Origin of the sequence: Synechococcus sp. WH 7805, from assembly GCF_000153285.1 — a bacterium.
Classification (GTDB): domain Bacteria; phylum Cyanobacteriota; class Cyanobacteriia; order PCC-6307; family Cyanobiaceae; genus Synechococcus_C.
Genome location: NZ_CH724168.1, coordinates 1,083,008 through 1,138,208, shown reverse-complemented (window position 1 = coordinate 1,138,208; position 55,201 = coordinate 1,083,008). Strand labels below are relative to the sequence as shown.

56 protein-coding genes, 4 tRNA genes and 3 rRNA genes (1 of these 63 only partly in view) are annotated in these 55,201 nt (G+C 57.3%); 22 read left to right on the top strand and 41 right to left on the bottom strand.

Annotated features, from left to right (window positions below):
- Together cpeA and WH7805_RS06145 are read left to right on the top strand one after the other, a co-directional pair.
- Window positions 1-204, top strand: partial view of a class 1 C-phycoerythrin subunit alpha gene (cpeA, locus tag WH7805_RS06150; protein ID WP_006042151.1) — the final stretch only. The gene continues 291 nt to the left of window position 1, outside the view; the window shows 204 of its 495 coding nt (coding positions 292-495); its start codon lies beyond the left edge, outside the window; it ends in the stop codon at window positions 202-204.
- A 136-nt stretch (window positions 205-340) separates the two neighbouring features.
- Window positions 341-970, top strand: coding sequence for a HEAT repeat domain-containing protein (locus WH7805_RS06145; RefSeq protein ID WP_006042150.1), 630 nt, complete (start codon window positions 341-343; stop codon window positions 968-970).
- On the opposite strand, the gene WH7805_RS06140 is transcribed toward WH7805_RS06145, so the two are convergent.
- Complete coding sequence (locus WH7805_RS06140; protein WP_006042149.1) at window positions 958-1,854, bottom strand: HEAT repeat domain-containing protein; 897 nt, start codon at window positions 1,852-1,854, stop codon at window positions 958-960. The two genes, WH7805_RS06145 and WH7805_RS06140, sit on opposite strands and share 13 nt — an antisense overlap.
- A gap of 77 nt (window positions 1,855-1,931) precedes the next feature.
- Between WH7805_RS06140 and WH7805_RS06135 the strand changes: the two genes are divergently transcribed.
- Entirely contained in the window at window positions 1,932-2,357 is a 426-nt protein-coding gene (locus WH7805_RS06135) for a DUF2656 family protein (protein ID WP_006042148.1), read from the top strand.
- 3 nt (window positions 2,358-2,360) lie between these two features.
- Here WH7805_RS06135 and WH7805_RS06130 read toward each other — a convergent pair whose 3' ends face one another.
- The gene (locus WH7805_RS06130) at window positions 2,361-2,624 is read right to left on the bottom strand and encodes a hypothetical protein (protein WP_006042147.1); all 264 of its coding nucleotides are present in this window, start codon (window positions 2,622-2,624) and stop codon (window positions 2,361-2,363) included.
- A gap of 41 nt (window positions 2,625-2,665) precedes the next feature.
- Between WH7805_RS06130 and WH7805_RS06125 the strand changes: the two genes are divergently transcribed.
- Window positions 2,666-4,063, top strand: coding sequence for a HEAT repeat domain-containing protein (locus WH7805_RS06125; protein WP_006042146.1), 1,398 nt, complete (start codon window positions 2,666-2,668; stop codon window positions 4,061-4,063).
- On the opposite strand, the gene WH7805_RS06120 is transcribed toward WH7805_RS06125, so the two are convergent.
- From WH7805_RS06120 to WH7805_RS06075, 10 genes are all read right to left on the bottom strand, one after another.
- Entirely contained in the window at window positions 4,053-4,364 is a 312-nt protein-coding gene (locus tag WH7805_RS06120; RefSeq protein ID WP_006042145.1) for a hypothetical protein, read from the bottom strand. The genes WH7805_RS06125 and WH7805_RS06120 overlap by 11 nt on opposite strands.
- Window positions 4,365-4,385: 21 nt before the next feature.
- Entirely contained in the window at window positions 4,386-4,997 is a 612-nt protein-coding gene (locus WH7805_RS06115; protein WP_006042144.1) for a chromophore lyase CpcT/CpeT, read from the bottom strand.
- A gap of 15 nt (window positions 4,998-5,012) precedes the next feature.
- Window positions 5,013-5,549 (bottom strand): phycobiliprotein lyase, encoded by a 537-nt coding sequence (locus WH7805_RS06110; protein WP_006042143.1) that lies wholly within the window; start codon window positions 5,547-5,549, stop codon window positions 5,013-5,015.
- Window positions 5,550-5,841: 292 nt separating this feature from the next.
- On the bottom strand, window positions 5,842-6,582 hold the full coding sequence (locus WH7805_RS06105; protein ID WP_006042141.1) for a phycobilisome rod-core linker polypeptide: 741 nt from the start codon (window positions 6,580-6,582) through the stop codon (window positions 5,842-5,844).
- 46 nt (window positions 6,583-6,628) lie between these two features.
- Window positions 6,629-8,248, bottom strand: coding sequence for a phycobilisome rod-core linker polypeptide (locus WH7805_RS06100; protein ID WP_006042140.1), 1,620 nt, complete (start codon window positions 8,246-8,248; stop codon window positions 6,629-6,631).
- Between the two features lie 115 nt (window positions 8,249-8,363).
- The gene (locus tag WH7805_RS06095; protein WP_006042138.1) at window positions 8,364-9,248 is read right to left on the bottom strand and encodes a phycobilisome linker polypeptide; all 885 of its coding nucleotides are present in this window, start codon (window positions 9,246-9,248) and stop codon (window positions 8,364-8,366) included.
- Window positions 9,249-9,396: 148 nt separating this feature from the next.
- Complete coding sequence (locus tag WH7805_RS06090) at window positions 9,397-10,104, bottom strand: pentapeptide repeat-containing protein (protein WP_006042137.1); 708 nt, start codon at window positions 10,102-10,104, stop codon at window positions 9,397-9,399.
- Window positions 10,101-10,823: a phycobilisome rod-core linker polypeptide gene (locus WH7805_RS06085; RefSeq protein ID WP_006042136.1), complete on the bottom strand. Its 723-nt coding sequence runs from the start codon at window positions 10,821-10,823 to the stop codon at window positions 10,101-10,103. Before WH7805_RS06085 ends, WH7805_RS06090 begins: the two co-directional genes overlap by 4 nt.
- A 407-nt stretch (window positions 10,824-11,230) precedes the next feature.
- Window positions 11,231-11,674 carry a hypothetical protein gene (locus WH7805_RS06080; RefSeq protein ID WP_006042134.1) on the bottom strand — a complete coding sequence of 148 codons (444 nt, stop codon included), beginning with the start codon at window positions 11,672-11,674 and terminating at the stop codon, window positions 11,231-11,233.
- The gene (locus WH7805_RS06075) at window positions 11,671-12,342 is read right to left on the bottom strand and encodes a chromophore lyase CpcT/CpeT (protein ID WP_369775999.1); all 672 of its coding nucleotides are present in this window, start codon (window positions 12,340-12,342) and stop codon (window positions 11,671-11,673) included. The genes WH7805_RS06080 and WH7805_RS06075 overlap by 4 nt, the downstream gene beginning before the upstream one ends.
- Window positions 12,343-12,407: 65 nt before the next feature.
- Between WH7805_RS06075 and WH7805_RS06070 the strand changes: the two genes are divergently transcribed.
- A complete protein-coding gene (locus WH7805_RS06070; RefSeq protein WP_232198969.1) occupies window positions 12,408-12,806 on the top strand; it encodes a hypothetical protein in 399 nt (132 codons plus the stop codon).
- 274 nt (window positions 12,807-13,080) lie between these two features.
- Here WH7805_RS06070 and WH7805_RS06060 read toward each other — a convergent pair.
- From WH7805_RS06060 to psbB, 10 genes are all read right to left on the bottom strand, one after another.
- A tRNA-Phe gene (locus WH7805_RS06060) sits at window positions 13,081-13,153 on the bottom strand.
- A 30-nt stretch (window positions 13,154-13,183) separates the two neighbouring features.
- Complete coding sequence (locus WH7805_RS06055) at window positions 13,184-13,846, bottom strand: ComF family protein (protein ID WP_006042130.1); 663 nt, start codon at window positions 13,844-13,846, stop codon at window positions 13,184-13,186.
- Between the two features lie 21 nt (window positions 13,847-13,867).
- Complete coding sequence (locus WH7805_RS06050) at window positions 13,868-14,155, bottom strand: DUF2470 domain-containing protein (protein ID WP_006042129.1); 288 nt, start codon at window positions 14,153-14,155, stop codon at window positions 13,868-13,870.
- A gap of 164 nt (window positions 14,156-14,319) precedes the next feature.
- A complete protein-coding gene (locus tag WH7805_RS06045; RefSeq protein WP_006042127.1) occupies window positions 14,320-15,588 on the bottom strand; it encodes an FGGY-family carbohydrate kinase in 1,269 nt (422 codons plus the stop codon).
- A gap of 17 nt (window positions 15,589-15,605) precedes the next feature.
- Entirely contained in the window at window positions 15,606-16,865 is a 1,260-nt protein-coding gene (gene metK / locus WH7805_RS06040) for a methionine adenosyltransferase (protein WP_006042126.1), read from the bottom strand.
- Window positions 16,866-16,911: 46 nt separating this feature from the next.
- On the bottom strand, window positions 16,912-17,706 hold the full coding sequence (locus WH7805_RS06035) for an HAD family hydrolase (RefSeq protein ID WP_006042125.1): 795 nt from the start codon (window positions 17,704-17,706) through the stop codon (window positions 16,912-16,914).
- Between the two features lie 14 nt (window positions 17,707-17,720).
- Window positions 17,721-18,827 (bottom strand): 30S ribosomal protein S1, encoded by a 1,107-nt coding sequence (locus tag WH7805_RS06030; RefSeq protein ID WP_006042124.1) that lies wholly within the window; start codon window positions 18,825-18,827, stop codon window positions 17,721-17,723.
- 104 nt (window positions 18,828-18,931) lie between these two features.
- Window positions 18,932-19,408, bottom strand: a complete 477-nt coding sequence (gene nrdR, locus WH7805_RS06025; protein ID WP_006042123.1) for a transcriptional regulator NrdR — start codon at window positions 19,406-19,408, stop codon at window positions 18,932-18,934.
- A gap of 117 nt (window positions 19,409-19,525) precedes the next feature.
- On the bottom strand, window positions 19,526-19,621 hold the full coding sequence (locus WH7805_RS06020) for a photosystem II reaction center protein T (protein ID WP_006042122.1): 96 nt from the start codon (window positions 19,619-19,621) through the stop codon (window positions 19,526-19,528).
- 21 nt (window positions 19,622-19,642) lie between these two features.
- Window positions 19,643-21,202, bottom strand: coding sequence for a photosystem II chlorophyll-binding protein CP47 (gene psbB / locus WH7805_RS06015; RefSeq protein WP_006042121.1), 1,560 nt, complete (start codon window positions 21,200-21,202; stop codon window positions 19,643-19,645).
- Window positions 21,203-21,462: 260 nt separating this feature from the next.
- Here psbB and WH7805_RS06010 point away from each other — a divergent pair, with 260 nt between their 5' ends.
- Together WH7805_RS06010 and psbM are read left to right on the top strand one after the other, a co-directional pair.
- Complete coding sequence (locus WH7805_RS06010; protein ID WP_006042120.1) at window positions 21,463-21,951, top strand: 2Fe-2S iron-sulfur cluster-binding protein; 489 nt, start codon at window positions 21,463-21,465, stop codon at window positions 21,949-21,951.
- A gap of 58 nt (window positions 21,952-22,009) precedes the next feature.
- Entirely contained in the window at window positions 22,010-22,114 is a 105-nt protein-coding gene (gene psbM / locus WH7805_RS06005; protein ID WP_006042119.1) for a photosystem II reaction center protein PsbM, read from the top strand.
- Window positions 22,115-22,138: 24 nt separating this feature from the next.
- Here the strand turns inward: psbM and WH7805_RS06000 are convergent, their stop codons facing one another.
- Window positions 22,139-22,987: a universal stress protein gene (locus WH7805_RS06000; protein WP_006042118.1), complete on the bottom strand. Its 849-nt coding sequence runs from the start codon at window positions 22,985-22,987 to the stop codon at window positions 22,139-22,141.
- 52 nt (window positions 22,988-23,039) lie between these two features.
- Between WH7805_RS06000 and WH7805_RS05995 the strand changes: the two genes are divergently transcribed.
- From WH7805_RS05995 to WH7805_RS14705, 5 genes are all read left to right on the top strand, one after another.
- Entirely contained in the window at window positions 23,040-23,492 is a 453-nt protein-coding gene (locus WH7805_RS05995; RefSeq protein ID WP_006042117.1) for a thioesterase family protein, read from the top strand.
- Between the two features lie 267 nt (window positions 23,493-23,759).
- A complete protein-coding gene (locus WH7805_RS05990) occupies window positions 23,760-24,605 on the top strand; it encodes a DNA-processing protein DprA (RefSeq protein WP_232198968.1) in 846 nt (281 codons plus the stop codon).
- Window positions 24,606-24,614: 9 nt separating this feature from the next.
- Window positions 24,615-25,514, top strand: a complete 900-nt coding sequence (gene prmC, locus WH7805_RS05985) for a peptide chain release factor N(5)-glutamine methyltransferase (RefSeq protein ID WP_006042115.1) — start codon at window positions 24,615-24,617, stop codon at window positions 25,512-25,514.
- 20 nt (window positions 25,515-25,534) lie between these two features.
- The gene (locus tag WH7805_RS05980; RefSeq protein ID WP_156783630.1) at window positions 25,535-26,134 is read left to right on the top strand and encodes an L-threonylcarbamoyladenylate synthase; all 600 of its coding nucleotides are present in this window, start codon (window positions 25,535-25,537) and stop codon (window positions 26,132-26,134) included.
- Between the two features lie 4 nt (window positions 26,135-26,138).
- Window positions 26,139-26,309, top strand: coding sequence for a hypothetical protein (locus tag WH7805_RS14705; protein WP_006042113.1), 171 nt, complete (start codon window positions 26,139-26,141; stop codon window positions 26,307-26,309).
- A 20-nt stretch (window positions 26,310-26,329) separates the two neighbouring features.
- On the opposite strand, the gene WH7805_RS05975 is transcribed toward WH7805_RS14705, so the two are convergent.
- The 7 genes from WH7805_RS05975 to ctpZ form a co-directional block, all read right to left on the bottom strand.
- Window positions 26,330-26,401: transfer RNA gene (locus WH7805_RS05975), tRNA-Thr, on the bottom strand.
- Window positions 26,392-26,637, bottom strand: a complete 246-nt coding sequence (locus WH7805_RS13840) for a response regulator transcription factor (RefSeq protein ID WP_006042112.1) — start codon at window positions 26,635-26,637, stop codon at window positions 26,392-26,394. Before WH7805_RS13840 ends, WH7805_RS05975 begins: the two co-directional genes overlap by 10 nt.
- 35 nt (window positions 26,638-26,672) lie before the next feature.
- Window positions 26,673-26,954, bottom strand: coding sequence for a cell division topological specificity factor MinE (gene minE, locus WH7805_RS05970; protein ID WP_006042111.1), 282 nt, complete (start codon window positions 26,952-26,954; stop codon window positions 26,673-26,675).
- A gap of 5 nt (window positions 26,955-26,959) precedes the next feature.
- Window positions 26,960-27,775 carry a septum site-determining protein MinD gene (gene minD, locus WH7805_RS05965; protein ID WP_006042110.1) on the bottom strand — a complete coding sequence of 272 codons (816 nt, stop codon included), beginning with the start codon at window positions 27,773-27,775 and terminating at the stop codon, window positions 26,960-26,962.
- Window positions 27,776-27,845: 70 nt separating this feature from the next.
- Window positions 27,846-28,511 (bottom strand): septum site-determining protein MinC, encoded by a 666-nt coding sequence (minC, locus tag WH7805_RS05960; protein WP_006042109.1) that lies wholly within the window; start codon window positions 28,509-28,511, stop codon window positions 27,846-27,848.
- Entirely contained in the window at window positions 28,508-29,785 is a 1,278-nt protein-coding gene (locus WH7805_RS05955) for an HD domain-containing protein (RefSeq protein ID WP_006042108.1), read from the bottom strand. Before WH7805_RS05955 ends, minC begins: the two co-directional genes overlap by 4 nt.
- Window positions 29,786-31,081 (bottom strand): carboxyl-terminal processing protease CtpZ, encoded by a 1,296-nt coding sequence (gene ctpZ / locus WH7805_RS05950; protein WP_006042107.1) that lies wholly within the window; start codon window positions 31,079-31,081, stop codon window positions 29,786-29,788.
- 67 nt (window positions 31,082-31,148) lie between these two features.
- Between ctpZ and petB the strand changes: the two genes are divergently transcribed.
- Together petB and petD are read left to right on the top strand one after the other, a co-directional pair.
- Window positions 31,149-31,805: a cytochrome b6 gene (gene petB / locus WH7805_RS05945; RefSeq protein WP_006042106.1), complete on the top strand. Its 657-nt coding sequence runs from the start codon at window positions 31,149-31,151 to the stop codon at window positions 31,803-31,805.
- Between the two features lie 74 nt (window positions 31,806-31,879).
- Complete coding sequence (petD, locus tag WH7805_RS05940; RefSeq protein WP_006042105.1) at window positions 31,880-32,362, top strand: cytochrome b6-f complex subunit IV; 483 nt, start codon at window positions 31,880-31,882, stop codon at window positions 32,360-32,362.
- Between the two features lie 84 nt (window positions 32,363-32,446).
- On the opposite strand, the gene WH7805_RS05935 is transcribed toward petD, so the two are convergent.
- Window positions 32,447-33,943, bottom strand: coding sequence for a glycoside hydrolase 100 family protein (locus tag WH7805_RS05935; protein WP_006042104.1), 1,497 nt, complete (start codon window positions 33,941-33,943; stop codon window positions 32,447-32,449).
- Window positions 33,944-34,621: 678 nt separating this feature from the next.
- On the opposite strand from WH7805_RS05935, the gene WH7805_RS05925 reads away from it, so the two are divergent.
- The 5 genes from WH7805_RS05925 (at window position 34,622) to rrf (ending at window position 39,962) form a co-directional block, all read left to right on the top strand.
- A 16S ribosomal RNA gene (locus WH7805_RS05925) occupies window positions 34,622-36,105 on the top strand.
- A gap of 184 nt (window positions 36,106-36,289) precedes the next feature.
- Window positions 36,290-36,363, top strand: a tRNA-Ile gene (locus WH7805_RS05920).
- A gap of 9 nt (window positions 36,364-36,372) precedes the next feature.
- Window positions 36,373-36,445: transfer RNA gene (locus tag WH7805_RS05915), tRNA-Ala, on the top strand.
- Window positions 36,446-36,863: 418 nt separating this feature from the next.
- Window positions 36,864-39,729, top strand: a 23S ribosomal RNA gene (locus WH7805_RS05910).
- Between the two features lie 116 nt (window positions 39,730-39,845).
- Window positions 39,846-39,962 (top strand): 5S ribosomal RNA (gene rrf / locus WH7805_RS05905).
- Together the 16S, 23S and 5S rRNA genes with 2 tRNA genes alongside form the textbook arrangement of a ribosomal RNA operon.
- A gap of 54 nt (window positions 39,963-40,016) precedes the next feature.
- On the opposite strand, the gene WH7805_RS05900 is transcribed toward rrf, so the two are convergent.
- From WH7805_RS05900 to WH7805_RS05875, 6 genes are all read right to left on the bottom strand, one after another.
- A complete protein-coding gene (locus WH7805_RS05900; RefSeq protein ID WP_006042101.1) occupies window positions 40,017-41,345 on the bottom strand; it encodes a hypothetical protein in 1,329 nt (442 codons plus the stop codon).
- A 128-nt stretch (window positions 41,346-41,473) separates the two neighbouring features.
- Window positions 41,474-42,766: a SulP family inorganic anion transporter gene (locus tag WH7805_RS05895; RefSeq protein WP_006042100.1), complete on the bottom strand. Its 1,293-nt coding sequence runs from the start codon at window positions 42,764-42,766 to the stop codon at window positions 41,474-41,476.
- Window positions 42,767-43,078: 312 nt separating this feature from the next.
- The gene (mtnC, locus tag WH7805_RS05890) at window positions 43,079-43,831 is read right to left on the bottom strand and encodes an acireductone synthase (RefSeq protein WP_232198967.1); all 753 of its coding nucleotides are present in this window, start codon (window positions 43,829-43,831) and stop codon (window positions 43,079-43,081) included.
- Window positions 43,798-44,415, bottom strand: coding sequence for a methylthioribulose 1-phosphate dehydratase (gene mtnB / locus WH7805_RS05885; RefSeq protein ID WP_006042098.1), 618 nt, complete (start codon window positions 44,413-44,415; stop codon window positions 43,798-43,800). The genes mtnC and mtnB overlap by 34 nt, the downstream gene beginning before the upstream one ends.
- A gap of 3 nt (window positions 44,416-44,418) precedes the next feature.
- The gene (locus WH7805_RS05880) at window positions 44,419-45,270 is read right to left on the bottom strand and encodes a DNA-formamidopyrimidine glycosylase (RefSeq protein WP_038004484.1); all 852 of its coding nucleotides are present in this window, start codon (window positions 45,268-45,270) and stop codon (window positions 44,419-44,421) included.
- A gap of 5 nt (window positions 45,271-45,275) precedes the next feature.
- On the bottom strand, window positions 45,276-45,485 hold the full coding sequence (locus WH7805_RS05875; RefSeq protein WP_006042096.1) for a photosystem I reaction center subunit IV: 210 nt from the start codon (window positions 45,483-45,485) through the stop codon (window positions 45,276-45,278).
- A 145-nt stretch (window positions 45,486-45,630) separates the two neighbouring features.
- Between WH7805_RS05875 and WH7805_RS05870 the strand changes: the two genes are divergently transcribed.
- Window positions 45,631-46,662, top strand: a complete 1,032-nt coding sequence (locus WH7805_RS05870) for a hypothetical protein (protein ID WP_156783629.1) — start codon at window positions 45,631-45,633, stop codon at window positions 46,660-46,662.
- Window positions 46,663-46,704: 42 nt separating this feature from the next.
- Entirely contained in the window at window positions 46,705-48,192 is a 1,488-nt protein-coding gene (locus tag WH7805_RS05865; protein ID WP_006042094.1) for an ATP-dependent DNA helicase RecQ, read from the top strand.
- Between the two features lie 8 nt (window positions 48,193-48,200).
- Here the strand turns inward: WH7805_RS05865 and WH7805_RS05860 are convergent, their stop codons facing one another.
- On the bottom strand, window positions 48,201-49,295 hold the full coding sequence (locus tag WH7805_RS05860; protein WP_006042093.1) for a LysM peptidoglycan-binding domain-containing protein: 1,095 nt from the start codon (window positions 49,293-49,295) through the stop codon (window positions 48,201-48,203).
- Window positions 49,296-49,373: 78 nt separating this feature from the next.
- Window positions 49,374-50,798: an aldehyde dehydrogenase family protein gene (locus WH7805_RS05855; RefSeq protein WP_006042092.1), complete on the bottom strand. Its 1,425-nt coding sequence runs from the start codon at window positions 50,796-50,798 to the stop codon at window positions 49,374-49,376.
- A gap of 87 nt (window positions 50,799-50,885) precedes the next feature.
- Between WH7805_RS05855 and WH7805_RS05850 the strand changes: the two genes are divergently transcribed.
- Entirely contained in the window at window positions 50,886-52,556 is a 1,671-nt protein-coding gene (locus WH7805_RS05850; protein ID WP_006042091.1) for an alpha-amylase family protein, read from the top strand.
- 20 nt (window positions 52,557-52,576) lie between these two features.
- Here WH7805_RS05850 and WH7805_RS05845 read toward each other — a convergent pair whose 3' ends face one another.
- Together WH7805_RS05845 and WH7805_RS05840 are read right to left on the bottom strand one after the other, a co-directional pair.
- Window positions 52,577-54,151 (bottom strand): glycerol-3-phosphate dehydrogenase/oxidase, encoded by a 1,575-nt coding sequence (locus tag WH7805_RS05845; RefSeq protein ID WP_038005124.1) that lies wholly within the window; start codon window positions 54,149-54,151, stop codon window positions 52,577-52,579.
- Window positions 54,144-55,201 (bottom strand): FGGY-family carbohydrate kinase (locus WH7805_RS05840; protein ID WP_006042089.1); only part of this gene is annotated, 1,058 nt, incomplete at its 5' end. The genes WH7805_RS05840 and WH7805_RS05845, both read right to left, overlap by 8 nt.

The following is a 55,201-nucleotide window of genomic DNA, read 5'->3' as shown; positions in this document are numbered from 1 at the left end:
GTGGTTGGCGGCACCGGCCCTCTGGACGAGTGGGGCATCGCCGGCGCTCGTGAGGTGTACCGCACCCTGCGTCTGCCCACCGCTCCCTACGTGGAAGCTCTGACCTACACCCGCGACCGCGCTTGCGCTCCTCGCGACATGAGCCCCCAGGCTCTGAACGAGTTCAAGGCTTACCTCGACTACGCCATCAACGCTCTGTCCTGATCAGGTTCTGATTCAGTCGAACGTTGAAAGGGGCCTTCGGGCCTCCTTTTTTTTGTCTTGTTGAGATCATGGGTTTGGGAAGTCCGAGCCCTGATCTGCGTTTTAGGGTCGCGTCTTCATCGCTTGAATCGCGGACATGGGTGCTGAACACGACGCCGTGCCCGACCTCGATCGGTTGTTCGCCGATCTGGCTCACCCCAATCCCTACATCCAGACCGAGGCCTTCACGGCGATGGCGGAGCATTGGCAAGCCGAAGCCATGCCGCGTTTGATTGCTCTGTTGGACCAGCCCGATGTGTCGCTGCGGCGGGCTTCCGTACGGGGGCTGGGTGCATTCGGGGAACGTGCCATGCAACCCATCGCCGATTGCTTTCGCTCCAGTGCTGATGGCACCGTGCGGGCCAGTTGTGTGAAGGCCTATGCCCAGTTGGCCTCCAACTACCCCGGGCTTCCCTTCAGCGAGGAGGCGATGCAGGTGCTTCGCGATGGCCTTCAGGACAGCTCACCGGTGGTTGCTGTTGCCTCCGTGATGGCTCTCGGTCAGGTGGGGCAGCAGGCTGTTTCGTTGCTGCTGGAGATCAGTCGCGGTGACAATCCGGCCCAGGGTGTTGCTGCGGTGAATGCCTTGGCTGAGATCAACGACCCTGCTGTGGAGCAAGGGTTTGAAGAGCTGCTCGCCGACCCAAGCATCGATGGCTATGTGCGTGAAACACTTACTTCAGCTTTGCTGCGTGTGCGCGATCTCAAGGCGCGTCAGCCGTCCTGATCCAGCTGGTTGATGGCGAGTTGAAGCACCGCTTTGACGTCGGCTTGTTGTTCCCGTTCCAGTTGCTGGGACAGGCTTGCAATGCTGCCCGCTGCTTGCAATTTCATCAGGGAGAGGGCCGCATTTTTGCGGACCTGCCCTTGTGGATCGCTGAGTAGGGGTTCCAGTCGGGGGACGGCCCAATCGGGGCTGTGCAATTTGCCCAGCAGGGTTGCTGCTTCCGCGCGAACGTCGGTTTCGGCATCGGTGAGCGCATTTTCCACCAGCTCTCGGGCGGCATCGTCCCCCAGGGCTTGGATCTGATCGCCGAGGGCTGCAATTGCTGCACAACGAATTTCCGCATGCTCCGATGTGGCGGCCTTGCGCAGCGCCTCCGGTGCACGGGCCCCCACGAAAGCCAGGCCCCAACTGGCCAGTCCCAGCTGCATGGCGGTGCTGCTGGGATTGATCAGAATCTCGAGCATTCCATCAATGGCTTCTTCTCCCACGGCGGCCATGGCACCCACGGCGGACCCCTGCACCACCGGATCCGGATCCTGTAGCAGGGCCTTCTGCAGCACGGGGAGTGCCCGGGGGTCTTCGATCAAGGTGAGCGTTTTGGCTGCTGCGCGCCGCACCGTGACGCTTTCATGCTCAGCCAGGGCGCGACACAACGACGGCACGGCAGCCTTGCCAACCACGCCAAGGCTCTCGGCAAAGGTGAGACGCATCAGGCCGCGGGGATCACCCAGACCGGCCACCATCCGCTCGATGCTTTCACCGTCGGCAGCAGGCACCTCGCCATTGCGCAACTGCTGCTTCAGTTCTTTCGCCAGTTCACTGGCTTCGTCTTCGTTCAGCTGTTGGCTTTGCCCGTTAACGGACAGAGACGGAAGGTCACTCATGACCGTTGCGCACCGGAGGCTATGAATTATCGAACTTCGTCCTCTCGCTCTAGGCTCTTCGTCACAGAGCTAGAGCCATGACCTGCTTCGTCCTTTCTCACAACTTGCAGGTGCAGTCTGAGGATTTACCGGCCTTGTCTGCTGCTGAATTGGCTGCCGGTTTGCAGGCCCATGGCGACTGGATCAGCACCGTTGAACCGCTGGCTCACCCCCATTGGTTGGTGAAGCTGGAGGCAGAGGGCAGTACCGATGATCTGGCCGATGCCCTGGTTCGCACTTGGCGGTCCTTCCGCAAGGCATGCGGACACTCAGAGGATCACAACCTGCTGGCCCTTGGGGGCCGGAAGGACACTGCTGGCGCCCCTGGTTCACCGCTTCAAGAGGGCAGTTGGGGCGTGGATGTGGTGGAAACCATTGATGGCTCTGCTTTCCTGAAGGCCATCAACTGGGAGGGTTTGAAACAGGGACGCCCAGCTGATGGCGTGTTTGAACGCAGCGCCTAGGCGTCACTTTTTGGTGCGGCGTCTCCGCTTGGACGTTTCTTTGACCGGGCTTGCGGCCTTTGCCGAAGGGGTTGGCTGCACCTCTGCCGTTGCCGTGTCTGCACCCAGTGCCCGCACCGACAAAATCTGAACGCCGCGACGATGCATCAGCTGAAGGTTGCGGCTGAGCAGGTTGAAGGGCACACGTTGGTGCCGCGCGCTGCGCAGGGGCATATCAACGCCGATGCCCGTGGCCACGTGCAAGGAGTTCGCCAAGGAAGGCCCCATTCGTGTGCTCGAAATGACTTGTGTCAGGTTGCCCTGACTTAGTGATTGTTTCCAGCGCATGGACACTTCTTAATGCAAGCGCCACTGCGGCCATCGGCGCTGCAGAGTCGTGGTCTGTTTCTGCTTGGGCGGGCGCTGCCGCCGGGATTGTTTTCGTGAGCCGCTTCGACAACATCCATCAGGGCTTGTCCCACGAGGAAGCTCTGCGCATTCTCACGTTGCCGTTGGACCAATTGGATTCCGCCAGTGACTACTACATGGCGGTGTCGCACCTGATCAACTTCCCGGGTGAGCCCACCCAACGCGCCCTGATTGAGCTGCTGAACGACTCGGATGAGCAGCAAGCCAAAAAGCTGGCGCGCCGCAAAGCCGTTGAAGTGTTGGGCCGGCTGAAGGTGGACGAGGCAGCTCCTGCCATTGGCAGCTGCTTGGACAGTGATGACCCCTACCTGGTGGAGAACAGCGCCTGGGCGTTGGAACAGCTCGGGAGTGCATCAACAGCCCTGCATCAACGCATGACTGCTTTGCTGCAGGACCCTGCACAGAACAGGCGTGTGCTGATTCAGAGCTTGGCCGGGTTGAAGGTCACGGCGGCGTTGCCCGCGATTGAAGCGCTGATCGATGACGACGTTCCTGGGGTGCGCGGTGCCGCACGCTCGGCGTTGGCGCGGTTGACGGGGCGGGTGGATCAGGTGGCAGCCCTGGAAGACCACCTCACGCTGCCCAACCAAATGGACCGGCATTCCGCCATTCAGGATCTGATCGATTGTCAGGCCGTTCAGTGGCTGCCCAGCATCCTCCAGGCCCCGGTTTCGCCGGTGTTTCGCATGCGCGCGCTTACCGCGCTCTGGCCCGAGGGGGCCCTCACCTGCGAGGGGCTCGACCTCGTCGAAGCTGTTGATCGCCTGTTGCTGGATCGTCCGGATGATCTGGTGTTGGTGCATCGCTACGACGCCACGCCGGCCGACGATTTCCTGATTCAGGAATTTTTCGGCACGGATTTCAGCCGCGCTTATCTCGGGCTGACGACAGTTCGTTCCCGGCCAGCGCTGTTGCTCTGGCCGTTGCTGAAGCAGCGCTGGATCGACGAGGCTCACAATGATTACGGGGCCCACTATTTCTTCATCCGCTTGTTCACCGCCGTGCGCGACTGGCCGGACGATGCCCTGGAGACCATCACAACGTGGTTGCTGGAGGCGGTGGACACACGCCGGCCCCAGTTCATGAAGTCCAAGCCCGCGGCACTGCTCGGCTTGGCAGCCCTGGCTCCAGATGTGTGCCGACAGCACCTCAGCCGCTGGCTCGATCCGCAAGCCACCTCCTTCTGGGAGTGCCGCTATGCCGCCGTGATGGCCATGGATCAGCTGGGCGTTGCGCCTGAGTCGGATGCCGATCCGCATCCGTATGTGTCGGCCCGCTTGGCCCGTGTCAAGAACTGATCTCTGAATAGCGGGTTTTGTTGGCCCCGCGGCTTGCCCAGTACTGAACAAGTTGTTCCCCGCCGGGGCGGGGAACACTGGCGATGGCGCGCAGAATCTTGAAGGAACGGTTCGGACCCATGGGCCAGTTGCCCACAGCCTTCACTTCACGAACACGGCCTCCCATCGATCCAAGGCAGCTCTCGAAGCGTTCGAGTTGGGCCTGATCAACAGTTTCGAAGATGAAGTCGGTGCCCTGACAGATCAGATGCTGGGATCGGATCCAGGTTCTCAGCTGTTTTTCGGCAGGGCTTGCAGGCATGGTTTTAAAAAGTTGCCTGGCTCAGTCGTTGAGCCCCTTGAGCCAATCTTCATTCAGATCGTCGGCCAAGGACGCGACCCGTTGAAACTGCAGCATGCCGTGTTCTGACCCCCAGACCAGGTCATCGCTGTCTGGATCGAAGCCTCGGTCACGGCTGCTCCAGGAGTGCGCATCCACTTGCACTTCACTCACCAGATAGGTCAGCCGTCCATCCCGAGGAACCAGGCATCCTTTGCCGGGCTCAACGCGGCCTTCATAAGCATTGGCGCCACAACTTTGGAAGTGCATTGCGCAGCCGCAGCGCGCTTGAAGCGTGTCGGGTTGGATGGCCGCCAGCAGGGCGGGGTGCTGGGGCGCACCGGCGACCCGTTCCGGTTGGGCCATGCCGAAGTTCTCCACCACGTGAACGCCGTTGTCGCCTTCGCGCAGCCGGTGCACGCCCTGGCGGTAGGGACGCCAGGGATCGTGGTCATAACTTTGCTCTGAATAGAAGCCAGGCCCCTTCAGCACATCCCAGGGCAGCGGCATGAAGAAGATGTTGATGTGCGCGAATTTGCTCGGGTCGTTCTGGGCTTGTTCCCGGTTGCTGTAGTGGCCGCAGAGCGTGCGGGCGAAGAGCAGGGAAGGATGCATCGGTACCAGGCAGGCTCAGACAGACAACCGCCTCACCTCGGAGGCGAAGGAGGTTTGCAGCACCCCGGATCCTTCGGAGGTGCGCAGCACGGAGGAGCGGCAGCGCACGTGTTCGGAGACAAACCAGATCCGCTCTTCAGCGATCGACTGCCCGTAGCGGGTGTTGAGCACGAAGGTGCCATCCGAGAGGAAGCGATAGCGGGAGATCGCCTGTTCTGCTTCGGCGTAGCCCACACTGCGAAGCAGTTGCCCTTCCGTGTCGTTGTCAGGCACCGGAACGAGGATGCAGGACCCCGCCGAGACCTCGGACGGATCATCGGGCTCCCAGTCGCTTTCGGCATTCCACTCCATCAGGAACGGCGCTTCGGGTTCTCCTGAAAGGGCAGCCGTCTGCTCTTGAATCAACTCCTGAACGCGTTCGTCGTCGAGCTTGAGCCGCTGGATGCTGATCTGGCTCAGCACCTCTTCAAATTGCTGAAAAGCGAGGGAATGGCCGCTTCGCATGGAGCGCCATTGACCCTCGCTGCGTTCGACGAACGTCGCAAGATTCATTGAGGAAATCAGCCCTTGATTTCCGTGTTCGCACTGGAATCGGTGCGCGCTGTTTGCACCATGTGCACCATGGATTCCACCATCATCGCCATCGCCATCGGCACGCTGGCGGTGGATGGCCCGTTGGTCTGGCCCGGCCGTTCGTTGGGGTTGCTTTGACGAAGTAGGGGCATAGGACCAATCGAGGGTGGGTCGTCGTGACCCGGACAGAACTAAAAAAGCCCGGAAGCTTGGCTTCCGGGCTTGATCATGCAATGAATTGCGGGCCTGTTGGGGCTGAAGGCCTCAAGGATTAAGTGTTCGCAATAGAAAGAATGCGACCACCACGCTTCTGAATGGCCTGGATGCTCGTGGTGAGGGAGCTGTAGGGAGCCGAGGTGCGTTGCACCGAGCGGCGACGCACACCCACAGGGGATGCCGTGGTCCAGGTGATGGTGTAACGCTTGCTGTCCCGGTTGCCGGGGCCGGGGGTCTTGGGACCGGCAGCAGGGGCTGAATTGGTGCCGATGCTCGAGAGCAGGATGGAGGAATTACTGCCGTCAAAGCCTGCGAAGCCGGAGTCCATTGCCACGGAGCGGGTGTAGCTCACATTGCTCTGACCCAATTGGCTGCTGTTGCCGCGCATCGCCGGAACATCGTCGACACCGAAGGCGTTGAGGTATTCGTCGCTGTAGGTGTAGCTGTTGATTTCAGCTTCATAACCCTCGTTGGCGAGGCGCTGAACGTGCTCACTGAGCTCGGCTTGGTTGTGGGGGGCACGACCAAGCAGATGCTTGAAGTTGAGCTCAACGAAGCGGTAGGGACCGTTCTTGTCCAGGAACAGACGGCGGTAGGTGTCCGACTGGGCAAAGGCGGTCACTAGGCCCTGAACGTTGAGGTCGCCATTCATGTAGAGGCTTTCGGCTGAGCTGCAGCGCTCTTCATCCATCAGGTGGGCGTTGCCGAACACCTGGCGGTAGGCCGCACGGATTACGGCCTGCGCATCAGCCTGGCGCAGGTCGGAATTCGCGGTGTTCACGGTGGCTTCAGTCATCAATCGAAGGGGGGTACGGGGGCAGGAAAGGGTTGATGAACAGTGATCAGATCACTTCGGTGATCGATACGATCCGGCCACCGCGGCGGTGGATGTAGCCCAGCTGGGAGGTCATGTCTTTGCCCGAAACGAGATAGCTGGCATTTGGCGTGCGCTGACGACCACCAGCCGGCTGCGCTTGAACCACGATCCGGTAGCGCTTGCCGGTGGGCTCGGTTGTGCCAGAAGCAGCGCCGATGCGGTTGATCCGCTGGGTGGTGCTGTTCCAGTTGTTGGGTGAGCTGTTCGTTGCAACCGAGGTCACAAGGGTTGAGCTCGTTTGAACGGTGTCGCTCGAGGCGTACCCCTGGGACAGGGCGAGGTTGCGGTTGAAGGCCACCTGGGAGCGACCGTTCTCGGTGCTCACACGCTGGAAGGGAATGGTGTACTCCCCAAAGGCTTCCTGATACTCGCTGCCGTCGAGGTAGCTGTTGATCTCAGCTTCGTAGCCTTCGTTGGCCAGGCGCTGAATGTGCTCGCTCACCTCAGCTTGAGACACAGGTGCGCGTCCGAGCAGGTGCTTGAAGTTGAGCTCAACGAAGCGGTAGGGCGCGTTGGTCTCGAAGAAGCGACGGCTGTATTCCGCAGAGAGGGCGATGGCGCGGACAAATTCGCGGGTGCTGAGGGTGCCCTCGGCGAATTTGCTTTCAGCGGTGAGGCTGCGCTCGCTTTCCATCAGATGAGGGTTGCCCATCACCTGGCGGTAGGTGGAGCGGATCAGAGCGTTGATTTGATCGGCGGAGTCGCCCTCGCAACGTTCGAAGGTCTCTTGGACCCGTTGACCAAGGCCAAAACCGACGTAGAGGTCTCCACGCATGGGAGCGCTGTCCCCTCCATCAGCGGTGCTGCGCTTCACCGGTGCAAAGACACTGCGAGCGCTGCCGCTGCCGGTGAAACCACCAGCAACGAATGAATCGCTGCGATACACCTGAGCGGGCGGATTGATGCGAATGGTGTAGCCCTGGGCCAGGTTGCCCAGCAGCTGACTGCGGCTGCCGATGGCCGTATCGCTGCCGGCAAAATTCCGCTCGAGTGCGGCAATGCGGTTGAAGCTGGCCTGGGGCTGACCGGCCTGGCTGGTGAAGCTGCTCGAGTAGGGGACGGTGTCTTCCCCGAAGGCTTGGATGTACTCGTCGGAATCCAGGATTCCGTCGATGGCGGCGTCGAAACCACCGTCGGCCATCAGCGTTACCTGGGCGGTGATTTCCGCTTCGTTGACGGGGCCGCGGCCCAGCAGGTGCTTGAAGCTCAGTTCAACAGCACGGTGGGGGCCAACCGCCTCGAAGTAGCGGGACCGGTAAAACTCTGATTTGGCGATGGTGCGGATGAACTCGCGCACACTGATGTCGCCGTTGCGGAGCATGGATTCGGCGCTGGTGGCACGCTCGCTCTCCATGGGTTGCACGTTGCCAAACACTTGGCGGTAAGCAGCCCGCACGGTGGCGGCAAAGGCGGTTTCGTCGTCTGCGGCAAAGAAATCGACGGAAGCCTTGGTGCCCTGATTGCGGAAGTCGCCGTTGCGCACAGCTGCACTGCCGGAGGGGGTGCGGGTGCGGGAGTACGAGACGGGGCCGGGGATCAGTTGGGTGGCGCCGAAGCCAAGGGCGTTAGAGCTGTTGGAAGACATGGGAGAATTGGTGTTGGAGGGCCTTGTTTGGGAAAGCAGGCGTTACTCCCGGAACCTTCTGGCTGGTCTCACCATCCAGAAGGTTCTGCTATGGGAGCAGGACTGAGGGTGTACCTCAGTTCGCGGGGGTGATGCTGGCGATCGTGCCGCCTTCGGCATGGATGCGCTTGAACTGCTCGGAGAGCTTGTCGAAGGGCACGTAGTACACCCGGTTGGAGCGGGTGTAGCGGGAGATGCGCCGCACGTTGTTGGCGCTGTACCCGGTGACTTCCACCCGGTAGGTCTTGCCCTGATCGGTGGCGCCGCTGCCCAGGCGGGTGGCGGCGTCCTGCAGGTTCTTGGAGGGACGGAAGCTCCAGCCCTGGGTTTCGCTGGAGGAGGGGGGAACCACCGCCATGGGGCGGTTCTGGTAAGCGTTGCCGCCAAGCTTGCTGGTGATGCCGGAAAGGTCGCCTTTCAGGCTGCTGCTGCTGTTGCCCCGCAGCAGCTGGAAGCTCCAGGTGAACTCCTGCATGGTGGTGCAGCTTTCGGTCTTCCAGCCGCGCTGGTAAGGCACCGTCCACTCACCAAAGGTGTTTTGGTAGTCGTCGGAATCGAGGAAGCTGTCGATGTCGGCGTCGTAGCCCTTGCTGTCCAGGCGCTCGGCATGGGCACGCATCTCATCGAAGTCCACGGGTGCGCGTCCCAGCAGGTGGCGGAAGGCCAGTTCGATGTAGCGGTAGCGGGCGCAGGTGTCGAAGAAACGGCCGCGGTACAGCTCGCTCTTGGCAACCATGCGCACGAACTCGCGCACGCTGATTTCACCGAGCTTGAACTGGGATTCAGCCACGAGCTGACGCTCGCTCTCCATCACATAGGCGTTGCCAAGCACCTGCTTGTACACCGCATTGATGATCTGTTCTTTCTTGGCGTCGTCATCCCCAGGGATCAGCTCGAGCGGAGCTTCGCTTTCCTGAGAGAAACGCTCAACCCCGAGGAGTGAGGCGGGACCGAAGGGCATAAACAGCGGATGACAACTCGCTGCCATGCTCAGATGTGATCAGGGATGCGGGCGTGTTTCGCAATAAAGCTCAATCAATTGTGTTTGAGTGTTGCGTGACACTGCATTTTTTTGACAGCGGCTTGCTTTTTAGGTAGCGGCTTGGCTGTTATTTCGGGTTCGCGGCTGCTGCGTCGAGCGACGCCCTTGTGCTTTGCCGTGTCAACGGGTTCCAGCAGTCAAGCTCCTGAATGGGCCTGCTGAGCAGATGGTTTCTCAGGGGGTCTAGGCCTGTCGTTAAGGAAAAATCGGCGCCTCGGATGGACTCCACCCCTTCAAGTCCCGCGTCCGTGAGGTCGGCTCCGCGGAAGTCGGCAAAGTCAAGCTGACAGCCTCCGAATCGGGTGCCACGGCATCGGGCTCCTCGAAGTACGGCATGGCGCAGATCCGCTCCCACCAGTCGAACCTGGTCCAGCAGGCATCCGCTGAGGTCGGCTCCACTGAGATAGCTGCCCATCAGATTGGTGCCTCTGAGGTCCATGTCTCTGAGGTTGGCTCCATTCAGGAAGGCACCGTTGAGGCGAGCGCCAGGTCCCACTGCGCCGCTGCTCCGGATCTCAAACCCCTCGGGGAACACGGTCTTGCTGTCGTAGCGCGCCAAGCGCAGATCGGCTCCCTCCAACGAGCAGGAGCTCAGATCACTGCCCCTGAGATCGACGCGACACAGCAGCGCGCCACTCAGATCGATGGAGCCGAGGACGAGGCCCCGCCAATCTGCCCCCCGGGCATCTTTCAAAGGGCCCGAGAGGGTTTCAGGTCGTGTTTGTTCAGGCGGAAGCCAGTGGGCCAGCTGCAGCTTGGAATCCAAGAAGGTCAACGAGTGCTGAGCATCGAGCCTGCCACGATGACGAGGATTCGCAGGATTTCCACACTGCCGACCAAGGCCAAGCCCAACCAGAATTTCTTCGCCCATGCCGGTGGCTTCTGCATCCAGGTGGGAAGCTGGTTGAGCTCATCTTTTGTCAGCAGCTTCTGCTCCCACAGCATGTCCCTGTGGTCGCGGCCATAGCGAGGGAAGCGCTGGTAGATCGGCATCTCTCCTGTAGGAGCGCCAGGAATCACCCTTGATCGATGGGCTGGTACGTCGTCATATCCAAAGGCATCGAGATATTCAGTGCTGTCCAAGACAGCATCCACAAAACCGCTGAAGCCTTTTTGGGCGATCACGATTGACCAACTGATCCGCTCGCTCTGGCCGTGAACCGGACGCCCTAGCACGCGTCCTATCACCTGATCGACTAGGCGGTAATTGGTGTTGCAGGAGACATAGCCTTCCTGGAACCTCCTCGAGAGCAGCAGGCCGCGGATGAAGTCACGGGTGGTGATGCTGCCATCACGGAACTGTGACTCCAGGTTGACGTCCCGGTCGCACTTCATCGCATGGAAGAAGATTTGCCGGTAGGCCTTTTCAATCTGAGCGTTGCGATCGTCGCGGCTCGGAAAGGTTGCCCGATTGAGTTCGGACGTCAGGCCACCCAAATCCCCGACGCGCTGGTTTTGGCTTGTCAACGGGTACTCCAGGAGCTGAAGTGCCATCAGTAGAAATGCTCAGTTGATAGGTAATGATTGTCGGGCTTTTGGGTCGGTTCTGTGGCGGAGCCTTCGCGTCTCTTCATCACATTGAGAATCGTGTGGCTGGTGTGCTCAGGAGTTGCCCCTAATGCTTCTACTTGGCTGCTTGAGCTGAAGCCTTTGCATCACTCGGTCAAGGCAATCAGGTTTCACTAGGTCTGGTTTGTCATTCAGCAACGCGGCCCGTGCGGTGGGTCCTACTCCTGACCAACGGCAACACTTTTAAATCTCATCGGTAGTGAGCAGGCGTTTTTGCTCATCAGCCTCTGCAATGACCTGGCGAAGAGCATCGGGGATGGGAGGGTCCTGATCGAGCCCGCACGCCTTGGCTCGTTGCACTCAATCTTTGATTCCGTCTGCGTTTGTGGCTGTCATGGCTCTGACTGTCCAGAGGCCATTGATGGCAACACGGGGCATGCCGTCAGCCAGCCATGGCGTTCGAGATAGAACGCCCAGGTCATCTCCTCAGCAAGGCCTGGGCAGTGCTCCGGTACCGCTTCAGCCAGGTTCGATGCCACCCCGAGGGACTGCAGCAGGTTCACGATCGCTTCGGCTTGGTCGATTGAGGTGTCACGAATTGCAGCTCCAACGACCCAGGTCAGCCTCGTGGCCTCTAATGCGCAGGAGCTGCTTTCACATGCCAGGAGAACGTTGCCGGGCTCAGTGATGGTTAGGAGTGTGTCTTGCCAGAGCGTGCGATCGTCCGGTTTCACATTGATGCGCAGAACGCCGTCGCCGATGGACAGGCGAAGCTCCATGTCTGGAGCCAGCTTCGACGTGAGCGAACGGATGATGGCTTCAGACGATTGCGTCACCTGTCCTCCCCATTGCCCAACACAGTACCGCCGGTGTTCTTGAGATCAGTGACCCAGTGATGAGGGATCTCAGCGCTGTGATCGTCCGTGCGTTTGAACTGGAACGGACCTGCGATCGATCCCCATAGATGCTCGTGTGTCGCCGGGTCGTATCCCCTGTCGATGGTGCTCATCCCGTCATCCGTGAGCTCAAAGCTGCTCACGAGATACGAGGTTTTCCCCCGCCGGGTTACCAGGCATCGGCATCCAGGTTCAACCTCGCCACGGAACCCCTCATCCGTTTCGCGCACTTGGTATGAGCACCCTTCCAGCAAGGTGAGATCGGCTGCCGTGAGCTGGCTGCGTCGCTGTGGGTCTTCGACACTGCCCCAGAAGCGCTGATCGTCGCGGATCGCGTAGTTCAGGATCAACAGGCCACGCGTCGGGCAGACGGTCGGCTGCAGCACCCGAACTCGGTAGGGCTCGTTTGAGGCGATGGCGTAGGCCTGCTCGAGCAAGAGAGATCCCGGATCCAGCTGGGGCAGAGGGCGTAGCCGGACCAAAATGTTGCCGTAAAGAGGCGGGTTTTCAAACGCTTGTTCTTGGTTGCTGAAGCTGGCGCTGAGGCTTCGGATCAACCGGATAAGGGCCTCATTCATCGTGGTCTCGATCACAGCTTCTTTCCCCATCCTGCTGGTTGAGATCTCCTTGCTGGACAACATCTTCACGATCGATACGATCCACGAAGATTGCATTGTCCTTACTCCTTATGACCTCTGGTGATGGTTTCTTGGCCACAGTGCATCAGCTCAGCCAACAGCTCCATACCGTGAGTGAGATTGCGGAGTCACTCACACTTCGGTTGCTGTCACTAGAACAGCGAATCCAGCAGCTCGAGGCTCAAGTCGACCAGCCGTCTGTCAATGACGAGGAGAGTCAACATCTCCTTACTGAAAGCAGCGACCGGTTGCGTCACCTGCATGGTTTGTTGTCAGAAGAGCATCCCGAGCCTGAACTTCGTCTTGTTGAGGCATCCGAAGAGCAGGTCGACGAAACCGTGTATGTGGATGATCCCCAGATGGATCATGGAGACGAACAGATCGTTGACGATTCAGATCTTGATCAGGAACAGATTAATCTGCTCAGCGCCTGATGAAATCAAGCTCTTGATTTAGGCCTCAAGATCAAGCAACCTCACGCGAAATCTGGCGACCTGCCGTGCTTGTTGGGGGCTGGACTGGATGAATGGATGATCATCGAAGGTTTTGATCACCGTTTCAATTTGCTCATCAAGATTGAGCCCTGAGAGCAATCCTTTGACATGGCATTCTTTCCAAGCCGGGTCAAATGCCATTGCAAAGCCGTCGGCATTGTTGAACTGACGATCGTCATTGACAGGAAAACGTATCAACGAACGAGTGGCGAAATGCCAGGACCCAGATTTGAACTGGGGACACGGCGATTTTCAGTCGCCTGCTCTACCAACTGAGCTATCCCGGCGCGTTGTCTGCGCGACATGGAGATCTTAAATCACCGTGTGCGTCCGAGGGGCGTTCTGCCCAGGCAGATCACTCCACTGACCGTCATTCTCCGGACGTTCAGGGCATCCATGGCAGCAAGGGCCGTGGCTCCACTGGTGAGGATGTCATCCACAAGCCAAAGGTCCGGCGCTCTCTCTTCGGTGCTAAGAACTGCTCGAGAGATCGCTACCCCTGGGTCTACAACAAAGCTTCCCCGTTGATTCGTCATCCTCTGCTGCCGGTTGAGATGGTGCTGACCGACGGTTGGACGTGAACGCTTCAGCAGCGATCGGGTGGTCCGCTGCAGGGATCGACAGATCATCAAGGGCAGTGGGTTGCTTCTGGACTCGGCTTTCCAGCCGGGGATGGGAACCAGAACGGCATCGTTTGGCAGGGCTGCACCGAGGCCCTCGGTGAGTGCATGAAGAAGACGGCGATCCGGATGGCACCGCAGCTGCAGGATCAGATTGCGCAGCTCTCCCTCGTACCATCCCGCCGCCATCCAGCGGTAGGGACGAATTCCATGCAATCCTCGAGCAGGAAGGGCAAAGCGTTGCCAGCAGGCCAGACAGAACGGTCCTTGTCGAGGACAACGTTCAATCTCCCTTTTGCAGCGCGGGCAACAGAGCGTGGTGAGCAGATCCTTCAGGCAGTCCTTGAGGGGAGTCAGCAATGCATGCTCTTCAGCGCTATCTCAGGATTCCCCTCCAGTCACAGGCGCTGGCATGGCCCGGAGCATGGCCACCAGGGTTCTGTGCGCATCTTCGCTGTCAGTCAGTACATGATCGAAGGGGATTCGCACGGCCTGGTCATCCACGTCCAAGGTCATCGCGTTAGCTGTGACCTCTTTCATTGTTGCCGCTGTTGCGGATGGAACCCCGCCGTAATGGTGGGCGTAGCGCAGCACGGCATCGCTGTGGTCGTCATTCATATGACGGCAGATGCGGTCGCTGACTTCAGGAGTGAGAGGGTCGGCAGCCATGGGAATCGATAGCGGTCAGAGTGATTCAGCCGAAGCGCTGCCAGAGCAGCAGCGCCAGGCGGAAGCCGCTGAACCCCACATAGCCCGCGAGAACCAGGAACAGACCCACAGCCAGGACGTCACGCAGTCGGTTGGGCAAGGGTTCAGAGAAGCTCAACCAATTCTCACTCGGAATGGCTCGCCGCAGCGGCCTTTTGTTGCAGAGCGGTGAGCGCCAGACGGGCCACTCCTGCAGCCGGGGGGGTGGTGCAGCTGCGGATCGGCAGTCCCAGCATTCGTTCGCGAAGGCGACGCCATTGCGGATTTCTGGCACCCCCTCCCAGCGTCACGAGCCTTTTGGGGGCTGGAGCCCCGAGTTGCTGCAAGCGCTGCCAACCATCTCGTTCAATTCTGCTGAGACCTTCGAGCAGTCCATGGAGATAGAGCGCATCACTCACGGGGCGAGGCGTGAGCACGGGCTCCTGGGCTGGATCATCCACCGGGAAGCGTTCTCCTTTGCAAGCCAGCGGTCGTAGATCAAGCCCGCTGGATGCTTCGGGATCGATCTGACGGCTCAGCTCTGTTAGGTCGATGCCTGGAAACACCTGAAGGAGCACGGCGCCTCCACTGTTCGACGCTCCACCTCCAAGCCAGCGGCCACCCACTCGGTGCGTGGAGGTGCCGGCCCCAGGCCTGAGTGGCTCATCCATGAATCGCTTGATCACCAAGGTGCTTCCCAGCACGGTGATGCCTTCATCGTCTGCTGCATCTGCCGTCAGCACCGCGGCGTTGGCATCCGTGGTGCCCGCGACCACGAGCAGGTCATCGGGTAAGTCGAGGTCTTTGGAGCGCTCTTTTGAAATCGTTCCCAGAGGCGATCCGCTGGGACGGATGTCGGGCAACGACGCCATCCACGGTTCTGCGTGAAAGCTTTCCGGCCAGCACTGGCGTTGCAAAAGCCAGCCCAGCCTGATGTTGTTGCCTTCTTCTCCCCAGCGCCAATCCTGGAGAAGCCACCCATGCACCCAATCAGCCTGGTGTCTCAGCAAGACCGGTTGCCGATGGTGTTGCAGCAACCTCAGGGCACGGGCCAGGCTGCTACTTGCGCTGCAGGCAGGACCGTCCTCGGCGATCAGATCACGCACTTTCTCGATCTGTTCTGGACAGGCCTGGTGGTACGGCAGTGCGTCGCCAAGGGGGTCCCCCTGATGGGTGCAGGCGAGCAGCGTGCCGGAGGTTCCATCCACGGCGACAGCCCCCAGTTGCCTGCGGAGCGGCGTGGGGATGGATGGAATGAGCTCTGTCACAGCCTGAATCCAGTCAGACGGTGCCTGCAGACCCTGGCGGTAGAGGGTGGCGGCGCTGAACAGCAGCGACCGGCTGGAATCGATCACGGCGATCCTCACGCCACTTGTTCCCAGGTCGATGCCGAGGGCAAGCGGCGTGTTCGCCATGGTGTTAGTGCCTGTGATCAGAGGGTGTTGCCCTGTTGAAGACGGCTGGCTTCAGCCTGAAGCAGGGTTGATGCTTTGTCTTCGACGTCTTCCCAGGGCAGCTTCAGGTCGGGACGGCCGAAGTGGCCATAGGCAGCGGTATCGCGGTAGAAGCGTCCTCCACTCAACGAGGGCATCTCACGCAATTTGAATTGCTGGATGATGGCTCCCGGACGCAGGTCAAAGTGCTGTTGCACCAATTCGGTGAGTTCCGCATTCGAAACCTTGCCGGTTCCAAAGGATTCCACCAGGATCGAGACCGGCTTGGCCACCCCGATGGCATAGCTGAGCTGCACTTCAGCGCGTTGTGCAAGTCCTGCAGACACAAGGCATTTGGCCACGTACCGAGCTGCATAAGCTGCTGAACGGTCCACTTTTGTGGGGTCTTTCCCGGAGAAGGCTCCACCGCCATGACGGGCATATCCTCCGTAGGTGTCCACGATGATCTTTCGGCCTGTGAGCCCAGCGTCACCCTGTGGCCCACCCACCACGAATTTTCCTGTGGGATTTACCAGATAGCGCGTGGAGTCTTTGGAAGGCTTCAGCGGAAGGTCGGCCGTTGCAGGCTCCACCACGTGGGTCCAAAGGTCGTCGCTGATGCGTTCGCGAACCTGCTGTTCGTCGTTCATTCCAGCAACCTCAGCGGTGTGCTGCGTTGAGATCAGGATCGTGTCAATGGCAACAGGCTTGTCGTTCTCATAGACCACGCTCACCTGAGTCTTGCCATCTGGAAGCAGGTAATCCAGGGTGCCGTTGTGACGCACTTCGGCCAACCGACGTGACAACCGGTGCGCCAGGCTGATCGGCAACGGCATCAGCTCCGGGGTCTCGTTGCAGGCGTATCCGAACATGATGCCCTGATCGCCGGCGCCGACTTTGTCGAGAGGATCTCCCTCGTGGTCGTCTGCTTCATCGACACCTTGGGCGATGTCGGGCGACTGTTGATCGAGCGCGACGAGAACGGCACAGCTGTTGGCATCGAATCCGCCGGCCCTGGCACCGCTGTAACCGATCTCTCGAATGACATCGCGCACCAGATGGATGAAATCGACCTGTGCTTTGGAGGTCACTTCACCCGTGATCATGCAAAGCCCGGTATTGACCACCGTTTCACAGGCCACTCGGCTGCTGCTGTCTTGGGCCAGCAGGGCGTCGAGAACGGCATCACTCACCTGATCACAGATTTTATCGGGATGTCCTTCTGTGACCGATTCTGAGGTGAAGACGTAGCGACTCATACCGGGCTGTCGAATTCGTCGGACTGTAAAGCGTGGAGTTCCGGCGTCATGGTTGTCCTGATGGCTTCTCCAAGGTGAGGTCTTGCCAGTGATGAATCAGATGGTCATGAGCCGTGAGATCAGGGGAGCGATGCCAACCTGCCACGTAGCCAATAGCGGCTCCGATGCCTGCACGTTTGGCCATCAACAGATCGGTGTCGGCATCGCCAATCAGAGCGCAGCGATCGACCGATAGATTCAGTTGTGCACACAGTGCGTGGACTGCAGCTGGATCTGGCTTGCACGGCCAGCACTCAGCACTCCATACCGCCGCAAACATGTCGGTGAGATTGTGATGCCGCAGAAATGCTTGGATGCCATCGGTGGTGTCATTGCTGATCACCGCGCAGATCACACCGGCCTCCCTCAGCGATCGAAGCATGGTGAAGGCTGCCGGCAGCATGGAAACGGGATGTCCATTGGGATGCTTTGCCTGCCACTGGACATCAACACAATTAAAAACGTCTTCCGCCATCAGCAAAGCCTTAGGCCAACCCAGGCCCATTTGTGCGAACACCGTGGCTGTGCTCAGGATGTTGTGCTGTCTTGAGGCCACAGCCAAGGTTCCGTCTGGCAGAACCCCCTCTCGGTTACGTCCGTAGGTGCGAACCAGCAACTCTTCAAGTTCGCCGATGTCCGCGCTCGACGCTCCCTGAGCCGAGAACTGACGCTTGGCTTCTTCGATCCGAGCATCGGCCAGGCTCTTGAGCTGAGGCTCGCTGTGAGAAAGGGTGCCGTCCTTGTCGAACAGCACCCCGTCGATGGGACCAATGCTTTGGCCCCGGAGGTTGAAATGAGCCAAGGGGGCTCAGCAACTCAGACCATCATCGAGCCCAGGGGTTCTTCGCCTTCTTCGGCTTGTTCAAGCAACATCTGCTTGTAACGGGCGGCCATCTCTTCGGCCTTCTCGAACACTTTCTGAGGATCGGTGAGCATGTCGCCGGGCTCTGGCTCGAGGGCTTTGGTCGACAGCGAGATGCGTCCACGCTCGGCATCGAGATCGATAATCATCACCTTCATCTGATCGTTCACATTGAGAACCGAGTGGGGAGTCTCGATGTGTTCGTGGCTGATTTCAGAGATGTGAAGCAGGCCACTGACACCGCCGATGTCGATGAAAGCGCCGTAGGGCTTGATGCCACGAACGGTACCCACCACAACTTCGCCCACTTCCAGGCGATTCATCTTCCGTTCCACCAGCGCGCGGCGGTGACTGAGCACGAGGCGATTGCGCTCTTCGTCGACTTCGAGGAATTTCAGTGGAAGGAAATCGGCGACCAGCTCTTCCTTGGGCTTTCTGGTGCTGATGTGAGACCCAGGGATGAATCCACGGAGACCTTCAACACGCACCAAGGCACCACCGCGGTTTGTGGCAAACACCTCGGAATAGATCGTGGCATCTTCCTTCTGGAGTTGGCGAACCCGTTCCCAGGCGCGCTGATATTCAATTCTGCGGATGGAGAGTGAGAGCTGACCATCTTCGTTCTCCTCACTCATGATGAAGAACTCGCGGATCTCGCCCGGCTGAAGTACGTCGCTCAACCCTTCCACCCGGTTGATCGAGACTTCTTGAAGAGGCATGAAAGCCGCAGTTTTCGCGCCGATGTCGATCATGGCGCCCTTCGATTCCAGGGCAAACACCGTGCCGTTCACGATGTCGCCCGGCTTGAAGTTGTAGTCGTACTTGCTGAGAAGGGCTGCAAACTCATCCAGCGTGAAGCCGGCGTTGTCCATGTCCCGATTCGCTGCACGACTGCTGGGGTCGTCGGCGGTGGGGATGTCTTCGGGGATGCTGAGATCTTCATCCGTGCCGAAATCTGCCTGGTCGGCTGCCATCTCGGCTGCTGCTTCGGGCACGTTGGTGAGGGTTTCAGCCGTTTCCACAGCAGGATCCTGAACGGGATCAGTGGAGGTGACAGTCATGGAGGGGTGGCGGTCTGCCCGTTGAGCAGAGCGAAGGAAACTGGAGCAGGCCCGCCGACCTGGTCCAGGCAATCCCTCACTTTACAGAGTGGAGAGTCTGTCTCTTAAACCAGAGCTTCTATGCGGGTCTTGGAAGCGTTGATGCCTTCGAGCGTGGCGACGAAATCACTGACACCACTGAATTGTCTATACACCGATGCGAAGCGGATATAAGCGACTTCGCTCAATCCCTTGAGCTGCTCGAGCACCAGTTCTCCGATGTCATGGCTGGAGACTTCACGACCATTGCGTTGCTGCAAGATCAATTCCAGATCATCCACGATCGTTTCGAGCCGTTCAGGAGCCAGTCCTGTTTTTTCGCACGCACGACTAAGTCCGTGAAGAAGCTTGCTGCGACTGAATGCTTCCCGGTTTCCATTCCGTTTGATCACAGTGATTGGAACGGTTTCTACTCGTTCGTAGGTCGTGAAGCGGAATTCACAGTTCAAGCATTCCCTGCGTCGACGCACACTGCGACCGCCATCAGCTGCTCGTGACTCGAGCACCCGGCTATCTGTGTTTTGACAGGAAGGGCATTGCATGCCCGCGCACTCGAATGTGCACTAATCATACGGTTTGCGTCCACAGGTGAACAGAGCAGCAGTGATTTTCAGCGCAAGACATAAAAAAAACCCCGCCGAATGGCGGGGTTTTGAGGACTACTTGCCGATCTTCGGTGGATCGCGGAAGGCGATAGCAAAGAAGAGAGTGGCAATCGCAAGGGTGAGGATGAGGATGTAAGCAAAGCTTTCCATCGGGTAACTCCTAAAGGGCGATTAGCTGAGAGGGGTTCCGGCCGGTGGCACAAAACCATCGGGCAGACGACGGGTGGAACGGTCTCCCAATTTTTGGAAGAGGCCGAATTCCACCTGTTCACCGAGGTCTGGATCGATACCGGCAAACACATCGCGGTACAGAGTACGAGCACCGTGCCAGATATGCCCGAAGAAGAACAGCAGTGCAAAGGTGGCGTGTCCGAAGGTGAACCAGCCACGCGGTGAACTGCGGAACGTTCCGTCGGAGTTGTAGGTCTCCCGATCAAACTCGAACGCTTCACCAAGTTGAGCCTTGCGAGCAAGACGCTTCACTTCAGCAGGGTCCGTGAAGGTTTGTCCATCGAGGGCACCACCAAACACTGTTGCGGTGATTCCTTGCTGTTCGAACGAGTATTTCGCTTCCGCACGGCGGAAGGGAATGTCTCCACGAACGATTCCATCGCTGTCTTCAAGAATGACGGGGAAGTTCTCGAAGAAGTTGGGAAGGCGTCTGACCTGGAGATCCCTTCCCTCTTTGTCTGTGAAGGAGATGTGGCCGAGCCATCCAGTGGGAAGACCGTCACCGTTCACCATCGGGCCGACGCGGAACAGACCGCCCTTGGCAGGACTGTTGCCGACGTAGTCGTAGAAAGCAAGCTTCTCTGGAATCGAAGCGTACGCTTCGGCTGCAGTGGCGCCTTGGTCCATCGCCGTTTGAACGCGACGGTTGATTTCTGTTTTGAAATAGCTCTGGTCCCACTGGTAACGGGTGGGGCCGAATAGCTCGATCGGGGTGGCAGCTGCTCCGTACCACATGGTGCCGGCAACGATGAAGGCAGCGAAGAACACCGCTGCAATCGCACTAGCAAGCACCGTTTCGATGTTGCCCATCCGCAGCGCTTTGTAGAGGCGCTCAGAGGGACGCGTCGTGATGTGGAAAATTCCAGCAATGATGCCAACGATTCCGGCGGCAATGTGGTGAGCGACGATGCCCCCAGGGTTGAAGGGGTTAAATCCTTCAGGACCCCATGAAGGTTGCACCGGTTCGAGGTGACCTGTGATGCCGTATGGGTCTGAGATCCACATGCCAGGACCGAACACACCGGTGAGGTGGAACGCTCCGAAACCGAAGCAACCAAGACCAGCGAGGAGGAGGTGAATACCGAAAATCTTGGGAAGGTCGAGAGCAGGCTCCCCGGTGCGGGGGTCTTGCCAGATCTCGAGGTCCCAGTAGGTCCAGTGCCAGATGGCAGCAAGCATCAGCAGTCCGCTGAACACGATGTGAGCGGCGGCAACACCTTCGAAACTCCAGAAACCTGGATCAACACCGGTGGCACCGGTGATGCTCCAACCACCCCAGCTGTCGGTCACGCCAAGGCGTGCCATGAAGGGCATCACGAACATGCCCTGACGCCACATTGGGTTCAGAACAGGGTCGGACGGATCGAAGATGGCAAGTTCATAAAGGGCCATCGAGCCGGCCCAGCCGGCAACGAGGGCAGTGTGCATGAGGTGCACGGCCAAGAGACGGCCGGGGTCGTTGATGACGACGGTGTGCACCCGATACCAGGGCAATCCCATGGGTCAGGTTCGGGGGAACGGAGCTGTATAGACAGCCAGACCAAGCGATCGTAAGGCGTCCATCTCAGTGTGCGCGTGCCGTTGTCGTGAGCTGCAACGTCTGGAATCAGCATGGAGTGATTGCCGCTGGTCCGTTGGTCCCGTCTTCCCTGCGGTTCCAATGGCTTGCATGAGTCGAGGCGGGGGGTTACAAAACGCAACTTCAGGGCCCAAAGTGATGGAGTTTTGGCGCTGTGCTTGCGCCTCCTCCAGGAGTTTCCATGCCTGTGATCCGGTTTGTACGTGAAGGTCGCGACGTGGAGTGCTATCCGGGAGAGAACCTCCGCGACGTGGCTCTTAGGGAGGGAATACAGCTGTATGGCCTGAAAGGCCAGCTGGGGAACTGTGGTGGATGTGGGCAGTGCATTACCTGTTTTGTTGAGGTCAAAGGGGATCAGGCGGCCGCCAACTCCCTCTCTGGCCGAACAGCTGTAGAGGATTCCAAGCTCCGCCGCCGGCCTGGTAGTTGGAGACTCGCCTGCCAGGCTCTCGTTGAACGTTCCGTTGTCATCCTCACAAGGCCGCAGGTGTCGATGGGTGATCAGCGCCGACGCATTGAGGCGGCTCTCAGTGCACCTCTACCGCCAGGGCCCACGGCATGGCCTGTGGTGGAAAGCAGTGAGGATGACGATGAAGGGGCTGGCGATGATGAGGATCTTCAAAAGCAGTCATCCACAGACGCTCCTGCTACACCCGGTGACGAGCCGTGATGGGTTCGTGTCGAAGCCTTCCTAGCGGTGATACGTTCCATCAGGTTCTCGATCGTTCATGGAAACCAACGACCTCGGTTTCGTGGCCAGCCTGCTGTTTGTGCTTGTGCCGACCGTTTTCTTGATCATTCTGTTTATCCAAACCAACAGCAGGGAGGGTTGAGTCCCTCCTTGCTGACTGAAAGGGTTAGCTCCTCTCTGGTTCGCGTACGAGCAACACTGGCGCAGGGGCATGCACTCTGATGTAGTCACTGACGGATCCACCCAGAAGCTTGTCGAGATCAACCAAACCCCTTGCTACGAGCGGGCGTCGATCTTGAGAGGCGAGCACAACTAGATCGGCTTGGATTGTTTCTGCGGCTCGGCAAACCCCTTTGCCCACATCCGCATCCGTGACATGCAGAGGGTTAAGTGTTACTCCGAGCATGCGTGCCCTCTGGACGGCTTGGTCGAGCAGTGTGTCACTGGACCCTGAGGCCCCTCGCGATGGGGTCGGTTCAGTCCGTGAAACGTGAACGCCTGTGAGTTGTCCCCCGGGGATATCCCTCACCATTTCGCAGGCCAGCCGAAGGGCGTCGTCCCCAACGCCAGTGCCGTCGATGGTCACCAAGACCCGATTGATATGCCGCACATAAAGGTCGTCGCGGACCAACAGCATGGGGCGCGTCGATAGCTGAAAAACGTACTGACTGGCGCTATTGGCAAGGATCGACTGCAGGCGTCCCAGGCCGCGGGAGCCCATCACAATCAGATCCGCGTCCAGTTCGTCAGCCACCTTGAGAACGGTTTGTTTGGCGTCTCCCTGCCGGATGATCGAATTCACGTCACCTGGGTTGAGGCCCAGCTTTTCAACGGCCTTGGCCAACAGGCTGCCAGCCGTGGTCCAGTGCTGGTCTGAGTTGTCCTTGCTCTGTTCGGACACCACGTGCAGCAAATTCACCCTCGCTGTCTGAAACGCGGGCAGGTCACGCAGCATGCGGACCATTTCCTCGACGTGGCCTTTGCCGGAATCGGCGATCAACAGGTTCTTGAACACTGCATTGCTTCAGACATGCAGCAGCCTATGGCTGTTTCGTTGAGGCTTTTCGATGGTGAATGAGAGCGTTACGGCGATTCCGTTCCGTCTGCTTAAACGTGTGCTTCCACAGCACACCGATCACGGTGGCGTGATGTGGCACGGGGGATATGTGGCATGGCTCGAGGAGGCCAGGGTTGAGGCTCTCAATGTCATTGACTTTCCTTACCAGCGTTTTGTCGCCGCGGGGCTGGACATGCCGGTGGTACGTCTTGAAATCCGCTATCGAGAGGCCTTGCGGCTTGGTGATGAGGTTGTGCTGGAGTCAGTGCCTCAGCCTCAGCTTGGTGTGCGCTGGCCCTGGACAACGCGCTTCATTCGCGCTGGCGTGTGCGTGGCAGACGCAACGGTTGAACTGGTTCTCGTTCAAGTGCAAAGCACGCTCAAGGTCGTACGACACCCCCCTGAGGAGGTCGCGAAAGTTTTCGAGACGTTGACAGGCCGCAGAAAAGAACAGTCAAAATAAGTACAGGTGTACTTGTTTTGACTGTTGGATCGGGCTTGGTGGTGGGTATGGGCGGGTTGTCCTGGCATCGGCCCCTCGCGGATGCGACAGCTTGCAGATTTGTCTTGTGAGATGGGCTGTGGGTTGGCTGATCTCTGGGCTTGGCCTCTCTCCAGGTTTCGCAACGTCCTTGGCTGGCCAGAGTCATTGCTTGGCTCCCTGGCGAGATACCGCAAAGAGTGCCGATCACCGGGCAGTGTCACGGTTCCAGGTCATGCTTTGCTGCCGATGGACTCACTCTGGCCAGAGTCCCTACTTGATCTCGATCGCCCGCCTCTTTCTTTGCAGTGGTGTGGCCGCCGTGATCTTTGGCCTCTGCTCTCCAGCCGTCAGGCGGTGGCTGTGATTGGTACCCGTCGACCGTCGGCGCATGGGCTGCGCATGGCGGAGGCGCTTGGGCGTGCCCTCGCCTTCGCAGGGTGGCCGGTGGTGAGTGGGCTCGCAGAGGGTATTGATGCTGCTGTTCATCGAGCCTGTGTTCAATCCAAAGGGGTGCCTGTTGGGGTTCTCGGCACGCCATTGCACAGGGTCTATCCCCACGACCATCGTGGGTTGCAGCAGTCCGTCGCGGAGAATGGGCTCCTGTTCACTGAGCTCAGGGATCACGCCAGGGTGCAGAGATCGACGTTCGCCCTCAGGAATCGATTCCTGGTGGCTGTCGCCAGGGCTGTGGTGATTGTCGAGTGTCCGAAGGCGAGTGGTGCTTTGCATTCCGCGGCCATCGCTGAGTCGATGGCACGTCCGCTCTGGGTGGTTCCAGGCGATGCCCTGCGTCACTCCGCGCAGGGCAGCAATGCACTCCTGCAAGGGAAGGCTTCCGCTCTGGTTGATCTCGGGGCTTTCATTGATGCGTTGGGACCTGGCCCCGTTCCCTGCCAGGACTCGATGGTCAGCCCCACGGGCTTGGATCCTTCTAAAGAGAGGCTCCTCCAGCAAGTGAATGACGGTGCCACTCTCGAGCAGATGGCGAGGTGTCTTCAGGAGGATCCCCAGCACATCGCCCAGACCTTGATGCAATTAGAGCTTGCCGGCGTCGTGATGCCGATGCCAGGCCTGCGCTGGCGCTCCGTTTAGGTTCTGCCCATGCAAACAACGCGTTGTTCCGCGCAAGACCTGCTCGCCTGGCGCCGCTCCAAGCTTGCGCAGGGTGGGCGAGCTGTTGATTTCGACTGGCTGCTGATGATGCAGGGCGATCTCAGCTGGGCTGCACTGCAGAAGATGCGCATCCTGCCGGAATCAACCGTTTATCTCGCTGCATCCCTCACTGAATTGGAATCGTTGTGGCATCGCCATGTCACGGAGCATGTCCCCCTGCAGCACCTGGTGGGCCGATGTCCATGGCGTGATGTGGAGTTGCAGGTCAGCGCAGCAGCGCTGATCCCTCGCCAGGAGACCGAGCTTCTGATTGACCTAGCTCTTCAGTGCCTGAAGCACTCCGATTCAGATGCTCTCCCTCAGGCCGGGTTCTGGGCTGATCTCGGTACGGGAAGTGGAGCCATTGCTGTGGCGCTTGCCCGCTCTTTGCCTCGCTGGGAAGGACACGCCGTCGATCTCAGTGCCGAGGCTCTTGACCTGGCGCGGGTGAACCTGCGGTCACTCGCGCCTTCGAACGGATGGACGCTGCATCAGGGCAGCTGGTGGGAGCCCTTGCGTCACTTGTGGGGCATGTTGCATCTGGTGCTTTCCAATCCTCCATACATCCCTCGCACTCAGCTTCATGGTCTCGACCCGGTGGTTCGTGACCATGAACCTCATTTGGCCCTCTCGGGCGGTGATGACGGGCTGGATTGCTTACGCGCCATCATTGATAAAGCGCCAAGGGCGCTTGCCCCAGGGGGATGGCTGTTGGTGGAGCACCACCACGACCAGAGCGATGATGTTCTGATGCTGATGCGCGATGCGGGCCTCGATGCCCCCCAGGCCAGGCCTGACCTTCAGGGTGTGATGCGCTTCGCATTGGCACAGCGTCCCTTGCGAGGGTGAGATCTTTCCAGGCGATGGCCATGACGCCGTTAGATGGACAATTGATGGCAGTTGAGGAGATTGCCGGGCACCTTTGCGGCGGGGGCGCTGCACTCTTGCCCACGGATACGCTTCCGGCATTGGCATGCACTCCTTCCTCAGCGGCCCAGATCTGGACGTTGAAACAACGCCCTCAGGACAAACCGTTGATTCTGATGGCGGCAGAGGTCAGCGCTCTACTCGACCTCACCACCGTTATCGCCAGGGAGGATGCCCGGCCTCTGGCTGATCGTTACTGGCCTGGGCCGCTCACGCTGGTTCTACCCGCCGAAGGGACGCTGACGAATCACCTCAATCCCGGCCAAGACACCCTTGGCATGAGGATTCCTGCCTGTGCAGTGACCCGTTCTCTCCTTGCACGCTGTGGTCCATTGGCTACCACGAGCGCCAACCGATCCGGCGGAACTCCCAGTTGCAGCGCCGAGCAAGCGGCCGCGGCGTTCCCAGCTCTTCCCCTGCTTGCCCCTTTGCCGTGGCCCCAACCATCGGGTCTGGCCAGCACCGTTCTGAAGTGGATCTCCCCGGGGTGCTGGCAGACGCTGCGACAGGGCGCTGTGATGATTCCAAACGGCACCTCTTAACGCGATGCTCTGGTTGGTAGCGCTCGTGCTTGTTCTCCAGACGGCCTTTCACTGGCTTCTTGAGCCGGTGATTCGTCTCCTTACCCCGCTGTTTGAGCTGAACGTGCTGCCCTGGCTGTTCGCCTTCACAGGGGTATGGCTCCTTGCTGGGCACCGTGATCGCGATCGTCCCTGAAGGATTCATTTCCCTTTGGAAGCCGGCTGACGGATTTGAACCGACGGCCTTCGCTTTACAAAAGCGCTGCTCTACCGCTGAGCTAAGCCGGCATTGAGGGAAGTTTACCGATGGGTTGACCGTGGGGATCTTTTGATTGACTCAGCCACCAGAGAACCAGTTCCAAACGCGAGCGGCAGCCTGTTTTCATGAGCGCATGGCTGATATGACTCTCGATGGTTCGAATGCTGATCATCAAGGTCTTGGCCATGGCTTTGTTGGACATGCCATGGAGCAGAAGCTGAATCACGCCGATCTCTGCCTGGGTGAGGTTGGCTGAATGCGCCATGCCGAAGGGTCTCGCTGCCGCGAGGATTCCACGGTTCAGCCGCCAGGTTTCGAGGAGGCCATGGATCGCCGGATCGGCAGATTGGCCACAAGGGCTGTCACGCGATCTTCGGTTTCGAGAGTGACATCACCCTCCTCAAGATCGACGTCGACGTATTTGGCGACGACCTCGAAAATTTCACGGCGCATCTGATCCAACTGCTCGGGACTCAGATCGCTGCGATCGTGAGCCAGTACGAGCTGGAGGCGTTCTCTGGCCGTTGTGGCACTGGCCGGCTGGCGACCAAGAATTCGATCCAGAAGGTCCTGAAGAGTCATGGCGTTCAGAAGATCTTGGTTTGCATCATTCGGCGAACCTTGGCACGCAGTCCCGTTCGCCCTTCCCGAGCGGGATCCATCAACGGCACGTCCTCACCCTGAAGGCGTCGGGCGATGTTCGTGTAGGCCCTTGCTGCAGGCGACGCACTGCCGTTAAGGGTGAGCGGTTCCCCTCGGTTCGTGCTCACAATCACTTGCTCATCCTCGAGAACGAGGCCCAGCAGTGGCAGCGCCAGGATGTCGGTGACATCGTCGACAGCAAGCATCTCTTGATTGGCCATCATCCGGGGGCGAACCCGGTTGAGGACGAGCTGCACGGGAGTGACTCCCCGCGTGTTCAGCAGACCGATCACGCGGTCTGCATCCCGCACCGCTGATACCTCGGGCGTTGTGATCACGATGGCTTCTTTGGCAGCGGCCGCAGCATTCTTGAATCCGTCTTCGATGCCTGCAGGACAGTCGATGAGGACGTAATCGAAGCGTTCGGAGAGCATGCCGACGATGGCTTGCATGTCTTCAGGTTTCAGCCACTCGAGCATTCGTGGATTTCCCGCCGGCAGCAAGGCGAGATTCGGCTCTTGTTTGTGCTTCACCAAGGCCTGGTTTAGGCGGCATGTTTCAGCCAGTACTTCCTGGGCTGTGTACACGATCCGGTTTTCGAGGCCGAGGAGTAGATCAAGGTTTCGCAGTCCAAAATCAGCATCCAGCACCACCGTGCGCGCACCCTGCCTGGAGAGTGCGATGCCGAGATTGGCAGTGAGCGTTGTCTTACCAACGCCTCCTTTGCCTGAGCAGATCAGGATCGTTCGCGAAATCGTCACGGGGTCCCGGTTGGTTGGGCCACATTAATGGCTTCGATCGGCTAATAACCTTTTCCGGTGATTCGCTTGATCATCCCGTGAAGGGAGGCCGGGCCGGCTCGATGGCAATATCACCATCCCGGATGCAAGCCTGTTCAGCCTGTCCGGCCATCGGAGGCTCTTCCGGACCTCTGGCGACAAGGTCGGCAATGCGCAGCTGCAGCGGCCTCAGCTGCAGTGCGATGATCCGTGCCGACAGGTTTCCAGCGGCCCCGGCATGGGCGCGTCCGCGCAGGCGGCCCCAAACGTAGACATTGCCCTGAGCAGTAACGGAAGCTCCTGGGTTGACATCCCCAATCACCAGCGCATGCCCCTCGCTGCTGAGGTGATCCCCGGATCGAAGGGTTCCCCGGTGAATCCGCAGGTCTCCTCGCCTTTCATCGGTTTTGGCTCCACCGGTCTCTTCGTCTGTGTCTGCCATCGGCCGGAGGCCAGTCGGAAAACCAAGAGCAGCGGCTCCGATCTGCGTTTTGGGGCAGTGGGTGATGATCTGCTGCACTGTGTATCCCTCTCGCCCGAGGGCCTCCATGAGTTCAGTGAGCTCTCGACAACCCATCGACCAGTCACCCATGTCGAGGTCGACGGATCCCACCGGTAGAGATTCCCTTTGGTCCGGAACCCACTGATTCCAGTGACAGCTCTTGTGGGGCGGGAGGATCAGGACACGTTGGGCCTGTGACGGGGACGCCGCTTTCATCGCCAGCCGTTTCCTGCTTGAAGAGGCGAGATCTCCTGTCTCACCCTGGCCTTCAGCTCGGCGGCGATCTCCCGGGGGTGGATCAACCAGGCCGATTCCGCTGGCGTGGCCAAGCTGCTCACGAGTGCTGACTCCTGCTCTAAAGCCTGCAGGCTATGCCCATCCCAGAGCCGCAGGCCTCCTCGGTAGGGGTGATAGCCGTGAAGCTGATGTTGCCGCAGCCCGCAGCAGAGGGTGGGCTCCAGTCCAGCTGCTTCCGACATTGTTTGAGCGGCAGCGAGCAGTTCCAGTCGATCGGAAGAGTGAAGTGCACTCACATCGAGGGCTTTCAGCAGCCGGCGATTGAGAAAGCGATCGCACAGGCTCGCCAGGGGGGCAGGGGCATCGGCCTGCCAGCGCTGCAGGTGATAGCCGACGCGAAGGTCGTCGTTGGCGAGGTAGCTCTCGAGATCAAGTCGTTCGGTCTTCCACAGCCAACGGTGCATCGTGGAATCCGCCCAGATGCGGTCTGGACCGAGATGGCGAGCCTCCTGAATGAGACGCTCCAGCAACCAGTTGCACATCACGTTCAGCCGGTGGTTGTAAACGCTGCGGTACATCAGGTTGCGAACCACCAAGTAGTGCTCCACCGCCATTAATCCTTTCGGATGAATGGCCAGCTCTCCATCAGGGGCAAGGGTGATAGCGGCAAGAATGCGATCGAGGTCAAGCTGCCCATACCGAGCACCGGTGCTGTAGCTGTCCCTCAGCAGATAGTCGAGGCGATCACAATCCAGCTGGCTGCTGACCAGGGATTTGATCACCCCGCGTTCTGCCTGGCCATGTTCGAGGAGATCCGCAACCGCATCAGCGGTACCTGTGGCGTAATTCTCCAGGGAATCCCGGATCTGAGGATGCTCTCGGATCACCTGCGCAGACCACTGCTCGTGGTGGGTGCCGAACATCTCTTCCCCGGTGTGGCTCAGCGGGGCATGCCCCAGGTCGTGCAGCAGAGCGGCCCCGTAGAGAACACCCCGTTGCTGCTCTAGTGAGGGATCCAGCGTTTTGAGCCTTTCCATTGCCCGTCGCGCAATGGAAAACACACCAAGGGAATGGGTGAATCGACTCGACTCGGCTCCATGGAAGGTGAGGAACGCTGGTCCGAGCTGCCGGATCCGGCGTAATCGTTGAAACGGTGATGAGTCCACCAGCGAGAGAACCATGGCTTCCGCTGGATCTCTCGCATCGAGGCTGATGCCTCGATGCAGTGGGTCGTGGTACGTGCGGGATGCCATTCAGCTTGGTTGCGATGCCACGTCTGTGCTGTCCAGAGGCTGGATCTGGTCGCTCGGATGCTCCTGTTCGATTAGTGCCTGAAGCACTCGCTCGGCGTCATTCAGCCAGCGATCGCCTTCGCCTCCGGGGTTGAGAGGTTCTGGTTGATCCAGGATCCGGTCGGGTTGGATGCCTTGCCCTTGGATGTCCCGTCCGCTTGGGGTGACATACCCCGCCACCGTGACAGCCAGACCACTGCCATCACTCAGGTTGGTGAGGGTCTGAATCAGTCCTTTTCCAAATGTGTGATCCCCAAGCAGCAGAGATCGTCCATCGTCTTGGAGTGCGCCTGCCAGGATTTCGCTGGCACTTGCAGTTCCACTGTTGACAAGGGTCACCATCGGTCCGCTGTACAGCTCCCCAGGGCCTGACTGAATGGGATCGGCGATTCCGTCGCGATTGCGTGTTTCCACGATCGGCTCCTGATCCAGGAACACATCAGCCACCGCCAGTCCGGCGCTCACCAACCCACCGGAGTTGTTCCGGAGATCCAGCACGAGTCCTTCAACGTTCTTGTCGGAAAGCTCTTCGAGAGCTGCCCTCACTTGGGAAGGAACGCCTTCACTGAACTGCGTGATGCGCAGGTAGCCCAGGGTGTGGGCATCACTGCGCAGGCGGCGTGTCCTCACAGGCCGGAGGTCAATGGTTCGCCTTTCAAGGCTGATCTCTTTGCGTTCTCCCTCGGGAGACATCAACGTCACCAGAACTTGACTGCCCACGGTTCCCCGAAGGCGAGCTGCGGTCGCTTCCAGCCCGAGAGCGTCGACACCTTCGCCATCCACGGCAAGGATTTCGGTCCCACTGACGACGCTGGCATCGGCCGCGGGCGAGCCCTCGAGAGGAGCAATCACCACGATGGCGTCCCCGTCAGGCGGATGTCCGAGTTGCAATCCCACACCACTGAGGCTTCCCTCGTTGCTGGCTTTCATCACGGTGTAGTCGTCAGGCCTGAGCAACCGCGTGTAAGGGTCATTCAGGGGCAGCAGCATGGTTTCGATGGCGCTGTACGCCTGCTCACTGGTTTCGATGGTGTTTTCCAGTGCTTTCTGACGCAGCCGCTTCCAGCGGATTGTTTCGAACGTCTCAGGATCGACGTAGCTCTGATTCACAAGACGCCAGCTCTCCACCACCAGCTGCTGGGCGTCATTGAGAGCGAGGGCCTGAGGTGCGGCAAGCAGGCTGATCAACACACCGATGAACAGGCCAGATGCAAGGCGTTGCAACTGATTTGACCAGCTGTTAACAGTCGGCAACATTGGCTTCATTCTTGCGCGCCTTCCTCAGTGTCGTCGGTAGACTCTCGCAATCCAAGCCCATAACTGCATGGCGAACTCCTCACCCGTCTACGACTGGTTCCAGGAACGTCTTGAAATTCAGGACATTGCTGATGACATCAGCAGCAAGTACGTGCCCCCTCACGTCAACATCTTCTATTGCCTGGGTGGTATCACCTTGGTCTGCTTCCTGATCCAGTTCGCCACTGGGTTTGCGATGACCTTCTATTACAAGCCGACCGTTGCTGAGGCTTACAGCTCCGTTCAGTACCTCATGACTGACGTGAGCTTTGGATGGCTGATCCGTTCGGTGCACCGCTGGAGCGCCTCGATGATGGTGCTGATGCTGATCCTGCACGTCTTCCGTGTGTATCTCACCGGTGGTTTCAAGCGTCCACGTGAGCTCACCTGGGTGACCGGCGTGACGATGGCCGTGATCACGGTTTCCTTCGGAGTGACCGGATACTCCCTCCCCTGGGATCAAGTTGGTTACTGGGCCGTGAAAATCGTGTCGGGTGTTCCGGCTGCCATTCCTGTGGTCGGTGATTTCATGGTTGAACTGCTCCGTGGCGGCGAGAGTGTGGGTCAGTCAACGTTGACTCGCTTTTACAGCCTTCACACGTTCGTGATGCCTTGGCTGCTTGCAGTGTTCATGCTCATGCACTTCCTGATGATCCGGAAGCAGGGCATCTCCGGTCCGTTGTGATCCGTTTCAGTCTCTGATCGTTCCTGATCAGGTCATTCAGGTCTGTCTAAGGTTTTTTCATCTCCCGCTGATCCATGCACATTCTCAAGAAGCCGGATCTCTCAGATCCCAAGATGCGTGCCAAGCTCGCCAAGGGTATGGGACACAACTATTACGGAGAGCCGGCCTGGCCTAACGATCTCCTCTATATCTTCCCAGTTGTCATCCTCGGAACGATTGCTTGCGTGGTCGGTCTTGCCGTCCTTGACCCTGCAATGTTGGGTGATAAGGCTGATCCCTTTGCCACTCCCCTGGAAATTCTTCCCGAGTGGTACCTCTACCCGGTTTTCCAGATCCTGCGTGTTGTTCCAAACAAACTGCTTGGAATCGCTTTGCAGACTCTGGTTCCTTTGGGACTGATGCTGGTTCCCTTCATCGAGAGCTTCAATAAGTTCCAGAATCCTTTCCGCCGTCCGGTGGCCATGGCTGTGTTCCTGTTCGGAACCGTCACCACGATCTACCTCGGTATTGGTGCTGCTCTGCCAATCGACAAATCCCTCACCCTTGGATTGTTCTGAACGTCCTGATCTCTTCAGTTCGACATCAAGCCCGGTCTTTGACCGGGCTTTTCTGTTTTGATGCATCCTCTCGTGCCACGGCCTTTAATCGTTGTGCCTCACTGGACTATCAATTGAGTCAGGATCGGGAACGGCACCCTCGTCGAGGTCGAGCAATAGAACATCATCGGGATTGACCCGTAAAAATTGGTGAAGCAATAGAAAGCCAACGATGGTCCAGGTCTGATAAGTCCTTGATTGCTGTCCGACCCACGTACCGGTTGGACCATCAAAGTATTCAGCCCATTGTTGCCTGGGCAACTGGTTGAGATGACTCCAGTAGCACTCCTCGAGCAAAGCTTTCATCTGCCCCATAAGCAACACATCGGCATGGGGGTGGCGTCGCTCATGCAACAGGATGGAACTGCCGAAAAACCAGAGAAGGCTTGGCCAGTGCCCACCGTTGTGGTAACTCCAGGGCCAGTTCTTTGGGTCTGAGCCGGTCTTGTTCTGCCATTCCAGGCTTTCCATCGGTGGATGGCAGATGCGCATCGGCATTTCGGCCATTAGGTGATCACGGTTATGCAGCGTCAGTCGGAATAGGGCGCGCTGTTGAGGAGCCGTGAGCAGTCCGAAGAGACAGCCGAGTGAATTTCCCAGGCTGTAAAAGCGGAAGTCGGGTCGGCCCGTGCGTATGTTGCCGATGAGGTAACCGCCGCGATTTTCAAGCCAGTCCTGCAGCCAGTCGGGAATCACCTGAGGTTGAACGTTGAATTCGTTTTGGTGCTGGTTGTCTCCGTACTGTTCCGTGGGGCGTCGTCTCAGCACTTGCATGGTTTTGCTGGTGACCCAGTAGTGCTTGAGCAGGAACTGACGTAGATCATGAACCCATTGCCGGGTCAGTATGAGCCGTTGATCCAGCAGCCGACTGCCGTGATGCTTTCGTCCAAGCTCCATGATCTGGGCGCAGCAACGCAGTGAGCCATAAAGGAGGACTTCCACCTCGAGCGGTGCTCCCCAAACGTCCATCGGACGATCAATCATGAAGGCACAGTCCGGCACGAAGAGCACCGGAGTGCCCTCAAACGTGGGATGCAGCACAAGGTCGAGCAGCAGCTGCACGCCCCGTTGAACCGCCTGGCTGGAGGCGAACTCTTCGTCTCCACTGGATTTCACATACATCCAGCACAGAACCGGCCACCAAAGGCTTGCGTCAACCGATGTGATGCGACCGATGGAACGCTGCCCGTAGTCGGCGATCAATTGGCCTTTCTCCTCCACGAAGCTTGTGGGGAAAACCCCTCGGGTTTGATACGTGGTGCTTTGTAGATCGAGACAGATACTCAGGAATTGTTTGACGATGTCGAAGCGTTTCTGCGTGAGCAGATAGACCATCACCGGCACGTTGTCGCGCAGGAAAATCTCGCCGTAGTTGAGAGCCTCGTCGTGACGAGGGTGCTCGAGGGCTGCGACGCTTCCAGCGAGTTGTCCGCGCACAGGAATCAGGGTGCGCTCGAAATGCTCGCGGGCTTTCAGAACAACCTGATCCTCTTTGGAACTCGGGCGCACCCTCTGGTTCTGCTGGCTGAACCGTCCGGCCATGGTTCTCCTCCGGAGATCCCCGAAACCTAGTGATGACTCCTGTTCTCGCCAGTGGAAGCAAGTCTGGAGATGCGCTGTTTGGGTTTGTAGTTGCTTGAGAGGGGGTGGGAGGTGTTATGGTTATGGACTGCGCGGGGGGCTGAGGCCTGAAGCGCAGCTTTCAAGCATGAAGGGCGTGAGCTTGTAGTGTTTGGAAGTGCTTACAAGGCCAAAGGGGAGCGATCCCACGGTGTTGTAAGTTTCACAAGCGGTCGCGAGACCGCACCGCCAACCGCTTCTGCAAGGGAGCGCGACGGCAGAACCTGGACAACTGAAAAGTTTAGGAACTGACGCTTTCATCGCGTTTGTTGCTGATGAATCAACTGAGAAGTTGAGGAGTGAGTGATGAATGAAAGAGCGATGAAGGTGTGAGGTCCCGTCAACAACAATTCGTTGCGAAGAAGCATTGTGCTTACAACTTGAAAGTTTTCACGAGCTTTTGAGTTGTCGGTGTGCGCAATGTGGAGCAACAACCGGATCTGAGATCCTGGAAAGTCACGAAGGAGAGATTCTAAGTGCACTCTTTTGAACCCTTCTGTCAGAGGAAGGAGGCATCAACTGTGATCAGTACGCCAGTGCTGATGAATGGGTGAAGCAAATCATTTTGAGGATGCGCGAGCATTCAAGAGGAAATGATCTACAACGGAGAGTTTGATCCTGGCTCAGGATGAACGCTGGCGGCGTGCTTAACACATGCAAGTCGAACGAACCTTCGGGTGAGTGGCGGACGGGTGAGTAACGCGTGGGAATCTGCCCTCAGGAGGGGGATAACGGCTGGAAACGGCCGCTAATACCCCATATGCCGAGAGGTGAAATGAATTCGCCTGAGGATGAGCCCGCGTCTGATTAGCTAGTTGGTGAGGTAAGAGCTCACCAAGGCATCGATCAGTAGCTGGTCTGAGAGGATGATCAGCCACACTGGGACTGAGACACGGCCCAGACTCCTACGGGAGGCAGCAGTGGGGAATTTTCCGCAATGGGCGAAAGCCTGACGGAGCAACGCCGCGTGAGGGATGAAGGCCTCTGGGCTGTAAACCTCTTTTCTCAAGGAAGAAGATCTGACGGTACTTGAGGAATAAGCCACGGCTAATTCCGTGCCAGCAGCCGCGGTAATACGGGAGTGGCAAGCGTTATCCGGAATTATTGGGCGTAAAGCGTCCGCAGGCGGCCCTTCAAGTCTGCTGTTAAAACGTGGAGCTTAACTCCATCATGGCAGTGGAAACTGTTGGGCTCGAGTGTGGTAGGGGCAGAGGGAATTCCCGGTGTAGCGGTGAAATGCGTAGATATCGGGAAGAACACCAGTGGCGAAGGCGCTCTGCTGGGCCATAACTGACGCTCATGGACGAAAGCCAGGGGAGCGAAAGGGATTAGATACCCCTGTAGTCCTGGCCGTAAACGATGAACACTAGGTGTCGGGGGAATCGACCCCCTCGGTGTCGTAGCCAACGCGTTAAGTGTTCCGCCTGGGGAGTACGCACGCAAGTGTGAAACTCAAAGGAATTGACGGGGGCCCGCACAAGCGGTGGAGTATGTGGTTTAATTCGATGCAACGCGAAGAACCTTACCAGGGTTTGACATCCTGCGAACCTCTTGGAAACGAGAGGGTGCCTTCGGGAGCGCAGTGACAGGTGGTGCATGGCTGTCGTCAGCTCGTGTCGTGAGATGTTGGGTTAAGTCCCGCAACGAGCGCAACCCACGTCTTTAGTTGCCAGCATTTAGTTGGGCACTCTAGAGAGACCGCCGGTGATAAACCGGAGGAAGGTGTGGATGACGTCAAGTCATCATGCCCCTTACATCCTGGGCTACACACGTACTACAATGCTACGGACAAAGAGCAGCAAGTTCGCGAGGACAAGCAAATCTCATAAACCGTGGCTCAGTTCAGATCGTAGGCTGCAACTCGCCTACGTGAAGGAGGAATCGCTAGTAATCGCAGGTCAGCATACTGCGGTGAATACGTTCCCGGGCCTTGTACACACCGCCCGTCACACCATGGAAGTTGGCCACGCCCGAAGCCGTTACTCCAACCCTTGTGGAGGAGGACGTCGAAGGTGGGGCTGATGACTGGGGTGAAGTCGTAACAAGGTAGCCGTACCGGAAGGTGCGGCTGGATCACCTCCTAACAGGGAGACAAACAACGATTTTGATGTCTGAGTATTTTATTCTTAGGCCGAAATCCTGTCACCTTAGGTCGATCGGTACCTCAGCTTTGAAGCCATCAAATTTGCAGCGATGCAAGTGAGGATGGTGGAGATTTTTAGTTCCTAAACTTTGTCTAGGTCACACCCCTGAAGGGATGAGACTCCTGGGCCATTAGCTCAGGTGGTTAGAGCGCACCCCTGATAAGGGTGAGGTCCCTGGTTCAAGTCCAGGATGGCCCATTCGGTGTTGGGGGTTTAGCTCAGTTGGTAGAGCGCCTGCTTTGCAAGCAGGATGTCAGGAGTTCGAGTCTCCTAACCTCCACTGACCAAACTGTATCCCCATCTCCAAAAGGAATTGGAGTATGAATTCGATTGGAGTGTGATTTTAGACGTGTCCGCTGGATGACCCCAGCTTCCTGTCATTCCAAATGAAAGCAAAAAAATTTTGCTAGTTAAATTTGGTTGATAAGATGCTGGGCTCGAGTCAAATGATCAAGCAATTGATGATTTGATTTGAAGTTCTAGCAGAACCTTGACAACTGCATAGGTAAGTCTGGAAAGAATAAAGCATCTCTCATGGATGCATCATTCTTTTTAAGGATGATGTCGATTCTTGAGCAAGAGCCGAGACTCCATCACGTTCTTTTGATTGTGTCGAGCAATCAAGAGTTTGATTTTTGATTCAGCAATGAATCAGGAAGAATCTGTTTCAACAACAGCAAGCGTGTTGGAGATTATATGGTCAAGCTACAAAGGGCTCACGGCGGATACCTTGGCACACAGAGGCGATGAAGGACGTGGTTACCTGCGATAAGTCTCGGGGAGCTGGAAACACGCTTTGATCCGGGAATTTCCGAATGGGGCAACCCCTAGAACGGCCAGCTGAATCTATAGGCTGGCGCGAGCCAACCCAGCGAACTGAAACATCTTAGTAGCTGGAGGAAAGGAAAGTAAAAACGACTCCCTAAGTAGCGGCGAGCGAACGGGGAAGAGCCTAAACCGACAGTTTCGACTGTCGGGGTTGTGGGACAGCAATGTGGATCAGGAATGTTAGTGGAAGTGTTTGAAAGACACGCCACAGAAGGTGAAAGCCCCGTACACGAAAACTGAACTGACCTAGCTGTATCCCGAGTAGCACGGAGCACGTGAAATTCCGTGTGAATCAGCGAGGACCACCTCGTAAGGCTAAGTACTCCTGTGTGACCGATAGCGAAACAGTACCGCGAGGGAAAGGTGAAAAGAACCCCGGGAGGGGAGTGAAATAGAACATGAAACCGTGAGCCTACAAGCAATGGGAGCCCTACTCATAGGGTGACCGTGTGCCTGTTGAAGAATGAGCCGGCGACTTATAGGCACTGGCGGGTTAAACCGGAAATGGTGGAGCCATAGCGAAAGCGAGTCTGAATAGGGCGTTTGTCAGTGTTTATAGACCCGAACCCGGGTGATCTAACCATGGCCAGGATGAAGCTTGGGTGATACCAAGTGGAGGTCCGAACCGACTGATGTTGAAAAATCAGCGGATGAGCTGTGGTTAGGGGTGAAATGCCAATCGAACCCGGAGCTAGCTGGTTCTCCCCGAAATACGTTGAGGCGTAGCGTCTCGTGCTCCAGCAGGGGGGTAAAGCCACCATTTCGGTGCGGGCTGCGAGAGCGGTACCAAATCGAGATGAACTCTGAATACCCTGTGTGTAGCGAGGCAGTCAGACTGTGGGGGATAAGCTCCATGGTCGAGAGGGAAACAGCCCAGACCGCCAGCTAAGGTCCCCAAATCAACACTAAGTGATAAAGGAGGTGGGATTGCCCAGACAACCAGGAGGTTTGCCTAGAAGCAGCCATCCTCAAAGGAGTGCGTAATAGCTCACTGGTCGAGCGATCCTGCGCCGAAAATGAACGGGGCTAAGTGTTGTACCGAAGCTGCGGATTTATGGTAGGGGAGCGTTCTATGTGGGGCGAAGCGTTAGCGTGAGCGGGCGTGGACTGCATAGAAGTGAGAATGTCGGCTTGAGTAGCGAAAACATGGGTGAGAATCCCATGCACCGAAACCCTAAGGGTTCCTCCGGCAGGCTCGTCCGCGGAGGGTTAGTCTGGACCTAAGGCGAGGCCGAAAGGCGTAGTCGATGGATAACAGGTCAACATTCCTGTACCGGTTATGTTTTGGGAAGAGGGACGGAGAAGGCTAGCCAAGCCAGATGTTGGTTACTGGTTCAAGCGTTCAAGGCGTTGAGGAGCGGCGAAAACGTTCCGAGCTGAGGCGTGAGTACGAGCTGCTACGGCAGCGAAGTTGGTGATGTCAAGCTTCCAAGAAAAGCTCTATACCCGTTAAGGCATAACTGCCAGTACCCGAAACCGACACAGGTGGGGTGGTAGAGAATACCGAGGTGCGCGAGGTAACTCTCTCTAAGGAACTCGGCAAAATGGCCCCGTAACTTCGGGAGAAGGGGTGCCACCGCAAGGTGGTCGCAGTGAAGAGGCCCTGGCGACTGTTTACCAAAAACACAGGTCTCCGCTAAGTCGCAAGACGATGTATGGGGGCTGACGCCTGCCCAGTGCCGGAAGGTTAAGGAAGCCGGTCAGCGTAAGCGAAGCTGGCGACTGAAGCCCCGGTGAACGGCGGCCGTAACTATAACGGTCCTAAGGTAGCGAAATTCCTTGTCGGGTAAGTTCCGACCCGCACGAAAGGCGTAACGATCAGGGCGCTGTCTCGGAGAGAGGCTCGGCGAAATAGAATTGTCTGTGAAGATGCGGACTACATACACCCGGACAGAAAGACCCTATGAAGCTTTACTGTAGCTTGGTATTGTGCCCGGGCTCTGAATGCGCAGGATAGGTGGGAGACGTTGAAGCAGTGCTTGTGGGTGCTGCTGAGTCAATGGTGAGATACCACTCTTTCAGAGCTAGGGTTCTAACGTTCACCCGTTATCCGGGGAGCGGACAGTATCTGGTGGGCAGTTTGACTGGGGCGGTCGCCTCCTAAAAGGTAACGGAGGCGCGCAAAGGTTTCCTCAGGCTGGTTGGAAATCAGCCGACGAGTGCAAAAGCAGAAGGAAGCTTGACTGTGAGACCTACAAGTCGAACAGGGACGAAAGTCGGCTTTAGTGATCCGACGGTTCTGAGTGGAAGGGCCGTCGCTCAACGGATAAAAGTTACTCTAGGGATAACAGGCTGATCTCCCCCAAGAGTTCACATCGACGGGGAGGTTTGGCACCTCGATGTCGGCTCATCGCAACCTGGGGCTGAAGTCGGTCCCAAGGGTTGGGCTGTTCGCCCATTAAAGCGGTACGCGAGCTGGGTTCAGAACGTCGTGAGACAGTTCGGTCCATATCCGGTGTATGCGTAGGAATATTGAGAGGATTTCTCCCTAGTACGAGAGGACCGGGAGGAACGCACCTCTGGTGTACCAGTTATCGTGCCAACGGTAAACGCTGGGTAGCCATGTGCGGAGTGGATAACCGCTGAAAGCATCTAAGTGGGAAGCCCACCTCAAGATGAGTATTCCCATGGGGTAACCCAGTAAGGTCACGGGAAGAACACCCGTTGATAGGCTCTACGTCGAAGTCCAGTAATGGATGCAGCGGAGGAGTACTAATAGACCGAGGGCTTGACCATTAATTTGGCTCTTGTCTGAGGCAAGTTTTATTTAGACCAGACCCATTATCTGAAGTGAGAGCTTTGGGTAATGACCTATGCAGTTCTCAGGGTTCAACCCTTGGGAATGTATCTATCCTGGTGTTCATGGCGCTGTGGACCCACTCCGATCCATCTCGAACTCGGTTGTGAAACGCAGCAGCGGCGACGATATTTGGGGGGTAGCCCCCTGAGAAAATAGCTCAATGCCAGGTAAAACATTCCAAACGAAGAAAGCCACCCCTTGGAGGGGTGGCTTTTTTTGTGCCTTATGTCCCTTTACTAATCATGTTGATCATTTGCAAGGCTTCCTTGGTAATGCCTGCTTTGGCATGATTTGGAACGCAGACCGAATTGACAAATCCTTGTTTTTTAGCCGTATCGATTGTTGATTTAACATTGTCGATCAGAATGCATTGTTCTCGCTTGAGATTGTGTTCAGCTCTGGCTTTGTCTAATTGTTTGGATTTGTACATATCGTTGAATTCATTGTTGCCCTTGCGTGACAATGGGTTAAACCATAGATCTATGGGATGCTTGGTTAAGTCCTTAAAGCGGGGAAGTATTTCCGCTAGTTTTCCATTATGGTTTTCATAGAATGGATCCCATCGTGCGGTGATAAAAATAACTTTTATTTGCTCGTTATTGCAGACATTGAAAGCTTCTTCTAAGACCCCATGATCATCATGAGTGATTGTTTCGTCTATATCAAATGCCGCAATGCCATTCCAATCTTGTGAATTTGAATCGGATTGATTGACGTCGGCGAGTGAGCTTCTCAGTTTGTAATGACTATCTTGCCAATAATTGTCCAAAATAAAGCCATATGCTATCATTAATTCATGAAGATTTTTGTCTAGTAAGTCATAACTCTTTTCAAATAAGGGCTGAAAGTTTTGATCGACATCAATCGCTGAGGCATGTGGAGCTCTGCAGAGAGACTCAAGAATAAAAGCTTCTTCAGTACAGTCATCGAAAAAATCTTTTTCAAAAAGTCTCCAGCAATGAGTCTTAAAACTTTTAAGTACTTCATAGTCTTTTGGCTCGTAATTAGCTGTCATTTCGTTAGCACGCTGCAGAGTATTTTGTCTAAAAAATATGCACTGCGGAACAAAATTGTAATTCGTTTTGAAATAATAAACGTGTGAGTCTCCGCTGCCTTGAATGTCGACCCATAAGCTGGTGGTATCTGCTACCAAGTGATCAATATATGCTTTGTAATGAGCACTGTTTGTATAACATGCTTTTCTGGACATATAAACGTACTCCGTTTGCCTCTCTCCTGGATAAATTGCATCAAAAAGCTTTTTTATGAAATAGCAATCTCTTGATTTGAAATAAATTCTTTGATTGAGTTTTGTTTGCTGATGAATGAAGTGACAGAAATCAATAAGGTGAGGCAATAGTATCATTAAATAGGCTTCTTTGTTGCTGCTAAGCTCAAGTATGTCGTCATATTGTTTTTGTGAGAGATTTTTACCTCTATAATATTCAAAGCTGTCAATTAATTCAACTTCGTTTGATGACTGAAGCTCAATATATTGCTCGTCAATTTTTAAGAGATTGATAGTCTCAGCGAGTATTCTGTAATCATTCATTTTGAGATTAAGAATTCACTACTACCTTATAGCGCTTTTTCGTTTTCGCATGTCCTGTTGTCTTGAATTGCCCACTTTGGCGCCATAAGTTGTAGTTAACCTGAGAATGGTCTTCGTGGGAATTGCACTTATTTCTCTCGCGATTTAGAACTATTTTTTCTGCGACTGAAATATCCATAGAGTTCTGATGTCGTTACGCCAACCACAACGCCAAAGGCCAGGTTATGTGGATGTGTCGCCATACTTGCTAAAAATGTTGCCACCATTAGTAATGTGTCAATACTTGGTTTCTTTCCTATGCTTTTAATGCTATCTGAATCTGCTGTTTCTAGCGCGATCGTGATCATCACGGCCACGACTGCCGCAAGGGGGATCTCTGACAGTAAGTTCTTCCCATAAACGACAATGATGAGAATAAATATCCCTGTCGATAAAGTTGATAGTCTACTGTTGGCACCATTTTTATTGTTCATAACTGACTCACCTACTAATGCGCATCCAGCCATCCCTCCGAATATTGACGAAATGATATTTGCCACTCCTTGTCCTATCGCTTCATTCTTTTTACTTGTTCTGGTGTCGGTTAATGTGTCGATATAATCCACGGTCAAAAATGTTTCTAGAAGTCCCACAAGCGAGATTGCTATTGCAATGGGCAGAGTGATTGTCAGAATTTCCGAGGTAGATAGTATTTGATCGCTTTGAATCATCCAAGGTAACATTGGTGAATGTAGGCCCTCTGGCAGTGAACCCAAGTCCCCGACCTTTGGAATCTTAAGCTGAAGCATTGTAGATATAACTGTTATAACAACAATGGAAATTAGTTGAGCAGGTATGAGCCGAGTGAGTCGTGGTGCGAGATAAACGATTGCTATACCTATTGCACTCAGTATCCAAATACTCGGTAGTTGAGCTGTCGTGGGAAGAAGACCTATGTCCTGATGTCGTTCTAGCCCAAGAAGTTGATCAAACCCTAGCTGTGGTAACTCTGCTTGGATGATCAGTAGTGCCAGTGCATTGACGAAGCCACTAACGACTGCTTTGGGAACAAATTTCATTAATTTTCCAGCGCCTAAAATCCCCCATAGGATTTGGAAGCAACCTGCAAAAAAGCTAGCCGTTAATAGAAGAATGATCCCTTTATTATTAGCCAGGCTATTTCCATGCACTGCTAGGCCAGTCATGAGTACTGCTGTTGAGCCTGATGCTGACGTGATCATTGCAACGCGACTCCCAGTGATGGCGATCGCAATTGTCAGGAATATTGCTCCATAAAGACCAGTTTCCGGTGAGAAACCTGCGACACTGGCAAATCCTATGGCTTCAGGTATCAAAACAAGTGACATGACCAATCCCGCCATCAAGTTGTTGACAGGACTGTCTTGAAATTCGTTAAGCCTGCGTTTAATTGCCAACAGCATTTTGCTAGAGGTTTAAGGCTTTAATGATTTTATCTTGAATAGTCGTTTAAATGTGTTTCGGCAATCACATAGTCTTGTTTTGAATTTCTGACATTCGGTTTACTTCTCTTGAGCGCTCTCAGGTTACATTTGCCCTTTACATGTCAAATGAGTTGACACGCTTGTGGTTGACTTGTTGGCCTTGCTGGGTCTTTGTTTGGCCGATTATGATTGAGGTGTCAATGGTTTCTGTCTTGTTATTGAGGCAACGCTCGAGCCATTTGCGTTCTGTTTTGCTTCTTTTGATTGTGATTAAGCCACATCGTGTTTGCACTAAGCTTCTTTGAGGTTGTGAATGACTTGATGGTGACCGCCATTGCGGTGTGGATTGCCTTCGCGAAGGCAGAATCTGGTCTTCATTCCTGAAGCAAGGGCTGCATCACATTCTCCAGGATGATCACTTATAAAGAGGATTGACGCTGCTTTCATGCCGATTATTTGACAGATAGTGTTGTAGCTATCTTCTTTTAGTTTTGGTCCTGTTCTGGTGTCGAACCATTGGCTAAATCGATCTGTGATGTCTCCATTGGTGGTATGCGAATACAGCAGTTGTTGTGCCTTGACGCTTCCTGATGAGTAAACTGCAAGGGTGAGACCTTTTTGTTTCCACGTATCTAAAGCTGGAATCACGTCAGGGTACAAAGGGGATTGCAGTTCCCCAGATGCATAGCCTTGCTCCCAAATGATTCCCTGCAGCTCCTTAAGGGCTGTTGATTTTCGATCACATTCAATGAGGTGTTCGAAGTAACGAACAACTTCTTCTTCGGTAGGAGAGTTCTGGCTGGTTGCCTGAAGCAAGAGTGCTTGGCTCGTCGGATCGGTGTCTTTCTTCCATTCGCTGATGGCTTCTTGGATTGCAGCCAACACACTGGCTTTGCGGTTTTGTGCGCAGATTGTCTGTGTGAGTTGGCGCCGGGCGAAGGGGAACAGAGTCTGGGATACGAAATTGACAGGGCATGTCGTCCCTTCAATATCAAGAACAATGGCCTCAATCACAGTGTTTTGTTGAGCAGGGTTTGTCTCCACGACAATTCGAGGAGGAATTCAATGATTTCAGTATGCCGTTTGGCTTGAAAAAGATCATCACCCCATGCGTACAGGCCATGTCCTCCGACTAGTAGGCCTGAAGGTGCATCCTCTAAATATTGGCTTGCTTTTGCGCTCAGGTATTTTAAATTCTGATCATTTTTGATAATGGGCAGCTCAACTGTTGTGTCATGGGTGCTGATGCCTGCCAGTCCCTTGAGCATCTCCCATCCACTCAGTTTCAAGTGCCCTTCTGCCTGATGCCGTCTGGAAAGAAATGTTCCGTTGATTGAATGGGTGTGAAGAACTGCTCCCGCAGAGCACTGTTTGATGATTTGAAGATGCATCAATGTTTCTGCACTGGCCTTCCCTTCGCCACCGATTACCTCGCCGTGGGCATTGACTTCAATCAGATCTGTTGCCTCTAGGGATCCTTTGTCCACGCCGCTGGGTGCCATCAAGAGTCTCAATGGCTCCTGCTCATACACAACACTGAAGTTGCCGCCGGTTCCGTCACACCACCCGCGGTTGTGCAGGTCGCGAATGGCTTTGATTAATTGTTGTTTGTGATCGTCTTTTCGCATGGCTCAACTCTGGCATTCAGAGCACCAATGGCTGCTGCGCCCCCCCAGTCGTTTGCGTTCAATCGGGTTGCCACAAACCAAGCACGGTTGACCTGTGCGCCGATAGACCGATGCTTGGCCTCCATAGTTGCCATTCACACCCTCGAGGTCTCGAAAATCGCTGAAGGTGGTGCCTCCGGCTCCGATGCTGATCTCGAGAACATGCACGAGGCTTATGCACAGGCGCTCGAGCTCAGCAAGCCTGAGTTCACCAGCTTTGCGATGCGGTGCGATGCCTGATGCAAAAAGGCTTTCGTCGGCATAGATGTTGCCTGCCCCGGCAACGACCGCTTGATCTAGAAGAGCAGCCTTGATTGTTCGGGTTGATCCTCTCAGTTTTTGTTGCAGATACGTTGCGTTGAACTCTTCACTGAAGGGTTCGGGACCCAATCGTTGGAGGCCTGTGATGACAGAGTCGATGGGTACGTTCTGCGGTACAAACCACATCTCTCCGAAGCTGCGCATATCCACGAAGCGCAGTTCATGGCCCTGTTCATTCCAGAGGCGAACCCGTGTGTGACGGCAGGGATCCGTTTGCGTTGGATGCCATTGGAACTGGCCAGTCATGCGCAAATGAACGCCCCATACCCCGTTGCAGGTTCCCGTTTGCGGCTCGTGCAGTTGCGCCATGAGGTATTTCCCTCGACGGCTCCAATGCCCCACTTTTTGCCCTTGCAGTCCAAGGCACAGAGCATGGGGTCCCCCTGGACTGGCGACTGCCCGATCACGCAGGACATCTACGTCGTGAATGACAAACGACTGAAGACGGCTCGCCAGTCCCCGGCGAACCGTCTCTACTTCCGGGAGTTCCGGCAACGGACTCAGGCTGGTTCGAGTTCCGATTCGGCAAAGTTGTTTGTGTTGATGCCGCCCTCGGAGCCTGAGATGCCGTTGTAGTTCACCTGCTCAAACCGCACCACGACCGGGTAACGGATGCCAGACGTGTCGATGGAGGCCACTTTGCCTACTTCGTTGAACCAGTAGGACTCAGGGCGCTTGATGCGCACCATGTCACCGCGGGAGATCGCCATCGCTGCGCTGAAACTGGGATGCAAAAGGAGCGTATCTCGGTGATGGCACCTCGGTGCTTGAGCGTCACACAATGTCGTCCCAAGGCTCTGCTGGTTCGGTCGGTTTCCATGGCAGCATCCAACGTCTGTTGTGCTGCGGTTCGTGTTGCCCTCGTCCCCTGAATCTCCACTATTGGAGCTCGATCTGCCCGATCCGGAGCAGGACGACATCAGCACCATGGAGTTTCTGGCCAAGCTGGAAGAGGCATGGACCGTCTGCGACAAATTCGACCTTCAGACTGAGATCTGGAGAGGGCGCATTCTCAAGGCTGTACGTGATCGTGAGAAGCGTGGAGGTGATGGGCGCGGTGCTGGTTTTCTGCAGTGGCTTAGAGAGCAAGAGATCAGCAAGACGCGGGCTTATGGCCTGATCCAGCTGGCGGAATCCGCCGAACAGATGCTTGGTGACGGCGTTTTGGAGCCGACCAGTGTCAATCAGTTTTCAAAAAGAGCCTTCATGGAAACCTCCCTGGCTGAACCGGAGGTGCAGCTGATGATCTCGGAAGCAGCCAATGAGGGACAAGAGATCACCCGGAAGCAGGTGCGACGGTTGGCTGATGAGTTCACTGCGGCGACGAGCCCCCTTCTGCCAGAGGAGATCCGTGAGCGGACGCAACAGAACCTTCTTCCTCCGAAGGCGGTGGCGCCTCTGGTGAGGGAGCTTGCCAAGCTTCCCGAGCCCCAGCAAGAGGATCTGCGTAAGGTGCTCCGCGATGAGCCAGAGCTCGATCGCATCAAGGATGTCACCCACACGGCGCGATGGATCACTAAAGCCACTGAATCGGGAGAGGCCGTGCGTGCGTTTCAACAGGGTGAACTGGATCTTGAGAAGGCGATGCAGGAGGCCCAGAGGTTGGATGCGCTTGGCCTCCTTGCGGATGCCGTTGGTCAGGCCCATGCTCTGGAATCCGCTGTGCTCAAGCTGCATACCTCCTGGAGACGACTCGGCGGTCTTCAAGAGCGGCTCTGGGTTGAGAGTGGGAGCAGTACGCCCTATCTGAGGGATGTTCTCTCTGCGCTGCAAAGCCTCAGTGGAGCCACCATGCGCGTCTCTTTAGGGGAACTGGCTGGAGGAAAGCGGGTTCGCTTGCAACTGGTCGAGGAATCACCGGATCAACTGGAGCCACCTGTTCTCTAGATCTGGCGTTCGGTATGGTGGATACACCACCTGTAGTGTGTCTTGGATTTGCTGCTGACGACGCTGCAGCGTTATTACGGATGGTCATCCTTCCGATCGGGCCAGCGTCCAGTGGTGGAGTGCCTCCTTGCTGGCAAGGATTGCTTGGCGGTGTTGCCGACCGGCGGCGGCAAGTCTCTCTGCTATCAACTTCCGGCTCTCGTTCGCGCTGGCTTGGTCGTGGTGATCTCACCGCTGGTGGCTCTGATGGAAGATCAGGTGCTTCAGCTTCGCCGCCGGGGGATTGAGGCGGCCTGTTTGCATGGCGGAATCGAGCTCGAGCAGCGTCGTCGCATCCTCGAACAGATCGATGCAGGAACCCTCAGACTTCTGTATCTCGCACCGGAACGGCTGCAGGGGGAAGCGATCCGTTCTCTGCTGCAGGAGCAGGCGGCATCCGGTCAGTTGGTTGCTTTCGCAGTGGACGAAGCTCACTGCATCAGTGCCTGGGGGCATGATTTCCGTCCGGATTACCGACGCCTTGGCCAGTTGAGGGATCTCTGCCCAGGTGTGCCAATGGTGGCGCTCAGCGCCACAGCAGCACCACGCGTTCGCGCCGACATCCTCCGCCTGTTGCATCTCCGTCGTCCTCTCATTCAGGTGGCATCAGCCCGTCGACGCAATCTGCACTACGCCATGCGCAGGCGTGTGAAAGATCCTCTCCAGGAGGTGGTTGCGGCTATCCAACAAGCCAGAGGCGCCTCCCTGATCTATGCCCGGACGCGTCGTTCAGTCGAGCAGTGGACTGAGAGGCTCCGCTCAACCGGCATTGAGGCCATCTCATACCACGCTGGTCTCGAGCCGGACGTGCGACTGCGGGCCCTTGAGCATTTTCTCGGCAGCAACGATCCCGTGCTTGTCGCCACGGTCGCCTTCGGAATGGGCGTCGATCGCTCGGATGTGGGTTTGGTTCTCCACCTTGATTTGCCGAGTACCCCTGAGGGTTATCTGCAGGAATCGGGTCGTGCCGGTCGTGATGGATTGCCGGCTCACTGCTTGGTGCTCTTTTCACCCGCTGATCGCACAAGCCTCGGCAGGGCGATGCAAGCCTCATTGCGTCGATCACAAGCGAGTGATTCTGCAGACGAGGCCCATCGGGTTGAGCTTGCCCAGCGGCAGTTGCGTCGAATGGAGGCTGTGGCCGAAGGGGAGGGCTGCCGGGAACAGGCACTGCTGCTCTCGGTCGGTGAGCTTGTCCCTCCCTGCGGTCGCTGCGATCGATGCCAGATGGAGTGTCACCGGCAGAACTGGTCAGATGAAGCGCAGATCCTGTTGGAAAAACTGGCCGTTGCACGCGGGACGGATGTCAGGCATCTCAGTGATGCTCTCAATATCGAGGAGGGGCAATCGGCTCACTGGGGTTGGCTTGCCCGTCGTCTGGTTCAGGAGGAGCTGATTCAGGAAAGTGATGATGGCAACCAGCGCCTTTACATCAGGGAAAGTGGCCGACGGTTTCTCCATCGTCCCTGGCCCCTTCTTTATGCAGCTTGATTCAGGCGTCAGCTCTTCGCGGTCTTGCAGCGGTCCTTCAACAGGTCGCGTTCGAACTTCTTCTGGGGTGAGCTCCAGGTCTTCCAGCTTCCATTGGCGGCCGTCACGTTGATCTTCTCTGCGGCGCAGTTCACGGCCACATACAGAGACTGTCCATCACTGTTAAGCGTGGGTGCGACGTCACTGCCTCCCATTAACTGCCAGTTACCCCAGTCCACCTGAAGGGGGCCATAGGTCTTCCAGTCAGCTTTGTTCGGTTGGATGCCTGGTGAGGTCTTCGAGACATCGGCTTTTGCGGTGATGACTGGTTTGGCTTTGGTTGTTGACTTGGCCTTGGTTGTTGTCTTGGCCTTGGATGCTGTCTTGGTTTTGGGCTTGATAGTTGTGTTCGTTTTGATTTCGGCTGCTGACGCCTTGGGCTTGGGCTTGGGTTGCACAGTCGTCTCAGGAACGGCTGCTGTTTCAGGTTGATCCCTGGTGGCCACCGCGGCGGCTGGTTGGGTTTCGCTGGCTCGAAGCATGAGCTTGGTGCCCACGGTCACCTGGTTGGGATTCGCAATGGAATTGATGCTGACTAGCGATGCGACAGGGACTTTGTAGGCCTTGGCAATTTGCGTCAGGGTCTGGCCGCGCGCCACGGTGTGACTGGTGGCATTGGGGTCTGCCTTCACCGGTACTGGCTTGAGTTTGGGTTTGGCGGCTGTTTTCGGTTTTGGCAAAACTGCATTGCTAGGCAGTTTCAGCGTTTGGCCTTTCTCCACATGATCGGCACTGGCGAGGCCGTTCAACACCATTAATTGGCGCTCACTGACGCGGTACTGCAGAGCGATCGCACCAAGGGTGTCTCCCGAACGCACCGTATGCCGCCCCTTCCCAGCTGTGAATCCTGCGGCTGCTCCCTCTGGAAGACGCAGGGTCTGCCCCGCCTCGACATGGTTTGAGTCGCGCAGGCCATTCACACGCATCAAACTGCCGATCGATACGCCATAGCGTTCAGCGATATCGGAGAGGGTGTCTCCGCCTCTGACCGTTATGTTTGCTGCGCCGGAAGGAAGGCCCGAGAGGGCCATCAAGGCAAGGAGTGCTACGAGGGTGCGGCGCATACATCTCCAATAGATGGGCGAAACATAAGGTGCCATCCACAGGACGCCAGCCCTGCTTCATACGCTCGTCAACGAATCTCAGCTCAAAAGTCGGCGAAATGTATCCGGCTTCAGTGTGTAGGGAGGATATCTCTGCGGTAGATCGAGCCAGAACGAGCGTTTCAGAACCGAGCGTTCATGCGAAAAAGTGCGGAACCCTGCTTCGCCGTGATGGGATCCCATGCCACTGGCCCCAACACCTCCGAAAGCAAGACCTGGGACGCCAGCCTGGAGGATGACATCGTTGAAACAGACGGTCCCGGAACTCGTGGTGCGCAGGAGGCGTTGCTGCTCGTCAGGATCTCCACCAAACAGATAAATAGCGAGAGGCTTGTCCTGACTTTGGATACGAGTGATTGCATCGTTGAAATCATCGATTTCAATCACAGGAAGAAGAGGACCGAACAGTTCATCGGCCATCAACGGGTCAGTGTTGTTTTGGATGCTGATTAACGTTGGGGCAATCCTGCGGCGGGTTTCATCACATTCCCCACCAAGGAGGACGCGTCCGTCGTCCTTTGCTGTTTTGATCAAGCCCGCCAAACGTTTGTAGTGACGCTCAGAAATCAGTGAAGCCATGTGCTCTGATTCCAGGGGGTTGGTGCCGTAGAGCGCGTGACGCTGGTCCGTCATGGCCTGGAGGAGTGGACCTTTCAGACTGTGTTCCACAAGGATGTGATCGGGCGCCACACAGGCTTGTCCTGCGTTAAATCCCTTTCCCCAGATCAGTCGCCGTGCGGTGACCTCCAGATCGGCCCCTGCGAGAACCACGGCAGGGTTCTTGCCTCCGAGTTCCAGGGTCACCGGTGTGAGATTGGCCGCTGCTCCTTCAAGAACTTTGGCTCCAATCCGCCCCCCTCCGGTGAAAAAAATGTGATCAAAACGGAGCCTGACTAGATCCGCCGCCACGCGGGCGTCCCCGTTCACGACCTGGACCACATCGCTGGGAAAGTGGAGCGGCACCAGTCGTTCAATCAGCTCCGCTGTTGCCGGTGCCTGCTCAGACGGCTTGATTACAGCTGTATTTCCTGCGGCCAGTGCGCTAACCAAAGGCCAGAACGTAAGACTGAAGGGCAGATTCCAGGGCCCGATGAGAAGCACGCAGCCAAGTGGTTCCCGGATCAGCTGGGCGCGTCCGGGCTGCTGCACGATTGGGACCCGGACCGATTGAGGGCGCATCCATCGGCGCAGGTTCCGTCGGGCCAGTTTCAATTCCTGCAGCAGGGACACCACCTCGGCCATCCCTTCGAGTGGCGGTTTGGCCAGATCCTGATGAAGCGCGTCCAACACCTCCTGCTCGTGGTCACAGACGAGGGAATGCAAGCGATCCAGTTGGAGCCGTCGCCAGGCTTCTGGGCGGCTTGTCCCTTTCACCACAGGGGCGCGCAGTGCTTCGAGATCTGTAGCTGAGAAGGGACTGGTCCCGGTGATCTGAACCATCACGGTTCCCTGCGACCGTTGCATGTTTGCAGGTCTTCCCTTGCATCCATTGCGAAGGGGATGACGGAAGCCTCCGTCGTCATTACTACGGAGTGAGAAAGCATCAGTCGGATGCCGAAGCAGCAGCGGTGGTGGAACGGCGCCGTGATCTATCAATTGATCGTGCGCAGCTATGCCGATGGCAACGGCGATGGCGTGGGAGATCTGCAGGGGCTGTCGAGTCGTTTGCCTTATCTGCGCTGGCTTGGCGTGGAAGCGATTTGGCTGACTCCGGTCTATCCATCCCCCCTCCAGGACGGTGGGTATGACATCACTGATTTCAAGGCGATCCATCCAGATCTGGGAGATCTGGCGGCCTTTCATCGTTTTCTCACCGCAGCCCATGGGCATGGTCTGAAGGTGGTGATGGATCTGGTGCTGAATCACACCAGCGCGCTTCACCCCTGGTTTCAGAGGGCGCGCTGGGCACCACAGGGCACGCCTGAGAGAGAGGTGTACGTCTGGAGCGACGATCCCCATCGCTATGCGGACGCTCCCGTTCTGTTCCGCCACTTCGAATCGTCCAATTGGGAATGGGATGACGTGGCGGGGCAGTACTACCTCCACCGGTTCCTGCGTCATCAGCCCGACCTCAATTACGCCAACCCCCTGGTGCAAGACGAGATGCTCGAGGTTGTCGATTTCTGGATCGAGCGTGGTGTTGATGGTTTCCGTCTGGATGCGGTGCCCTTTCTCTGCGAAGAGGAGAATTCACGTTGCGAGGGCTTGCCGGAGACGCATGCCTTTTTGAAGCGGTTGCGTGAGCGGGTGGATTCTCATGGCCGCGATGTTCTCCTGTTGGCCGAGGCAATCCAACCGGTGCAGGAGGCAGCGCCCTATCTCGCGGACGATGAATTGCATGGTGCGTTCAATTTTGTTCTCACGGCTCATCTGTTCGCGGCCATTGCCAGCGGTTCCACGGAGCATCTGCGTCAGTGTCTTCAGGATGCCCAGGACGCCGTGTGCGGCTGCCGCTGGGCTTTACCCCTGCGCAATCACGATGAGCTCTGGCTTGGAGATGGTCATCTGATTCCCGAGGAGGTGATCCAAATCATTCGAGCCGGGCTTCATCAGGGCCAGGGTCACTGGCTCAACTGGGGCATTAATCGCCGCTTAGCTCCTTTGCTTAATGGCGATCCAGGTTCGAACCGTGTGTTGCACGGACTTCTCTACAGCCTGCCGGGGATGCCTTGTCTTTATTACGGCGATGAGCTGGGGATGGGGGACTGGCCCGGATTGAGGGACCGGGATCCCAACCGCACACCCATGGCCTGGACACCGGCCCGGAATGGAGGCTTCTCGTCGGCCCCGGACCCACTGCTCGTGTTGCCGCCCATCACAGCGCCTGGATACGACTACCGGGTGGTGAATGTGGAAGTGCAGAAACAGCTTCCAGGGTCACTGCTCAACTGGCACCGGCGCATGCTCACCTGCCGGCGGTTGTTGCCGGCCTTGCGCCATGGTGATTTCGAGCTGCTCCCGAGCGTTCATCCCAGTGTGATCAGCTATGTGCGCTGCGACGGATCGATGACCGTGCTGGTGGCGGCGAATCTTTCGGCGGCAGGAGCGTCGCTTCAACTCGATCTCAGCCGATGGGAGGGAGAGCGAACCCGGGAAGTGATGTGGGGGTGTGAATACCCACCCGCCAGCGCAGGCTGGTTTGTGTATTTGCCGGCCCACGGCTTCAACTGGTGGTTGCTGGGTGAGGTTGAAGAGCAGAACGAAGCCTTGCAGGACAGCTGACGGGCGCGAGCGGCCCGCGTTCAGCGGGACAGATCCAGGACGCCAGCATCAGCACTGCCGTGGCCAGCCTGAGCCAGGAGTTCGCTCACCTCCGGGCGCAGTCGCTCGGCATCCTGCTGATCCACCATGGCCAGGCGTGTGCGGCGGCAGAGCAGATCAGTGACGCTTCGCGCATGCTCATGGGTGATCGCATGACGCAGCTCGCCTCGGCAGACAGGAATCACATCGCTGAGGGGCTGTCGGTCGTCGTCAGACCAGCTCGACACCAGGTGTGTTGCTGCAAGCCCATGGTTGCCCAGTAGGTGGGCGATCTGCTGCTGGCGCTGAGGCGTGTCTGGCAACAGTGATTCCAGAGAGGCCTCCTGGCTCTGGAGCAGAGCAGGTGTTTGCAGGGAATCTGGGGCGCTGCCGATCAGAGGCAACATCCCAGGTGCTTGAAGGGCGTGCCCGAGCTGCTGCTCCACTGCTTGGAGAGTATCGATGGCCATGGGCCGGCAGGTGGTCCATTTGCCTCCCATCACACTGACCAGTCCGCAGGCCAGAGTCTCCACCTCGTGCTCGCGCACGACGCGGCTGCTGTTCACATCGGCACCTGCAGGCTTCAGCAGAGGGCGTCCCCCGGCCCAGCAGCTGCCTACGTCGATGTTGTTGAGTGCAGGAAACCAGCGCTGTACATAATCCAACAGGTACTTCACTTCGTTCTCTGATGGAGAGGAGGCCTGCTCCTGGGGGCAGGGGGTGTCGGTTGTGCCCACCAGGGTTCGCCCAAAGAACGGAAGCATGAACAGCACCCGTCCGTCATCGGTAGACGGCAGCAGCAGGCCGATTCCCTCCGGGCAAAGGGTTTGCTTGAGCACGAGGTGGATGCCACGGCTGGTGAGCATCCTCTTCTCGCAGGAGGGATCTGCCATCCTCCGGATCGTGTCGGAGTGGATCCCAGTGGCATTCACCACCACCCTCGCCTGCCAACGCTCGCTTTGACCGCCCGTGCTTTCGCTGATCGCTCCGCAGAGCCTGCCGCTGCTGTCGGTTTCCAGGGCGACGACCCGCGTACGGGTGCGCACGACCGCGCCCGCTTGTTCCGCGGTGAGTGCCATCAGGAGGTTGAGGCGCGCGTCATCAAACTGCCCGTCGCTGTAGGCCACCCCCCGCGTGATGTCGTCTCGAAGGGCGGGGAGGGCATGGCGCAGCTGTTGGCTTGAGAGCAGGCGACTGCTTCCAATCCCTGAGCGGCCCGAAAGTGCGTCGTAAAGGCCCAGCCCGAGGCGGTAGTAGGCCTGGCCGATCACTCCGCCCGTGGGCAGGGCCAGTTCGAGGCGTTTGGCTAGGAAAGGAGCTTGCTGGAGCCAGTGTCCCCGCTCCAGCAAGGCTTCTCTGACCAATCGCAGCTGCGCCGTGTCGGCGGTTTTGAACGCAAGCTCGAGGTAACGAACCCCTCCGTGCAGCAACTTGGTGCTGCGGCAACTGGTGCCTCCTCCCAGGTCATGGCTTTCCAGCAGGGCCACACGCAGGCCGCGGCGCACGCCCTCGTAGGCAACGCAGGCACCGCTGGCGCCTCCGCCGATCACCAGGAGATCGAAGCACGTGTCATTCATGCCAGTGGAGGCTCCGTGAAACGGCGTCATCCCACCGTCGTAACCAAGTCTGGCGCTGATCAGGATCAAGACGAGGCCTGAACAGTTGGGTGTTCTGTTGACGCTGGGGAAGAAGGACCTGAAGGTCGGGAACGACGTCGCACTGAAGGCCTGCCAGCAAGGCGACGCCCCGTGCGGTGCTTTCCAGCTGCGATGGGCGCCGCACGCGCAGCCCTGTGCTGTCGGCCTGGGCCTGGAGAAGGGGATCTGAGGCGGCTGCACCGCCATCGACGGCCAGTTCTCCCAGTCCATGGCCGATGGCATCCTCGGCCAGTCGAACCAACCCCGCCACGGAGAGGGCGATTCCCTCGAGCGCGGCACGGGCGATGTGCCCCCGTCGGCTGTCGCGGGTGAGGCCAATCAGCAGACCGCGTGCCTGGGGATCCCAGTGGGGTGTGCCCCAGCCTGTGAAGGCCGGTACGAGCATCACCCCCGCGGCGTTTTCAACACTGAGGGCGAGACGGTTCACCTCATCTGCTGTGGGAATGATCTCCAATCCATCGCGAAGCCACTGCACGACGGTGCCGGCATTGAAAAGGCTGCCCTCCAGGCAATACGTGGGAATGCCCTGGTCATCAGTCCAGCCGAGAGTGCTCAGCAGCCCAGCGTCACTGCGCTTGATCTCCGTCCCGGTGTTGATCACCAGGAAGGCACCGGTTCCATAGGTGCATTTGGCTTCACCTGGTTCCAGGCAGAGTTGTCCGAGGGTTGCAGCCTGCTGGTCGCCCAGGAGTGCACAGATCGGCACTCCGGCGAAGGGGCAGTCGCTGGCGATCGCGCCGAAGTCACCGCGGCAGGGCACGAGATCGGGTAAGGCGCTGGTGGGGAGCCCAATGTGATCACAGAACGCAGGCACCCATTGGCGCTGTTCCAGATCCATGAGCAGGGTGCGACTGGCATTGCTCATGTCGGAGCAGTGGCGACGTGCCCCGCTCAAGTGCCACAGCAGCCAGCTTTCCACGGTCCGGAAGCAGAGATCTCCTTGGGATGCCGGGGCGGCGGCGGCGTTGA

Excerpts from the sequence above, each read along its gene's own strand:
- WH7805_RS14705 (WP_006042113.1), top strand. The coding sequence starts at position 26,139 with ATGCTCTGGTTGGTAGCGCTCGTGCTTGTTCTCCAGACGGCCTTTCAC.
- WH7805_RS06115 (WP_006042144.1), bottom strand. The coding sequence starts at position 4,997 with ATGCATCCTTCCCTGCTCTTCGCCCGCACGCTCTGCGGCCACTACAGC.
- WH7805_RS05980 (WP_156783630.1), top strand. The coding sequence starts at position 25,535 with ATGACGCCGTTAGATGGACAATTGATGGCAGTTGAGGAGATTGCCGGG.
- petB (WP_006042106.1), top strand. The coding sequence starts at position 31,149 with ATGGCGAACTCCTCACCCGTCTACGACTGGTTCCAGGAACGTCTTGAA.
- WH7805_RS05990 (WP_232198968.1), top strand. The coding sequence starts at position 23,760 with ATGGACTCACTCTGGCCAGAGTCCCTACTTGATCTCGATCGCCCGCCT.
- WH7805_RS05955 (WP_006042108.1), bottom strand. The coding sequence starts at position 29,785 with ATGGCATCCCGCACGTACCACGACCCACTGCATCGAGGCATCAGCCTC.
- WH7805_RS05935 (WP_006042104.1), bottom strand. The coding sequence starts at position 33,943 with ATGGCCGGACGGTTCAGCCAGCAGAACCAGAGGGTGCGCCCGAGTTCC.
- WH7805_RS06110 (WP_006042143.1), bottom strand. The coding sequence starts at position 5,549 with ATGAATCTTGCGACGTTCGTCGAACGCAGCGAGGGTCAATGGCGCTCC.
- WH7805_RS06095 (WP_006042138.1), bottom strand. The coding sequence starts at position 9,248 with ATGCCCTTCGGTCCCGCCTCACTCCTCGGGGTTGAGCGTTTCTCTCAG.
- WH7805_RS05875 (WP_006042096.1), bottom strand. The coding sequence starts at position 45,485 with ATGGCGATCTCCCGCGGTGACATGGTGCGCATCAAGCGCCCTGAGTCC.
- petD (WP_006042105.1), top strand. The coding sequence starts at position 31,880 with ATGCACATTCTCAAGAAGCCGGATCTCTCAGATCCCAAGATGCGTGCC.
- WH7805_RS06075 (WP_369775999.1), bottom strand. The coding sequence starts at position 12,342 with ATGGGGAAAGAAGCTGTGATCGAGACCACGATGAATGAGGCCCTTATC.
- WH7805_RS05860 (WP_006042093.1), bottom strand. The coding sequence starts at position 49,295 with ATGCGCCGCACCCTCGTAGCACTCCTTGCCTTGATGGCCCTCTCGGGC.
- WH7805_RS06105 (WP_006042141.1), bottom strand. The coding sequence starts at position 6,582 with ATGACTGAAGCCACCGTGAACACCGCGAATTCCGACCTGCGCCAGGCT.
- metK (WP_006042126.1), bottom strand. The coding sequence starts at position 16,865 with ATGAGTCGCTACGTCTTCACCTCAGAATCGGTCACAGAAGGACATCCC.
- WH7805_RS06085 (WP_006042136.1), bottom strand. The coding sequence starts at position 10,823 with ATGGCACTTCAGCTCCTGGAGTACCCGTTGACAAGCCAAAACCAGCGC.
- prmC (WP_006042115.1), top strand. The coding sequence starts at position 24,615 with ATGCAAACAACGCGTTGTTCCGCGCAAGACCTGCTCGCCTGGCGCCGC.
- WH7805_RS06020 (WP_006042122.1), bottom strand. The coding sequence starts at position 19,621 with ATGGAAAGCTTTGCTTACATCCTCATCCTCACCCTTGCGATTGCCACT.
- WH7805_RS06140 (WP_006042149.1), bottom strand. The coding sequence starts at position 1,854 with ATGAGTGACCTTCCGTCTCTGTCCGTTAACGGGCAAAGCCAACAGCTG.
- minE (WP_006042111.1), bottom strand. The coding sequence starts at position 26,954 with ATGACTCTTCAGGACCTTCTGGATCGAATTCTTGGTCGCCAGCCGGCC.
- WH7805_RS06135 (WP_006042148.1), top strand. The coding sequence starts at position 1,932 with ATGACCTGCTTCGTCCTTTCTCACAACTTGCAGGTGCAGTCTGAGGAT.
- psbM (WP_006042119.1), top strand. The coding sequence starts at position 22,010 with ATGGAAACCAACGACCTCGGTTTCGTGGCCAGCCTGCTGTTTGTGCTT.
- WH7805_RS05995 (WP_006042117.1), top strand. The coding sequence starts at position 23,040 with ATGGTGAATGAGAGCGTTACGGCGATTCCGTTCCGTCTGCTTAAACGT.
- WH7805_RS06120 (WP_006042145.1), bottom strand. The coding sequence starts at position 4,364 with ATGCCTGCAAGCCCTGCCGAAAAACAGCTGAGAACCTGGATCCGATCC.
- WH7805_RS06030 (WP_006042124.1), bottom strand. The coding sequence starts at position 18,827 with ATGACTGTCACCTCCACTGATCCCGTTCAGGATCCTGCTGTGGAAACG.
- mtnB (WP_006042098.1), bottom strand. The coding sequence starts at position 44,415 with ATGCGAAAAGACGATCACAAACAACAATTAATCAAAGCCATTCGCGAC.
- WH7805_RS05895 (WP_006042100.1), bottom strand. The coding sequence starts at position 42,766 with ATGCTGTTGGCAATTAAACGCAGGCTTAACGAATTTCAAGACAGTCCT.
- WH7805_RS06145 (WP_006042150.1), top strand. The coding sequence starts at position 341 with ATGGGTGCTGAACACGACGCCGTGCCCGACCTCGATCGGTTGTTCGCC.
- WH7805_RS06050 (WP_006042129.1), bottom strand. The coding sequence starts at position 14,155 with ATGGCTGCCGACCCTCTCACTCCTGAAGTCAGCGACCGCATCTGCCGT.
- minC (WP_006042109.1), bottom strand. The coding sequence starts at position 28,511 with ATGAAAGCGGCGTCCCCGTCACAGGCCCAACGTGTCCTGATCCTCCCG.
- WH7805_RS06130 (WP_006042147.1), bottom strand. The coding sequence starts at position 2,624 with ATGGGGCCTTCCTTGGCGAACTCCTTGCACGTGGCCACGGGCATCGGC.
- WH7805_RS13840 (WP_006042112.1), bottom strand. The coding sequence starts at position 26,637 with ATGGCGCATTCAGCCAACCTCACCCAGGCAGAGATCGGCGTGATTCAG.
- WH7805_RS05850 (WP_006042091.1), top strand. The coding sequence starts at position 50,886 with ATGCCGAAGCAGCAGCGGTGGTGGAACGGCGCCGTGATCTATCAATTG.
- WH7805_RS06045 (WP_006042127.1), bottom strand. The coding sequence starts at position 15,588 with ATGGCGAACACGCCGCTTGCCCTCGGCATCGACCTGGGAACAAGTGGC.
- nrdR (WP_006042123.1), bottom strand. The coding sequence starts at position 19,408 with ATGCAATGCCCTTCCTGTCAAAACACAGATAGCCGGGTGCTCGAGTCA.
- WH7805_RS06100 (WP_006042140.1), bottom strand. The coding sequence starts at position 8,248 with ATGTCTTCCAACAGCTCTAACGCCCTTGGCTTCGGCGCCACCCAACTG.
- WH7805_RS05900 (WP_006042101.1), bottom strand. The coding sequence starts at position 41,345 with ATGAATGATTACAGAATACTCGCTGAGACTATCAATCTCTTAAAAATT.
- WH7805_RS05855 (WP_006042092.1), bottom strand. The coding sequence starts at position 50,798 with ATGCAACGGTCGCAGGGAACCGTGATGGTTCAGATCACCGGGACCAGT.
- psbB (WP_006042121.1), bottom strand. The coding sequence starts at position 21,202 with ATGGGATTGCCCTGGTATCGGGTGCACACCGTCGTCATCAACGACCCC.
- WH7805_RS06010 (WP_006042120.1), top strand. The coding sequence starts at position 21,463 with ATGCCTGTGATCCGGTTTGTACGTGAAGGTCGCGACGTGGAGTGCTAT.
- WH7805_RS05845 (WP_038005124.1), bottom strand. The coding sequence starts at position 54,151 with ATGAATGACACGTGCTTCGATCTCCTGGTGATCGGCGGAGGCGCCAGC.
- ctpZ (WP_006042107.1), bottom strand. The coding sequence starts at position 31,081 with ATGTTGCCGACTGTTAACAGCTGGTCAAATCAGTTGCAACGCCTTGCA.